At 41.9% G+C, this 57,671-nt stretch carries 48 protein-coding genes and 10 tRNA genes (2 of these 58 running past the window's edge); 23 read left to right on the top strand and 35 right to left on the bottom strand.

What is annotated here, in order from left to right; translation table 11 throughout:
- Positions 1–379 carry the 5' portion of a ferric iron uptake transcriptional regulator gene (gene fur / locus OV592_RS11180; protein WP_016403243.1) on the bottom strand. Its footprint begins 53 nt before the window's first position, so 379 of the gene's 432 nt are visible here — the first part of the coding sequence; its start codon is at positions 377–379; the stop codon falls past the left edge of the window.
- Between the two features lie 149 nt (positions 380–528).
- Between fur and OV592_RS11175 the strand changes: the two genes are divergently transcribed.
- Entirely contained in the window at positions 529–1,017 is a 489-nt protein-coding gene (locus OV592_RS11175; protein ID WP_406608629.1) for a DUF4442 domain-containing protein, read from the top strand.
- A gap of 5 nt (positions 1,018–1,022) precedes the next feature.
- Here the strand turns inward: OV592_RS11175 and OV592_RS11170 are convergent, their stop codons facing one another.
- The 5 genes from OV592_RS11170 to OV592_RS11150 all read right to left on the bottom strand — a co-directional run bounded on the left by OV592_RS11170 (position 1,023) and on the right by OV592_RS11150 (position 3,604).
- Positions 1,023–1,613, bottom strand: a complete 591-nt coding sequence (locus OV592_RS11170; RefSeq protein ID WP_152784980.1) for a lytic transglycosylase domain-containing protein — start codon at positions 1,611–1,613, stop codon at positions 1,023–1,025.
- Positions 1,614–1,700: 87 nt separating this feature from the next.
- Positions 1,701–2,228, bottom strand: a complete 528-nt coding sequence (fldA, locus tag OV592_RS11165; RefSeq protein WP_221077100.1) for a flavodoxin FldA — start codon at positions 2,226–2,228, stop codon at positions 1,701–1,703.
- Positions 2,229–2,249: 21 nt separating this feature from the next.
- Positions 2,250–2,537: a LexA regulated protein gene (gene ybfE, locus OV592_RS11160; RefSeq protein ID WP_016403239.1), complete on the bottom strand. Its 288-nt coding sequence runs from the start codon at positions 2,535–2,537 to the stop codon at positions 2,250–2,252.
- Between the two features lie 18 nt (positions 2,538–2,555).
- Positions 2,556–2,777 (bottom strand): DUF2788 domain-containing protein, encoded by a 222-nt coding sequence (locus OV592_RS11155; RefSeq protein WP_016403238.1) that lies wholly within the window; start codon positions 2,775–2,777, stop codon positions 2,556–2,558.
- 56 nt (positions 2,778–2,833) lie between these two features.
- Positions 2,834–3,604: an alpha/beta fold hydrolase gene (locus OV592_RS11150; RefSeq protein WP_406608628.1), complete on the bottom strand. Its 771-nt coding sequence runs from the start codon at positions 3,602–3,604 to the stop codon at positions 2,834–2,836.
- Positions 3,605–3,794: 190 nt separating this feature from the next.
- Here OV592_RS11150 and seqA point away from each other — a divergent pair, with 190 nt between their 5' ends.
- The 9 genes from seqA (at position 3,795) to OV592_RS11105 (ending at position 19,236) form a co-directional block, all read left to right on the top strand.
- The gene (seqA, locus tag OV592_RS11145) at positions 3,795–4,364 is read left to right on the top strand and encodes a replication initiation negative regulator SeqA (RefSeq protein WP_406608627.1); all 570 of its coding nucleotides are present in this window, start codon (positions 3,795–3,797) and stop codon (positions 4,362–4,364) included.
- Between the two features lie 37 nt (positions 4,365–4,401).
- Entirely contained in the window at positions 4,402–6,051 is a 1,650-nt protein-coding gene (gene pgm, locus OV592_RS11140) for a phosphoglucomutase (alpha-D-glucose-1,6-bisphosphate-dependent) (RefSeq protein WP_016403235.1), read from the top strand.
- Positions 6,052–6,548: 497 nt separating this feature from the next.
- Complete coding sequence (locus tag OV592_RS11135; RefSeq protein WP_016403234.1) at positions 6,549–9,023, top strand: glycogen/starch/alpha-glucan phosphorylase; 2,475 nt, start codon at positions 6,549–6,551, stop codon at positions 9,021–9,023.
- A 103-nt stretch (positions 9,024–9,126) separates the two neighbouring features.
- Complete coding sequence (astE, locus tag OV592_RS11130; protein ID WP_406608626.1) at positions 9,127–10,179, top strand: succinylglutamate desuccinylase; 1,053 nt, start codon at positions 9,127–9,129, stop codon at positions 10,177–10,179.
- A gap of 200 nt (positions 10,180–10,379) precedes the next feature.
- On the top strand, positions 10,380–13,430 hold the full coding sequence (locus tag OV592_RS11125) for an FAD-binding and (Fe-S)-binding domain-containing protein (protein ID WP_406608625.1): 3,051 nt from the start codon (positions 10,380–10,382) through the stop codon (positions 13,428–13,430).
- A gap of 17 nt (positions 13,431–13,447) precedes the next feature.
- A complete protein-coding gene (locus OV592_RS11120; protein ID WP_152784974.1) occupies positions 13,448–13,849 on the top strand; it encodes a hotdog fold thioesterase in 402 nt (133 codons plus the stop codon).
- Between the two features lie 167 nt (positions 13,850–14,016).
- Entirely contained in the window at positions 14,017–15,084 is a 1,068-nt protein-coding gene (locus tag OV592_RS11115; RefSeq protein WP_406608624.1) for an efflux RND transporter periplasmic adaptor subunit, read from the top strand.
- Position 15,085: 1 nt separating this feature from the next.
- Entirely contained in the window at positions 15,086–16,168 is a 1,083-nt protein-coding gene (locus OV592_RS11110; RefSeq protein ID WP_406608623.1) for an efflux RND transporter periplasmic adaptor subunit, read from the top strand.
- Complete coding sequence (locus OV592_RS11105) at positions 16,165–19,236, top strand: efflux RND transporter permease subunit (protein WP_406608622.1); 3,072 nt, start codon at positions 16,165–16,167, stop codon at positions 19,234–19,236. Before OV592_RS11110 ends, OV592_RS11105 begins: the two co-directional genes overlap by 4 nt.
- A gap of 54 nt (positions 19,237–19,290) precedes the next feature.
- Here the strand turns inward: OV592_RS11105 and OV592_RS11100 are convergent, their stop codons facing one another.
- Complete coding sequence (locus tag OV592_RS11100; protein ID WP_152784969.1) at positions 19,291–19,710, bottom strand: helix-turn-helix transcriptional regulator; 420 nt, start codon at positions 19,708–19,710, stop codon at positions 19,291–19,293.
- Positions 19,711–19,825: 115 nt separating this feature from the next.
- On the opposite strand from OV592_RS11100, the gene OV592_RS11095 reads away from it, so the two are divergent.
- Positions 19,826–20,530: an SDR family oxidoreductase gene (locus tag OV592_RS11095; protein WP_406608621.1), complete on the top strand. Its 705-nt coding sequence runs from the start codon at positions 19,826–19,828 to the stop codon at positions 20,528–20,530.
- 52 nt (positions 20,531–20,582) lie between these two features.
- Here the strand turns inward: OV592_RS11095 and OV592_RS11090 are convergent.
- The 5 genes from OV592_RS11090 to OV592_RS11070 form a co-directional block, all read right to left on the bottom strand.
- A tRNA-Met gene (locus tag OV592_RS11090) sits at positions 20,583–20,659 on the bottom strand.
- An 83-nt stretch (positions 20,660–20,742) separates the two neighbouring features.
- Positions 20,743–20,819 (bottom strand) — tRNA-Met (locus tag OV592_RS11085).
- Positions 20,820–20,902: 83 nt separating this feature from the next.
- Positions 20,903–20,979 (bottom strand) — tRNA-Met (locus OV592_RS11080).
- A gap of 83 nt (positions 20,980–21,062) precedes the next feature.
- Positions 21,063–21,139, bottom strand: a tRNA-Met gene (locus OV592_RS11075).
- 83 nt (positions 21,140–21,222) lie between these two features.
- Positions 21,223–21,299 (bottom strand) — tRNA-Met (locus OV592_RS11070).
- A gap of 160 nt (positions 21,300–21,459) precedes the next feature.
- Here OV592_RS11070 and rlmKL point away from each other — a divergent pair.
- The 5 genes from rlmKL (at position 21,460) to rmf (ending at position 27,837) form a co-directional block, all read left to right on the top strand.
- On the top strand, positions 21,460–23,556 hold the full coding sequence (gene rlmKL, locus OV592_RS11065) for a bifunctional 23S rRNA (guanine(2069)-N(7))-methyltransferase RlmK/23S rRNA (guanine(2445)-N(2))-methyltransferase RlmL (RefSeq protein ID WP_406608620.1): 2,097 nt from the start codon (positions 21,460–21,462) through the stop codon (positions 23,554–23,556).
- 4 nt (positions 23,557–23,560) lie between these two features.
- Positions 23,561–23,800 carry a glutaredoxin family protein gene (locus tag OV592_RS11060; protein WP_016401435.1) on the top strand — a complete coding sequence of 80 codons (240 nt, stop codon included), beginning with the start codon at positions 23,561–23,563 and terminating at the stop codon, positions 23,798–23,800.
- Entirely contained in the window at positions 23,794–25,689 is a 1,896-nt protein-coding gene (locus tag OV592_RS11055) for an ABC transporter ATP-binding protein (RefSeq protein WP_406608619.1), read from the top strand. The genes OV592_RS11060 and OV592_RS11055 overlap by 7 nt, the downstream gene beginning before the upstream one ends.
- Positions 25,686–27,512, top strand: coding sequence for a DUF3466 family protein (locus OV592_RS11050; protein ID WP_406608618.1), 1,827 nt, complete (start codon positions 25,686–25,688; stop codon positions 27,510–27,512). Before OV592_RS11055 ends, OV592_RS11050 begins: the two co-directional genes overlap by 4 nt.
- A gap of 148 nt (positions 27,513–27,660) precedes the next feature.
- Positions 27,661–27,837, top strand: a complete 177-nt coding sequence (gene rmf / locus OV592_RS11045; protein WP_084681792.1) for a ribosome modulation factor — start codon at positions 27,661–27,663, stop codon at positions 27,835–27,837.
- A 51-nt stretch (positions 27,838–27,888) separates the two neighbouring features.
- Here the strand turns inward: rmf and fabA are convergent, their stop codons facing one another.
- The 4 genes from fabA to rnt all read right to left on the bottom strand — a co-directional run bounded on the left by fabA (position 27,889) and on the right by rnt (position 32,539).
- The gene (fabA, locus tag OV592_RS11040; protein WP_016401438.1) at positions 27,889–28,425 is read right to left on the bottom strand and encodes a bifunctional 3-hydroxydecanoyl-ACP dehydratase/trans-2-decenoyl-ACP isomerase; all 537 of its coding nucleotides are present in this window, start codon (positions 28,423–28,425) and stop codon (positions 27,889–27,891) included.
- A gap of 78 nt (positions 28,426–28,503) precedes the next feature.
- Positions 28,504–30,495, bottom strand: a complete 1,992-nt coding sequence (locus tag OV592_RS11035) for an AAA family ATPase (protein ID WP_406608617.1) — start codon at positions 30,493–30,495, stop codon at positions 28,504–28,506.
- Between the two features lie 52 nt (positions 30,496–30,547).
- Entirely contained in the window at positions 30,548–31,876 is a 1,329-nt protein-coding gene (locus OV592_RS11030) for a Na+/H+ antiporter family protein (protein WP_406608616.1), read from the bottom strand.
- Positions 31,877–31,879: 3 nt separating this feature from the next.
- Positions 31,880–32,539 (bottom strand): ribonuclease T, encoded by a 660-nt coding sequence (gene rnt / locus OV592_RS11025; RefSeq protein WP_406608615.1) that lies wholly within the window; start codon positions 32,537–32,539, stop codon positions 31,880–31,882.
- Between the two features lie 120 nt (positions 32,540–32,659).
- Between rnt and OV592_RS11020 the strand changes: the two genes are divergently transcribed.
- Positions 32,660–33,529, top strand: a complete 870-nt coding sequence (locus OV592_RS11020) for an OmpA family protein (RefSeq protein WP_152784953.1) — start codon at positions 32,660–32,662, stop codon at positions 33,527–33,529.
- Positions 33,530–33,572: 43 nt separating this feature from the next.
- On the opposite strand, the gene OV592_RS11015 is transcribed toward OV592_RS11020, so the two are convergent.
- The 8 genes from OV592_RS11015 to rsxA all read right to left on the bottom strand — a co-directional run bounded on the left by OV592_RS11015 (position 33,573) and on the right by rsxA (position 41,310).
- Entirely contained in the window at positions 33,573–34,502 is a 930-nt protein-coding gene (locus tag OV592_RS11015; protein ID WP_406608614.1) for a 2OG-Fe(II) oxygenase, read from the bottom strand.
- 213 nt (positions 34,503–34,715) lie between these two features.
- Positions 34,716–35,348 (bottom strand): endonuclease III, encoded by a 633-nt coding sequence (gene nth / locus OV592_RS11010; RefSeq protein ID WP_406608613.1) that lies wholly within the window; start codon positions 35,346–35,348, stop codon positions 34,716–34,718.
- Positions 35,345–36,028, bottom strand: coding sequence for an electron transport complex subunit E (locus OV592_RS11005; protein ID WP_406608612.1), 684 nt, complete (start codon positions 36,026–36,028; stop codon positions 35,345–35,347). The genes nth and OV592_RS11005 overlap by 4 nt, the downstream gene beginning before the upstream one ends.
- Before the next feature lie 12 nt (positions 36,029–36,040).
- On the bottom strand, positions 36,041–36,673 hold the full coding sequence (rsxG, locus tag OV592_RS11000; RefSeq protein WP_406608611.1) for an electron transport complex subunit RsxG: 633 nt from the start codon (positions 36,671–36,673) through the stop codon (positions 36,041–36,043).
- Positions 36,663–37,733: an electron transport complex subunit RsxD gene (gene rsxD / locus OV592_RS10995; RefSeq protein ID WP_406608610.1), complete on the bottom strand. Its 1,071-nt coding sequence runs from the start codon at positions 37,731–37,733 to the stop codon at positions 36,663–36,665. Before rsxD ends, rsxG begins: the two co-directional genes overlap by 11 nt.
- Entirely contained in the window at positions 37,726–40,161 is a 2,436-nt protein-coding gene (gene rsxC / locus OV592_RS10990) for an electron transport complex subunit RsxC (protein WP_406611404.1), read from the bottom strand. Before rsxC ends, rsxD begins: the two co-directional genes overlap by 8 nt.
- On the bottom strand, positions 40,162–40,722 hold the full coding sequence (gene rsxB / locus OV592_RS10985; RefSeq protein WP_406611403.1) for an electron transport complex subunit RsxB: 561 nt from the start codon (positions 40,720–40,722) through the stop codon (positions 40,162–40,164).
- A gap of 9 nt (positions 40,723–40,731) precedes the next feature.
- Positions 40,732–41,310, bottom strand: coding sequence for an electron transport complex subunit RsxA (rsxA, locus tag OV592_RS10980; protein ID WP_016401451.1), 579 nt, complete (start codon positions 41,308–41,310; stop codon positions 40,732–40,734).
- Between the two features lie 345 nt (positions 41,311–41,655).
- On the opposite strand from rsxA, the gene nrdD reads away from it, so the two are divergent.
- Both nrdD and nrdG read left to right on the top strand, forming a co-directional pair.
- Complete coding sequence (gene nrdD / locus OV592_RS10975) at positions 41,656–43,776, top strand: anaerobic ribonucleoside-triphosphate reductase (protein ID WP_406611402.1); 2,121 nt, start codon at positions 41,656–41,658, stop codon at positions 43,774–43,776.
- Positions 43,777–44,247, top strand: coding sequence for an anaerobic ribonucleoside-triphosphate reductase-activating protein (gene nrdG, locus OV592_RS10970; RefSeq protein ID WP_406611401.1), 471 nt, complete (start codon positions 43,777–43,779; stop codon positions 44,245–44,247). It abuts the gene before it with no gap.
- On the opposite strand, the gene OV592_RS10965 is transcribed toward nrdG, so the two are convergent.
- The 6 genes from OV592_RS10965 to OV592_RS10940 form a co-directional block, all read right to left on the bottom strand.
- Entirely contained in the window at positions 44,248–46,092 is a 1,845-nt protein-coding gene (locus OV592_RS10965; protein WP_406611400.1) for an EAL domain-containing protein, read from the bottom strand.
- 141 nt (positions 46,093–46,233) lie between these two features.
- A tRNA-Asn gene (locus OV592_RS10960) sits at positions 46,234–46,309 on the bottom strand.
- Between the two features lie 27 nt (positions 46,310–46,336).
- Positions 46,337–46,412 (bottom strand) — tRNA-Asn (locus tag OV592_RS10955).
- Between the two features lie 27 nt (positions 46,413–46,439).
- Positions 46,440–46,515: transfer RNA gene (locus OV592_RS10950), tRNA-Asn, on the bottom strand.
- Positions 46,516–46,549: 34 nt separating this feature from the next.
- Positions 46,550–46,625: transfer RNA gene (locus OV592_RS10945), tRNA-Asn, on the bottom strand.
- Positions 46,626–46,655: 30 nt separating this feature from the next.
- A tRNA-Asn gene (locus tag OV592_RS10940) sits at positions 46,656–46,731 on the bottom strand.
- Positions 46,732–47,367: 636 nt separating this feature from the next.
- Here OV592_RS10940 and uvrB point away from each other — a divergent pair.
- Entirely contained in the window at positions 47,368–49,377 is a 2,010-nt protein-coding gene (gene uvrB, locus OV592_RS10935) for an excinuclease ABC subunit UvrB (protein ID WP_406611399.1), read from the top strand.
- A 59-nt stretch (positions 49,378–49,436) separates the two neighbouring features.
- On the opposite strand, the gene tpiA is transcribed toward uvrB, so the two are convergent.
- Together tpiA and OV592_RS10925 are read right to left on the bottom strand one after the other, a co-directional pair.
- Positions 49,437–50,189, bottom strand: coding sequence for a triose-phosphate isomerase (gene tpiA, locus OV592_RS10930; RefSeq protein ID WP_016401456.1), 753 nt, complete (start codon positions 50,187–50,189; stop codon positions 49,437–49,439).
- 115 nt (positions 50,190–50,304) lie between these two features.
- A complete protein-coding gene (locus OV592_RS10925; RefSeq protein WP_338626403.1) occupies positions 50,305–51,081 on the bottom strand; it encodes an ElyC/SanA/YdcF family protein in 777 nt (258 codons plus the stop codon).
- Positions 51,082–51,296: 215 nt separating this feature from the next.
- Here OV592_RS10925 and OV592_RS10920 point away from each other — a divergent pair, with 215 nt between their 5' ends.
- Positions 51,297–52,487, top strand: coding sequence for an amino acid aminotransferase (locus OV592_RS10920; protein WP_152784931.1), 1,191 nt, complete (start codon positions 51,297–51,299; stop codon positions 52,485–52,487).
- A gap of 77 nt (positions 52,488–52,564) precedes the next feature.
- On the opposite strand, the gene OV592_RS10915 is transcribed toward OV592_RS10920, so the two are convergent.
- Positions 52,565–53,785, bottom strand: a complete 1,221-nt coding sequence (locus tag OV592_RS10915) for a GGDEF domain-containing protein (RefSeq protein WP_406611398.1) — start codon at positions 53,783–53,785, stop codon at positions 52,565–52,567.
- Positions 53,786–53,961: 176 nt separating this feature from the next.
- On the opposite strand from OV592_RS10915, the gene OV592_RS10910 reads away from it, so the two are divergent.
- On the top strand, positions 53,962–55,500 hold the full coding sequence (locus tag OV592_RS10910; RefSeq protein ID WP_406611397.1) for a DUF3369 domain-containing protein: 1,539 nt from the start codon (positions 53,962–53,964) through the stop codon (positions 55,498–55,500).
- Between the two features lie 94 nt (positions 55,501–55,594).
- Complete coding sequence (locus OV592_RS10905) at positions 55,595–56,125, top strand: YaeQ family protein (RefSeq protein WP_152784922.1); 531 nt, start codon at positions 55,595–55,597, stop codon at positions 56,123–56,125.
- Between the two features lie 30 nt (positions 56,126–56,155).
- Here OV592_RS10905 and OV592_RS10900 read toward each other — a convergent pair whose 3' ends face one another.
- Together OV592_RS10900 and OV592_RS10895 are read right to left on the bottom strand one after the other, a co-directional pair.
- Positions 56,156–56,488, bottom strand: coding sequence for a PBPRA1643 family SWIM/SEC-C metal-binding motif protein (locus OV592_RS10900; protein WP_152784920.1), 333 nt, complete (start codon positions 56,486–56,488; stop codon positions 56,156–56,158).
- A 464-nt stretch (positions 56,489–56,952) separates the two neighbouring features.
- Positions 56,953–57,671 carry the end of a cryptochrome/photolyase family protein gene (locus OV592_RS10895; RefSeq protein WP_406611396.1) on the bottom strand. It continues 865 nt past the right edge of the window, so the window shows 719 of its 1,584 coding nt (coding positions 866–1,584); the start codon falls outside the window, past its right edge; it ends in the stop codon at positions 56,953–56,955.

Here is a 57,671-nt window from a genome sequence, read left to right as displayed (position 1 = left end):
AGCTATGGTTAGTCAGTTTGATATTGTTTTCTTCGGCGATATCTTTTTGTCGTTGTTCAATCATATCATCGTTAAATTCAATCACTTTGCCGCAGTCTAAACACACTAAGTGATCGTGGTGATGTTGGCTATTTAATTCAAATACCGACTTTCCGCCTTCAAAGTGGTGACGAGTAACAATGCCAGCATCATCAAACTGGTTAAGTACGCGGTAAACCGTTGCTAAACCAATCTCTTCGCCTTGATCAATTAAGAGCTTGTATAAGTCTTCCGCACTAATGTGCTGGTTATTAGGCGTTTGCAGCAGCTCTAGAATTTTCATTCTTGGCAAGGTCACTTTAAGGCCCGCTTTTTTTAGAGCTAAATTATTATCAGACATAGGTGAAATTTTTTCCCTTGCTGTTATTCATTCCATAACTGCCCAGTAGTATACGGATTTACATGACAAACAGAAAGCTTGATAAGAAAACTTGTAGCACAGTTAAATATTTATTAACCTATTGTTAACATGTCTGACCAGTTGAGTTTATGGATATTCTACTAAAAAGAGCAAACGTCGCGAGATCTGTCCTTAATCTTTGGCCACCATTTTGGGGTTCTGGGATTAAGATCACCCAACTCAGCAAGGATTTTCACTTTTGCCGAGTTCAATTAGCATTTCGATGGTGGAATAAAAATGCTAACCGCTCTCAATTTGGTGGAGCAATGTTTGCGATGACCGATCCTATTTATCCGCTGATGTTAATGGCAATTTTAGGCAACAAATACCATATTTGGGACAGTGAATCTTCGATTAAGTTTGTAACGCCTGGCCGAACAAAAGTGTTTGCAAAGTTCCAATTGGATAAAGCATTCATTGAAACAATTTTGAACGCGGCAGCTTCTGGAGAGAAATTTGAGCCTGAAGTGTCAACAGAGGTTTTTGACGAGAAGGGTAATGTTGTTGCGGTTATAAAACGTAAGCTATATATCCGGCTTAAACGGCAGTATCGCCCTGAGTTGAAGCAAGTTGCCTGAACGCTTTACTGAATTAGACTTAAGTTTTTCTTGTAGCGTTCTATAACCTTAGTTACGTAGTTTTGTGTTTCTTTATACGGTGGAATAGTAAAGCCATAACGTTTAACTGTATTTTCACCTGAATTATAAGCCGCTAGCGCGAGTTGAAGCGATTCGAACTCGTCTAGTAACCAGCGTAAGTAGCGGCTACCTGCTTCTATGTTTTGTTCTGGAATGAAAGGGTCAGTAACAGAAAAACGCTCTGCGGTCGCCGGCATTAACTGCATTAAGCCCATGGCACCGGCACGGGATACTGCATCATGCTTATAGTTTGATTCAGTAGCCACAACAGCGTGTACCAATGCAGGGTCAAGTTTATGACGTTTCGCGCTGTCTACAATTAATTGATGGTATGGGCGCTCACTGGGTGCTCGTTGAGGTAATGATTTAGCTTTTGGGGGATCTAGCGATTTAGGCGTTCGCATCAATAAACGCCATTTAGAGCCTTTCTTTTCTTGAGCAAAGTGCATCACACCATGTTGGTCTTCATAAAACCAAACATCGGCTCTAGCTACACTAGATATCCCAATTAAAATTAATAATAAGTATTTAAACAATTTGCTCTCCCTCTGAACCAAGTTAAGCATAAACTTGGCCAACTATACGAGGGCCAGATACAAAAACTGGGCTTTCGCCCAGTAATTTTAGTCAGCTAATTCAGCTAAGCACATTTCTTCGTAAACTTGTTTACACCAGCCTTTAACACGTTCTTGGGTTAATTCTGGTTGACGATCTTCATCAATGCCTAAACCTACAAAGTGTGCATCATCTGCAAGTGCTTTTGATTCTTCAAAATCGTAGCCTTCTGTTGGCCAATGACCCACAACAGTAGCGCCTTTATTTACTACAATATCGTTGATAGTGCCCATGGCGTCTAGAAAGTACTCGGCGTAGTCTTCTTGGTCACCACAACCAAATATTGCTACCAATTTCTCAGAAAAATCAATTTGTTCTAGGTCAGGGAAAAAGTCATCCCAATCACATTGAGCTTCACCGTAATACCAGGTGGGGATACCCAATAGAATTAGTGAAAAATCATCAATGTCTTCTTTAGAAGACTTGGCAATGTCTTTTACTTCAACTAGTTTTTTACCTAGCTCTTTTTGAATCATTTGCGCAACAGCTTCGGTGTTACCGGTGTCGCTACCAAAAAATATTCCTACACTCGCCATAAATGTTACCTGTAATACAAACTATTGATTTGTTGAAAATTGACTAACTTGTTTGTTTAGCATCTTTTCGATTAACTCACTGCGGCTTATGCCGGACTCAGTAGCCAATTGATTTAACTGTTCGAAGAGAGCTAGCTCTACTTTCAACTCGATTCTTTTAAGACCATTTGCACGATCGCGTTTCAGCTGGTTGCGCTTATTGGTTTTTAACTGATCTTTTCGCTCTAAAGGGTTAGTTCTTGGTCGCCCAACTCTTTTTTCACTGGCGAATAGATCAATAGTGGTTCGATCTGTATTTTGTTTTGCCATTAATTATAAAACAACCGTCTAAGCTAAGCCGCTGCCTTCCCAAGATAGCTGAATTAGCCCTTTTGCAATAAAGCCTGCACACCCCAAAAACAATACTAGCCATACTATTGCGCGGCCGAAAGGAGGTACATTGCCTTTTTTTAATACGTCTTGAATAGCCATGCCGATAAAGAAAAATAGAACAACGAAGCCAATATTTAGCGCTAGGCTTTCTATAAGATCTATATGCTTTGCGAACATCACTATCCTTGAGATAAAAATTCGACGCGCACTATACCATAAAGCGTCACAAGGTGTTAAATATGCTTGGCTAAAAACTGCTCAGTTAAACGGTTGAAAATAGCTGGTTTTTCGGCGTGTAACCAATGTCCGGTTCCGGCAATCATTTTGAGCTCGGCCTTAGGAAATTGTTGACTTACCGTTTGCTGATATTCATTCACAATATAGTCGGAGTTTTCGCCTTTTATAAACAAACAGGGACGCTTAAATTGCCCAAACTCTTTCCAGCCGATGATGTTGTTGTAGCAGAGCGCCAGTTGCTTTACATCAAATAGCCATTGCCAGCCTTGGTTTGTCTTCGTTAATGACTTAAGTAAAAACTGGCGTACGCCAGCTTCTTGGATATGCTTCGCTAACAGTTGCTCTGCTTCATTACGTGAGTTTATATCTTTAGGATCAAAGCTATTTAATCCTGAAAATACCGCAGCATGGTTGTGTTGGTATGCTACAGGAGCAATGTCGGCAACAACAATAGCGTTAACTAAATCGGGGTAGAGTTGCGCAGTAGCCATAGCTATTTTGCCACCCATGGAGTGGCCAACAATAGCGCAGTGGGAAATATCAAGCTTATCACATAAGGCTTTAATCGCTTTTGCTTGATGTTGGTAGTCCATAGAATCTGAGCGAGGAGACAAACCGTGATTTAAGGTATCCACACTGATAACTCGATAGGTTAACTCTGTAAGGTGCTTTGCTAATAAACCTAAATTGGACAAACTGCCAAATAGCCCATGAATGAGCAGGACAGGGTAGCCTTGCCCTTGTTCTTTATAATGTAGGTCCAACAATGTTGCTCCGCAAATGTCACAAAATTGTTAGTCTGCCTTTGCAGCTCTATTACTACAAGTATTTGAAAGGCATTTCTTTGTTCACTAATTAGCCTTTCGAAGGATCTAATTCGGATTGTTGGTGAGTTATTAACGCTGCTATGTATAATAATTAGTTATGTTAAGAGCTTTGCAATCCTAGAAAGAAACGATGAAAACGATAGAAATTGAAGAAGATTTGTATTTATACATTGCCAGCCAAACTAAACACATTGGTGAAAGTGCCTCAGATATTCTTAGGCGACTGCTGGAAGTAGATGGCCAAGATTTACAACAAGCACAGGCTGAAAATTTAGTTGTAAGTAACGAAGAGGCCAACGTTGAGCAAGAGCTAGTAGTTGAAGCAGTAAACACTGATTCGCTAGCGCAAACTGATGTGGCCGATATTGACCCTCTAAATTATTTCAATTTTTCTGAAATATCGGAAGCGGGCAGTTCTACTAAACGTTTCTTATCTTTGCTTTCTGGTCTTTATACTATTGATGGTGAGCGGTTTGCTAAAGCTTGTGTATTAAAAGGAAGTAAGCGTGAATACTTCTCACAAGATAAAGACTTCTTATTGGCCTCTGGAAAAACCAGCAAACCTCAAGCTATTCCAAACAGTCCTTATTGGGTGATCACAAATACCAATACTGCGCGTAAAAGGCATATCCTCCAGCACGTTGCCAGTGAAATGGGCTTACAAGAATTTCAAATTGAACGCTTATGCGAAGCGGTCTAACTTTTTATCTTAAACTTAAGCATCGGAGAAGCTATTAATGGCTATTCACCCTTTAGCAGGTAAGCCAGCTCAGGCTGAGCATCTTGCAAACATTCCACGTTTAGTGGCTGATTATTATCTATTAGAACCTGACGTATCTGTTCGAGAGCAGCAAGTGGCATTCGGCACTTCTGGCCACCGTGGTAGCTCAAGCAAAAAAGCGTTTAACGAAAACCATATTTTGGCAGTAAGCCAAGCTATTGCAGAGTATCGTTTAGCTCAAGGAACTACTGGTCCTTTATATATAGGTAAAGATACCCATGCGTTATCAGAGCCAGCTTTTTGTTCAGCTATTGAGGTATTTGCAGCAAACGGAGTAGAAGTACGCTATCAAGAAGGACTGGGTTACACGCCAACGCCAGTTATTTCTCACGCCATTTTGGCTTACAACCGTTTAGGTAAAGAACAAGCAGACGGTGTAGTAATTACACCTTCACACAACCCACCAGAAGATGGCGGCTTTAAATACAACCCACCAAACGGTGGTCCAGCTGACGGTGACGTAACCAAAGTGGTTCAAGACCGCGCCAATGAAATTCTGGCTAATGGCTTAAAAGAGGTTAAGCGCATTAGTTACGACGAGGCTATCGCAAAACCTTCTATTGTCGCTATTGACTACATTAAGCCTTATGTTGACGACTTAGCAAACGTGTTAGATATGGATGCGATTGCTAAAGCCAAAGTAAAAATTGGCGTTGATCCATTAGGCGGTAGTGGTATCGCGTATTGGTCAGTAATTGCTGAAACCTACGGTTTAGACATTGAAGTAGTTAACGACCGTGTTGATCCAACCTTTTCGTTTATGACCTTGGATAAAGACGGCAAAATCCGCATGGATTGCTCGTCTCCCTATGCAATGGCAAGCCTTATCGCACTAAAAGACAAGTTCGATGTAGCGGTAGCTAATGATCCAGATTACGACCGCCATGGCATTGTGACTAAAAGTAGTGGTTTACTTAACCCTAATCATTATCTAGCTGTAGCGATTAACTATTTGTACTCGCATCGAAGCCAGTGGGGAGCAGATGCAGCAATTGGTAAGACATTAGTATCAAGCTCAATGGTTGATCGTGTTGCAACTAGCCTAGGCCGTGAACTTAAAGAAGTACCAGTTGGCTTTAAATGGTTTGTAGACGGTTTATTCGATGGCAGCATTGCCTTCGGTGGTGAAGAAAGTGCTGGCGCATCATTCCTACGTAAAGACGGTGGGGTTTGGAGTACCGATAAAGACGGAATCATATTAGCCTTACTCGCGGCAGAAATTATCGCTGTTACCGGTAAAGATCCTGGCGAACATTATCAGGGATTTGTTGAACAGTTTGGCGAGCCTTGCTACAAACGTATCGACGCACCAGCCAGCATTGAACAAAAAGCAGTGTTAAGCGCACTAGACCCAGCCATGGTAGAAGCAGAAACTCTAGCTGGTGAAACGATTACCGCCAAGTTAACTGCTGCACCAGGTAACGGTGCCGCTATTGGTGGACTAAAAGTGGTTACCGAGAATGGTTGGTTTGCTGCTCGTCCGTCGGGAACTGAGGCTATCTATAAGATTTACATGGAAAGTTTCAAAGGTGAAGAGCATCTAGCCTTAATTGAACAAGAAGCTCAAACCATTGTTTCTGCAGCATTGGCAAAAGCTGGTCTATAATCTATAAGCACCGAATGAAGGGTATTGAATAAATACCCTTTTTTTGTGCATAAATTCCGCCTGAAAACGTATGCCAACTGCTTCAAATTGCAAGTTCTGTAATAGTTTTGTTACAAAAGCACATTACAATGGTATAGGTCTATAATTTGAACGATTTGAGTCAAAAGCCCCGTATTAATTGATTCCGATCAAGATTGCTTCCGATTTACTTATGAAAGCATTTTCAAATGCTGGGCTTTTGGCGGGTTTTCTTTACACTTCATTTCGGTTCTTTGAGTGAAAAAGCATTTTTTCCAAAAAATGCATAAAAATTTAGTCTTGAGAGAGGCTTTTTTACCTAAATGTGATGTAGAACGTATATAATATCGTTCCGCATCGGTAACATGAGCTCGGATTTTTGAGCACATACAGTCTTTTGTAGCATTTGTTGTTCGGTTAACCATCGAATGCTACGTTGGAAGATGTCACCACAAAGGTTAGATACAAAGGAAATTCACATGGCCGCTAAAAAGGCAAAAGCAACAAACACAGTAGCGTTATCAAAAGATCAGTTTAAAGATGCTATCGTTAAACATCTTCGTAGTACTTGTGGTACTGACGAAGCTCGTGCTAACAATCAAGCTTGGTGGAAAGCCACTTGTGCAGCAGTAAACGAGTTAGTTTTCGAACGCTTAACAGAAACTTCTAAAGCGAATGCAGAGAAAGATTCTCGTGCAGTTCACTACCTATCACTTGAATTCTTGATGGGCCGTTTAACAGTGAACAACATGCACAACGTAGGCGTTTTTGGCGCTGCACGTGATGCATTGGCAGATCTTGGTAAAGACGTTAACGACATCTGTGACGAAGAGCCTGATATGGCGCTTGGTAACGGTGGTTTAGGTCGTCTAGCTGCTTGTTTCATCGATTCTTTGGCTACTCTTAACTACCCAGCGGTAGGTTACGGTATCCACTACGAGCACGGTCTATTCCGTCAAGAAATTCAAGGCGGTCGTCAAATCGAACGTCCTGATAGCTGGCGCGAATACGGCAACCCTTGGGAAATTTGCCGTCCAGAATCAATTCAAGAAGTTCCTCTATACGGTTACGTAGAAACTGTATTTGGCGAAGATGGCAAAATGCGCAAAGTTTGGCATGCTGGTCGTCAAATCAAAGGTGTGCCATGGGATATCCCAGTAGTTGGTTACGAAGCTAAAACTGTAAACGTATTACGTTTGTGGGAATCTAAAGCTGCTGACTTCTTTGATTGGGACGTTTTCAATGCCGGTGGTTACATCGATTCTCAATCTGAGAAATCTCAAGCTGAAGCTGTTTCTAAAGTATTGTATCCAAACGATGAGTCAGAAGCTGGTAAAGAACTTCGTCTAATCCAACAGTACTTCTTCTGTGCTTGTTCACTAAAAGACATCATTCGTCGTTACAAGCGTAACCACAGCGATTTCTCTCAGTTCTCTAAGCAAGCTGTTATTCAGTTGAACGATACTCACCCAACTGTTGCTATTCCTGAGTTGATGCGCATTCTTATCGACGAAGAAGGCTTGGTATGGGATGACGCGTGGGCTATCTGTAAAGAAACTTTCGCATACACAAACCACACTCTATTGCCAGAAGCGCTAGAAAAATGGGCTGTGTACTTGTTCGAGAAAGTACTTCCACGTCACCTAGAAATCATTTACGAAATCAACCGTCGCTTCCTAGAAGACGAAGTTGAAGCTAAATGGCCTGGCAACGACGAAATGAAACGTCACCTTTCTATTATTGAAGAAGGTGAGACTCGCATGGTTCGCATGGCGTTCTTATGTGTTGTTACTTGTTTCAAAACTAACGGTGTTGCAGCAATGCACTCAGAGTTGGTTAAAGAAGATTTATTCCCAGAGTTCTACGAACTATGGCCTGAGCGTTTCGTTAACGTAACAAACGGTGTAACTCCTCGTCGTTGGTTGCTTGCATGTAACGAACAGCTAGCTAACATGTACAACGAAACCGTTGGTACTGATTGGCCGCTAAAACTAGACGAGCTTAAAGGCGCTGCTAAATTTGCAGACGACGCTAAGTTCCAGAAAAACTTCATGGCGATTAAACGTGAGAAGAAAGTAGAACTAGCTGACAAGATCGAAGAGCTTTGTGGTATCAAGGTAAGCCCTGATGCAATGTTCAACGTTCTTATTAAGCGTCTACACGAGTACAAGCGTCAGCACTTAGCACTTCTACACATCCTTGCACTTTACCGTCGTTTACTTGAAAACCCAGATTACGATATGGGCCCACAAGTATTCATCTTCGGTTCTAAAGCTGCTCCTGGTTACAAGTTAGCTAAAGACATCATCTACGCAATCAACAAAGTTGCAGATAAAGTGAACAACGACCCACGCATTAAAGACAAGCTTAAAGTTGTGTTCATGCCTAACTACCGTGTAACGCTAGCTGAGAAACTATTCCCAGCGGGTGACGTATCTCTGCAAATCTCTACTGCAGGTTACGAAGCATCAGGTACTGGTAACATGAAGTTTGCTCTAAACGGTGCCCTAACTCTAGGTACTATGGACGGCGCAAACGTGGAAATCCGTGAAGAAGTAGGTGACGAAAACATCTTCATCTTTGGTATGGATTGTGACGAAGTTAAAGCCCTTAAGGCTGCTGGTTACAACCCATGGGATTACTACTACGGTAACCCTGAGCTGAAAGCTGTTCTAGATTGGTTAGAAACAGACTTCTTCACTCCTGGTGCACCTGGTGAACTAGCTTCAATCAAGCATAGCTTGCTAGAAGGCGGTGACCCGTACCTAGTATTGGCAGACTTCGAGTCTTTCACTACTCAGTACACTGCAGTAGACGTTGCTTACCGTGACCAGAAGAAGTGGGCTAAGATGGCTATCATCAACTCTGCTTCAGTAGGTAAGTTCAACTCAGACCGTTCTATTGAAGATTACGTAGACCGTATCTGGAAACTTGAAAAAGTTATGCCTAACTAGGAACCTTAGTTCTTAGCTAAAAAAGGGAGACAATGTCTCCCTTTTTTTATGCGTGAAAAACTAGCATACTATTGGCCACTTCTAAGATATCTAAGGACAAGATGTGGCGAAAACAGCTTTACTCCAACAGGGTCTGCTAGCGTTCACCTTAAACTCTCCAAAAAACGCCGACACCTTTGAGTTTGAATTAGCCAATAATACTAAGGTGATTTTATTAGCACCTGGTGTACTGCAATTCGAACCTAAAGAGACTACATCTAGTCGAGCAATTGTGTTGTCTGCCGGAATACACGGCAACGAAACAGCGCCCATTGAATGCTTAGATAAATTAGTTTCTGATATTTTTTCCTTGGAGATAAAGCTAGATCAACCCTTGCTGGTTATTTTTGGTAACCCTCCAGCGATGATTGAGGCTAAAAGAGAGTTAAGTGTAAACTTAAATCGTTTGTTTATAGGTAAGCATAAAAATTACGAGCGCTGCTATGAAGTAGAACGGGCTAATCAATTGGAAACTCTCTTAGACAGTTTCTACAAAGCCTATCAGCATTTACCCGCCTATCACTTAGATCTACATACCGCGATTAGAAGCTCAAAACATGAAAAGTTCGCCGTTTACCCCTTTACCCATGGTAAGCCTTGGAAAAAATCAAGTTTAGCGCTGTTGCAATCTTGTGGAGTGGACTGTGTACTTTTTTCAAACGAGCCAGCATCAACATTTAGCTACCATTCAAGTGCCAAATACAATGCGGTAGCTTTTACCGTTGAGCTAGGCAAAGTTCATGCTTTTGGTCAGAATGTGTTAAGTAAGTTAGACCAACTAGTTTCTACGCTGCAGCAACTGCTTAGTTCTAGCAAGATGGATTCATTAGAATTTGAAGCTAACAAAGCGATCTTGTTTGAAGTGAGTGATGTGGTTAACAAGCATCAAGATGATTTTTGCTTTAGCTTCAACCAAAGCCAAGCTAATTTTACTGAATACCAAACAGGTTATGAGCTTGCCAAAGAGGGAAGTGAACGAGTAGTTATTAGTAACGGCCCTAAAGCCATTGTATTTCCTAATGACAAGGTAGCAATTGGTCAACGAGCAGTATTGTTAGTAAAAAGAATGACTCAATCAGATATTGTCCAAGCAGAAAAAATTCATAGGCTGATATAAGCAGATAAAGCTAGTGATTCTAAATTCACGATGCATCACTAGCTTATTATCTGTTATAAAGCTCATTAACTTTACGTTCACGCTAGCTAGTAAACAAAACGCAGTACAACACATTGTTACTATCAAAGACGTATTGAAGCACTAGATCCCGTGATATAATCCCTCCAATTTTTAATACCTTAGAGTGGGACAACGGATTTATGATCCCTAAGTTAAGCCCTCAGCATTCTCTTGAGGCTCTGTATTTAGATTATCTAGCGAAGCTTGAACAATCGGCTTTTTCTGGTGAAATTCAAACTTCTTACGCCAGTCGTTTAGCAGTCGCTACCGATAATTCTGTTTATCAATATTTGCCACAAGCAGTCGTTTTCCCAAAAACAAGCAACGACATAAAGCAGATCAGCCGTTTAGCGTCTGCTTCAACTTTCCAATCAATTAAACTTAGCCCTCGGGGCGGTGGTACTGGAACCAATGGCCAGTCTTTAACCGAAGGTATCGTTGTCGATTTATCTAAGTTTATGAATAAGGTCATTGAACTTAACGTTGAAGAGCGTTGGGTTAGGGTGGAAACGGGCATCGTAAAAGACCAACTCAACAGCGTGTTAAAAGAGCATGGTTTGTTTTTTTCACCTGATTTGTCCACCAGTAACCGCGCTACCTTAGGTGGTATGATCAATACCGATGCCTCTGGTCAAGGTTCGATGGTTTACGGTAAAACCAGTGATCATGTTATTGGCTTAAAAGCCGTACTAGCTAGTGGCGAAGAAATTGACACTGACCCAGTTAGGGTTGATCACCTAGATCAGCAGCGAGAGTCCTTAACTGATATTTATGCTGCGGTTAAGCACGCCTGTGTTGATATGCGCTCGCTTGTTGAAGAGAAGTTTCCGAAACTTAATCGCTTTTTAACCGGCTATGATCTAAAAAATGCCTATTCACCTGAAGAAGATAGTGTGGATCTGACCCGTATCTTGTGTGGGTCGGAAGGTTCGTTGGCGTTTATCACTGAGGCTAAACTGGACTTAACCCCCATCCCCAAGTTTAGAACCTTAGTCACAGTAAAATATGATTCTTTTCAGTCGGCATTACGCCATGCTCCTAGCCTAGTTGCTGCTCAAGCCTTATCGGTTGAAACTATCGATTCAAAGGTACTTAACCTCGCGCAACAAGACGTTGTTTGGGACAGCGTTAGAGAGTTAATTAGTGATGTACCCGAGCAAGAAATGCAGGGCATCAACATTGTTGAATTTGCCGAAAATGATGAAGCCATTCAACAACAAAAAATCAGTAATCTTATTGAGACCTTATCGGAAACGGGAGTGACCGAACTAGGTGTTATTGGTTTCCAAAGTTGTGATGACTTAACCAGCATTAATGCCATCTACAACATGCGTAAGAAGGCAGTTGGTTTATTAGGCAATACTGCAGGAAGTGCTAAGCCGGTAGCCTTTGCCGAAGATACCTGTGTGCCACCAGAGAACTTAGCTGACTTTATCGTAGAGTTTAGAGAGTTACTTGATAATAAAGGTTTGCATTACGGGATGTTTGGCCACGTAGACTCAGGCGTATTACATGTTCGTCCAGCCTTAGACTTGTGCGACCCCGAACAAGAAATCCTTATGCGCGAGATCTCGGATCAAGTGGTAGCACTTACCGCCAAGTACAAAGGATTAATGTGGGGCGAACACGGAAAAGGCTTTCGTTCTGAATATGGTCCTGAGTTTTTTGGTCAAGAACTGTTCGCTGAGCTTCGGAAGATTAAAGCTGCTTTCGATCCCTACAACCAAATAAACCCGGGCAAGATTTGCACGCCTTTGCATAGTGAAGAGCAACTGGTCTCTGTTGATGGTACAAAACGCGGTGCTTATGACCGTGAAATAGCCATAGAGGTACGCGACAGCTTTAAAAATGCAATGGAATGTAATGGCAACGGACTTTGCTTTAACTATGATACAAGTAGTCCAATGTGTCCTTCATTTAAAGCTACCGGAGACCGCCGTTATTCACCAAAAGGTCGGGCTGGCTTAATGCGCGAATGGCTTCGCCAGTTAGCTGCGTTAAAAGTTGATCCGCTAGCTCAAGAGCAAAAGCTTAACTCTAGGTTCATTTCTCCAGACAGTATTTTGCTAAAAATTAGAAATAGCATAGCTAAATCTAAAGGTGAGTATGACTACAGCCACGAAGTATATGATGCGATGCAAACTTGTTTAGCCTGCAAAGCTTGTACAACAGGGTGTCCAATTAAAGTAGATGTACCTACTTTTCGTTCTCGCTTTTTAAATGTTTACCATGGGCGTTACCTACGACCGCTTAAAGATTATTTTGTCGCTTACGTAGAGAGTTACGCGCCTTTAATGGCCAAAGCGCCGCGTTTATTTAATACCGCGATGTCTCCTAAGTGGGCAAGCATAGCGGTAGAAAAAACCATCGGTATGGTCGATATTCCGACATTAAGCTTTCCTACATTGGCTCAACGGTTGCCAGAAAGCTTAACCACTAAATATGACTACAAAGCTTTACAAAGTTTAAGCGAAGAACAAAAACAAAAGACGGTATTGGTAGTTCAAGACCCTTTTACCAGCTTTTACGAAGCAGAGTTGGTTGAAGACTTTGTTAAGTTAGCGAAAAAGTTAGGGTTAAATCCTGTGCTGTTACCGTTTAAACCTAATGGTAAGCCACAGCATATTAAAGGCTTTTTGAGTAAATTTAATAAGTCTGCGCAAACAAGTGCCGCGTTTTTAAACCAAGTTAGTGAACTAGGTATAAAAATGGTTGGGGTTGAGCCTGCTTTAGTACTGTGTTACCGCGATGAGTATCAACATGCGCTTGGCGATTCGCGAGGTGATTTCGATGTGTTGGTGGTGCAAGAGTGGCTCGATTCATTAGATAAAAGCTTATTTGAGAACCAACAAGTGACTGATAAGGGTACCTGGTATCTATTCGGTCACTGTACTGAAAAAGCATTAAAAGCAGATGCTTTCAAGCAATGGCAGCAAGTGTTCAATCGCTTTGGCAGTAAGTTAGAAGATGTCGCTGTAGGTTGTTGTGGCATGGCCGGCACTTACGGACATGATGCTAAGCAGTTAGCCACTTCAAAAGCTATTTATGAGTTGAGCTGGAAGCAAAAAATGGCAAGCTTACCAACAGAACGTTGTATGGTTACAGGCTATTCTTGCCGAAGCCAAGTAAAACGCTTAGAGGGTGAAAAACCAAAGCATCCGTTACAAGTGTTGTTGAGTTTACTGCCTTGAGTATTTGGAATATGCCAATGAGCTTGGCTGGATTGAATAAGATGGGCGAGGGCAATATGCTCGCCTATCTTGACATCGAGTTTACTGAAATTGGTGAAGAGTATCTGGTTGCTAAAATGCCCGTTACAGCCAAAGTAAAACAGCCAATGGGCTTATTGCATGGCGGTGCAAACGTGGTGCTAGCAGAAAGCCTTGCCAGCTGTGCTTCATATTGCGTCGCTGGCAAAGACGCTATGGTAGTTGGCGTCGAAATTAATGCCAATCACTTAAAAGCTGTTAGGCACGGTGAAGTGCTCGCTACTGCATCACCAATAAAACTAGGCAAAACTTTGCATGTATGGCAAATAGATATCCACCAAAAATCTGATTTGGTATGTAGCTCTCGACTTACCGTAATGGTTAAATCTAAATCAATTTAAGTGAAATTCTCGCTTAAAAATTGATCTCACCACAAGCAAATAACGATATTTGCTAACAATCTGAACTTTATAGAATTTCGTAGTCTAATTTAGCTCAAATATTTTGATGATTAGCCTTTATAGGTCTAACGTTGAATAAGTATTGGTAAATTAACTTAGGGATCTCTATGTTGTTTAGAACGTCCAGTGTATTAAGTGTTATAGCTTTTAGCAGTTTTTTGCTTGTTGGCTGTAATAAAGACCCCATTGAATCAACAGTAAACCATCTGAGACCGGTTAAGGTAAAACAAATAGAGATTGGCGACGGCGCTCGGGTAAGAACGTTACCTGGAGAAACCTTTGCCTCAGATACAGCTATATTGTCGTTTCAAGTCGCCGGCAGATTGGACGAAATATTGGTAAGGCCTGGCGATGCGGTAAAAGCTGGTCAGCCCTTAGCAAGATTAGACCCTGCAATGTACAACCAAGAGTTAGAAGTTGCTAAGGCGAATTTCTATCTTGCAAAAGTTCTATTCGACCGAGCAAATCAACTGGTTGACCGAGGTGTAATTTCTCGTAGCGACTTCGACCGGGCTAAAAGTGAATACACCATCAGCCAAGCGGCCTTAGATAAAGCCGAAGTTAATTTGAGCTATACCCAAGTTCTAGCGCCTTACGATGGTTTAATAGCCAGCAAATACGCTGAGCAATTTGAATTTGTTTATGAAAAACAAAAGGTTCTAAGTTTACAAACAGAGTCCACCGTTGACGTAAACTTTCAGCTACCTGAAAGTTTGATTGGAAACTTTCAAGATGCTAGGCGTAAAGGCGAGCCGCAACCAATTATTAGTGTGCAGTTCCAAGGTCGAGAGCAGTGGTATCAAGCTGCGTTAAAAGAGCTATCAACAGTCGCAGACTCATCAACAGGTAGTTATACCATTGTTGTCACTTTACCTATTCCCGAAGAACTTAATATTTTCCCTGGCATGGCCACCAATGTTCAAATTAAATCAACGGGTCAGAGCCGCTCTAAACTTGTGCGCGCACCAGCAGGCAGCCTAGTGGAAGAAGATGGTAAAAACTTTGTATTTGTTTGGGATGACCAAAAGCAAACCGTAACTAAAACCCAAGTTGAGCTAGAAGACGATGCCATTACTTCAGGTTTAAATGATGGTGATTGGCTTGTTATAGCGGGCGCGTCAGAGCTTAGTGACGGGCAACCTGCGGTTAAGTGGGTTAAGGAACGAGGATTATAAAATGCAGTTTAAACAAAAACTTTTAAGTGGTTTATTGGCCTCGTTGTTAATCGGTTGTGGTTCAGACAAAGCAGTAGAAGAATCTTCGCAAGTTGTCGATGTATTCAAACTACCAGAGACTTCAAACTCGGTAGACCGAAACTTTAATGGCATTGCTCGCGCGCACGACTTGGTCGATTTATCTTTTCGTGTAGACGGGGAAATTAAAACCATTCCTGTTAAAAAAGGACAGCCTGTCAAAAAAGGTGACTTACTCGCAGAGTTAGACAAACGCGATTACCAGATTGTGGTTGACGACCGCCAAGCTAGATTAACGCTTACTAAACAACAATTTGAACGCGCAAAAGCCTTACTTGAGCAAAAGCTATTATCACAAAGCGAATACGACAAAATGCGCGCCGAATACTTGGTTGCCTCAGCAGATTACAAAAAAGCCAAACTGATGCTCGATTACACCGAGCTGAAAGCGCCGTTTGATGGCGTTGTTGGTGATGTGTTTGCAGATTCATTTGTGAATGTTCAGCCAGGTTCAGCGGTACTCAGTATGCATAAAGTTGATTACGTTGAGGTGGATGTAGAACTACCGGATATGATTATTTCCGTAGCAAAACTTGGTAAAAGGCGAATTTCTGAAATAGATATAGTCGTAGGGTTTGAAGCATTTCCCGAGAAAGAATTTAAAGGCTTACCTTACGAATTGAACCTTGAGAAAAATAGCGCGAGTAGGAGTTACATAGCAACCATGCTGGTTCCTTATGATCCCAATTACGCAGTGCTAGAAGGTATGCAAGCTAAGGTCTCTATTGATTTGGCAGATATGACCTATACCTATAATCGCGATCACTTGGTTCCTTTGGCGGCAGTGATAATGCCAGATGGTTCCACGATTAGTCAGCAACGTCCCGTAGTGTGGCGTTATAAAGACGATCAAACTGTAGAAATGCAGGAGGTCGTTATCGGCACCATAGCAGGCGATATGATAGAGATTGAACAAGGCTTAGAAGATGGCGATACCATCGTTTCTTTAGGTGCAAATCGTTTAGTAGAAGGTCAAAAAGTAGTGTTAAAGAAGGATAACCAATGAATATTGCAGGCTATTTCGTAAAAAACTCAATAATCAGTTGGATGTTTACGCTTATCCTTCTCATTGGCGGTATTTTATCCTTTACCGGCTTAGGGCAGTTAGAAGATCCACCGTTTACTATTAAAGATGCTGTGGTTGTTACTATGTACCCTGGGGCTACCTCTACCGAAGTGGAAGAGGAAGTGACTTACCCGGTAGAAAAAGCCATCCAAGCGTTACCTTATGTAGATGACATCGTGTCTTTAAGCACGCCAGGTATGTCGCAAATTACGGTTACCATGAAGCGGACTTATGGTCCCGACGAACTACCGCAAATCTGGGATGAGCTACGTCGTAAAGTAGGTGATATGGCACCTCAGTTACCGCCAGGCGTATCTACACCATTAGTTAATGACGATTTTGGCGATGTATACGGCATTATGTATATGGTGTCTGGAGAAGACTACGCCTACAAAGATATTCAAGATTATGTTGATTACGTTCGTCGGGAAATAGAACTAGTTCCTGGTGTTGGTAAAGTAACTTTAGCTGGCGCGCAAACCGAGCAAGTGTTTATAGAAATCTCGGTGCAAAAGATGGCAACTTTTAACCTTGATCCTGCTTTAATTACCAGTTTGTTAAATTCACAAAACATGGTTACTTCGGCAGGTAATATTAAAATTGCAGGAGACCAGCTTACCCTTCGTCCAACAGGTTCGTTTAAATCTGTAGAAGAACTTGGTGACCTGATTATTCCGGGAACAACAGGTAACAAGCTTATCTATTTAAAAGATGTAGCTACCATTACCCGTGGCTACGAAGAAGTTCCAAGTAATTTGGTTAGCTTTAATCAAAACCAAGCCATCAACATCGGCGTGTCGTTTACCAGTGGAGTTAACGTTGTAGAAGTTGGTAAAGCGATTGAAGCTAAGTTGCAAGAAATCGACTACGCACGTCCAGCCGGTATGACCATCGATTCAATGTATAACCAGCCTCAAGAAGTTGATAAATCCGTGAGCTCTTTTGTTTGGAACCTCATTTTAGCGGTAGCGATTGTGGTGGTTGTGCTTTTAGTCTTTATGGGGCTTAAAAGCGGTATCCTGATTGGACTAATTTTGTTCTTAACCTGTTTAGGAACATTTATTTTAATGAAGCAAGCGGAGATTGAATTACAACGGATTTCCCTTGGCGCATTAATCATCGCGCTTGGAATGTTAGTCGACAACGCCATTGTTGTTGTGGAAGGCATACTGATGGGGCGTAAGAAAGGTTTAAGTACCTTAAAGGCGTCTCAAGAAATTGTAGGGCAAACAATGTGGCCGTTGCTAGGCGCAACAATTATCGCCATTACAGCCTTTGCTCCAATTGGTTTGTCTCCAGATTCTACCGGTGAATTTGCGGCATCGTTGTTCTACGTGTTGTTGTTCTCGTTGTTTTTGTCTTGGATTACCGCGATTACCATTACTCCATTTTTTGCCCAGTTGTTCTTTGGCAAAGAAGGCGATAAGCAAGTTGAAGGTGAAGACAGTGACCCCTACAAAGGAGCATTCTTTAATACCTACAAAGTGTTATTAGATTTTTGTCTACGCTTCAAATGGCCCACCGTAATTGTAATTGTTGTACTTTTTGTTATGTCTATTGTGGGCTTTGGTTACGTAAAACAATCATTCTTCCCACCATCTTCTACACCAATATTCTTAATCGATGTATGGATGCCAGAAGGTACTGACATTAGAGAAACACGAGAAGCTGTTTCAGATATGGAACAAATGGCGCGAGATACAAACGCAGTTGAATTTGTGTCATCTACGGTAGGTAAAGGCTTTCAACGCTTTATGTTGACCTACTCGCCAGAGAAAAACTATGGTGCATTTGCCCAAATAGCGGTACGTACAACCACTTCAGAAACTGCCGCGGCAGCTATGTCATCGCTACGTAAAGGGGTTGAACAGCAGTTTCCTCAGGCGCAGTTTAAGTTCAAGAATTTAGAAATTGGACCTTCAACAGATGCCAAGATAGAAGCACGCGTACTAGGGGCCGATCCTGATGTATTGCGCTCAATTTCGGCAGATATTCAAAAGATCTTCAATGACACTCCAGGTACTGTGAATGTTCGCCATGACTGGCGTGACCGCGTTAAATACATAGAACCTAACTTTAATGAGACACAGGCAAGGCGCTTAGGTATCAACAAATCTGATGTTGACCAGACCTTAGAATTTGCTTTTGCCGGTTTAAGTTTTGGTCTATACCGCGAAGGGACAAACTTAATGCCAATCGTAGGTCGTTTGCCTGATGAAGAGCGTGTTGATATTGATTCTTTGGATAGCCTGCGTATTTGGAGCCCAACCTTAAATAGCTATATTCCTATTCAGCAAGTAGTGAACGGCTTTAGTGTTAAGTTTGAAGACCCTATTATTCAACGCCGCGATAAAAAGCGTACCTTAACCATATTTGCGGATGCAGACTTTGAATATGACATCCTTCCAGCTGAATTGTTTTCTATCGTAAAACCTCAGGTAGAAGCTTTAGATTTGCCTCCAGGGTATGAGTTGCAATGGGGCGGTGAATACGAGTCTTCGGGTGATGCACAAGAAGCTTTATTTGCATCTTTACCGATGGGCTATTTAATCATGTTCTTGATTACGGTATTCCTATTTAATTCGGTTAAAAAGCCATTAGTGATTTGGTGTTGTGTACCTTTGGCATTAATTGGAATTACCTCTGGCTTGCTGTTCCTAGGAAAACCATTTGGTTTTATGGCATTACTTGGAATGCTGAGTTTATCGGGCATGCTGCTTAAAAACGGCATTGTATTACTCGATCAAATCAGTGCAGATATAGCTGCAGGTAAAGAGGTTTACCAAGCAGTATTTGAATCTACTGTAAGTAGGGTTAGGCCGGTATGTATGGCTGCAGTAACAACCATTTTAGGTGTAGCACCATTGATCTCGGATGTGTTCTTCGAGTCTATGGCTGCGGTGGTAATGTTTGGTTTAGGTGTAGCAACCGTTCTTACTTTGCTAATCGTTCCGGTATTGTACGTTATCTTTTTTAACGTGAAGTATCGCGACTACAAAGAGTTTTAAACCTTCTAAATGTAAATACCAAAAAAGAAGAGTTGCTTTGGCAACTCTTCTTTTTTAACCACATAAGCCCATCACATATCTTACAAAGGGTTTTGCTTCTTCTAAATCAAAGTAGCCATCCTTTTTACGTGTTGTTCTTAAGTATTGATATGTAGCCACAATCACCTTCATTACTTTTTCATTTTCTACGCTTAAATCGTGCTGCTCAGCTGCCGCTAGAGTGAGCTCAACTGCTTTCTCAAGCGCTTCCATGTCAACTACTTCTGCTTTTCTGTATTGATAGCCTTCACCGGTAGCTAACCATTCAAGTGAACAGTTGGCTTTTTGTGCGATTTGATTGGCTTTAGACAGACTTGGCTCTGAGCCTTTTAAATATTTCCTGATTAGGCTCTCATTTAATTCTACTTTTCGGGCAAAGCCGCTAACGCTTTGTTCACCCATTAATTCTTTTAGGCGATCGGAAAACTCGTTCAATCGAATACCCTTGTTTGCTTCGTACCAAAGTACGATAAAACTAGCACTATAGTATTGAATGTGTCCAGTAAACTTGCAGAATACTCACTTCATTAAATCGAACTAAGGTATGTAAATGGACAGCGTGAATGGAAAGGTTGCAATAGTAACAGGTGGTGGCAGCGGTATAGGTTTGGCAATTGCAAAAGCCTTAGCGGAGCAGGGCGCTAAAGTTGTCATTAGCTCGAGAGATTTAACCAAGCTTGAGCAAACGGTAAGCAAGCTAAAAAATGATTATGGTTTAAGCGTTCATTGCTATGCTGCTGACATCCGCATCAAACTACAAGTACAAGCGCTAAAAGACTACGTTATAACTCAGTTTGGCAAAGTAGATATACTGGTAAACAATAGTGGACTAGGTGTTGGTGAAACAATTGAACATTGCAGTGAAGAAGACTGGGACTTGGTTGTAGACACCTGTACCAAAGGCACTTTTTTAATGAGCCAAGCAGTATTGCCAAGCATGAAATCTAATCAAGGTGGCTTTATCCTTAATATTGCTTCGCAAGCAGCTAAAAATGGCTATGCTAATGCTGGACCTTACTGCGCAGCAAAATTCGCAGTGCTCGGTTTAGCAGCAGCATTACAAGAAGAAGTAAGAGAGCACGGTATTAGAGTACATAGCTTGTGTCCTGGCTTGGTACAGGTACCTGCTCCTGAGTGTGAATCGGATATAAAGCCAGGGTGGCTACAAGTAAGTGATTTAGCTGAGGCAGCATTATTCGTGCTTAAACAACCTACAAGAGTACATCTCGAGAATATTGGCTTGTATGGATTTTAACTAAGGGCTGGATGCTGATTAAGCAGCTGTTAGTTTGTAGAGTATAAAGAATTGGTTGCGGGAGCTGGATTTGAACCAACGACCTTCGGGTTATGAGCCCGACGAGCTACCAGACTGCTCCATCCCGCGTCCGGTCTTAACTAAAGTAGTTAAGTGATTTGAATAGTTATTTGGCTTAGCTATTCGAACTAAGCAATTCTTAAATAAAGAATTGGTTGCGGGAGCCGGATTTGAACCAACGACCTTCGGGTTATGAGCCCGACGAGCTACCAGACTGCTCCATCCCGCGTCCGGTCTTAACTAAAGTAGTTAAGTGATATGAATAGTTATTTGGCTTAGCTATTCGAACTAAGCAATTCTTAAATAAAGAATTGGTTGCGGGAGCCGGATTTGAACCAACGACCTTCGGGTTATGAGCCCGACGAGCTACCAGACTGCTCCATCCCGCGTCCGGTCTTAACTAAAGTAGTTAAGTGATTTGAATAGTTGCTTGGCTTAGCTATTCGAACTAAGCAATTCTTAAATAAAGAATTGGTTGCGGGAGCCGGATTTGAACCAACGACCTTCGGGTTATGAGCCCGACGAGCTACCAGACTGCTCCATCCCGCGTCCGGTCTTAACTAAAGTAGTTAAGTGATTTGAATAGTTGCTTGGCTTAGCTATTCGAACTAAGCAATTCTTAAATAAAGAATTGGTTGCGGGAGCCGGATTTGAACCAACGACCTTCGGGTTATGAGCCCGACGAGCTACCAGACTGCTCCATCCCGCGTCCGTTATTGCGGAGCGCATAGTACGCACAGAGTAGTGATAATACAAGAGATTATTTGTTTTAATTATCCAAGTGCCGATTATTTATCCGAATGAGGCTTTTACTACTGATCCTTAGCAAAACAGGTATAATCCACGGGTTAAATAAATAGAGTATCGAAATGGCAGATTTTTTCGCTTCGACCGCTAAAGGTTTAGAAAGCTTATGTTTAGATGAAATTACCGCGCTGGGTGCAGAAAACTGCAAACAAACAGTAGCCGGTGTTAGCTTTAGTTGTGACTGGCCAACCGCCTACAAAATTTGTATGTGGTCACGTGTTGCCTCTCGCATATTGTTGCGCTTAGTAGAGACTCAAGCAGAAAACGTTGATGAGCTATATGAAGCAGCCTATTCAGTACGTTGGAATAAGTACTTTAGCGTAGATCAAACGTTCTCGGTGCATTGTACTGGAACAAACCACTATATAGATAATAGCCAGTTTGGTGCGCTTAAAGTAAAAGACGCCATTGTTGATCAGTTTAATAAGCTGGAAGGCGTTCGCCCCAATGTGGCTAAAACCGACGAAGACGCGCGAATAGTGGTTCGTTTAGCGGGTAAACATTTAGCCATTTCAATCGATTTATCTGGCGCAGCCCTTCACCGACGTGGTTATCGTTTAGAACAGGGTGAAGCACCAGTCAGAGAAAACCTTGCAGCGGCCTTAGCGGTTCGTAGCAACTGGCAAGAAAAATATCTGATTGATCCAATGTGTGGTTCCGGGACAATTTTGATTGAAGCGGCTATGCAAGCAGCCGACATTGCCCCTGGTTTAAACCGACAATTTGGCTTTGAGCGCTTACGCAACTTTGCGTCTTCTGCTTGGCAAGATATTCGAAACGATGCCAAAGCCAGAGCCCAATATGGCTTAGCAAATTGTAAGCAACGTCTAATCGGCTACGATATTGATCGTCGCATGGTGACCTTAGCTAAATCGAATATTGAGCGCGCTGGGCTTGGTGACATTATTTCAGTACATGTTCATGATGCTGCGAATCTGCCAGCCGCGCCTAGTGAGCCCGGACTTATTTTGTCTAATCCGCCTTATGGTGAACGTCTCGGCGAACTAACTAAGCTTATCGGCTTATTCTTATCCTTTGGTGCAAGCGTACGCGAGAACTATCCTGGCTGGCGTTTGTCGCTGTTTACCGCCGCTCCAGAACTACTCGACTATCTGCGCCTGCGTAGTGACAAGCAATATAAGTTTTTAAATGGTGCACTTAACTGTGTGCTGAAAATCTATCAAATTGGTGAAGGTGGGCAGGGCACGCAACGTAAATATGCGGAAGACTTTGTAAACCGATTGCTAAAAAACAAGAAAAAGCTACAGAAATGGATCAAGCGAGAAAACATAACATGTTACCGCTTATATGATGCAGACTTACCCGAATACAATGTGGCTGTAGATTGCTACGACGACTATGTGATTGTACAAGAGTATCGAGCTCCAAAGAGTATTGAACCCGCAAAAGCGCGTCGTCGTTTAATGGATTTGCTAACCGGGCTTTTACAAAGTGATTTAGTAGCTAACGATAAGTTAGTAATTAAGCAACGTGCTCAACAAAAAGGGCGCCAGCAATATGAACGCAATAGCGACGAAAAAGAGCGTTTTGTTGTTCAAGAATATGGCGCTCAGTTTTACGTTAATCTTACCGATTATTTAGATACTGGTTTGTTTTTAGATCACCGGAACATGCGGCATTACATTCAACAGCACAGCCAAAGTAAAAAGGTTCTCAATCTTTTCGCTTACACGGGGTCAGCTTCAGTTCATGCAGCACTTGGTGGAGCGTCTAAAGTAACGACTGTAGATATGTCTAATACCTATTTAAACTGGGCAAAAGATAACTTTAGATTAAACCAGCTTCCTATTAGCAAACATGAATTTATTCGTGCTGATTGTATGGCTTGGCTAAAAACACAAATATCACAACGTTGGGATTTAATTTTTCTTGATCCACCTACTTTTTCTAATTCAAAGAAGATGGATGAAGTGTTTGATATACAAAAAGATCACGTTGATTTGCTAGGCTCGGTTTCGCGCTTGCTTAACCCGGGTGGACAGTTGATTTTTTCAAACAATAAACGCCAATTCAAAATGGATATCGAAGCCTTAGCAAAGCTGGGGCTTAAAGTTAAGAATATTTCAAGTCAGTCTTTATCGCCTGATTTTGAACGTAATAAACAAATTCATAATTGTTGGATGATACACAAGGAATAGTGGTATGACTTGGGTTTTATATAGTACTGATGGTTGCCATCTTTGCGAGGATGCTCGTGCGTTAATTTTAGCTAACCCCAATATTAATGAGCTAAAAGAACAAGACATAATCGAAGACGAGTCTTTAGTCGAGCAATACCGCTATAGCATTCCTGTGTTGTGTCACGAACCCAGTCAACAACGAATTAACTGGCCTTTTGACGCGAGCCAGTTAGAACAATTTATAGAGAGTTGTGCGTGTTAGTAAACTTACAAGACGCTTTTTTAGCATACGGCGACACGCCACTGTTAAACAAAGCAAATGTTCAAATAAACAAAGCTGAACGAGTATGTCTAGTTGGCCGTAATGGTGCTGGCAAGAGTACCTTGTTGCAAGTAATCGAAGGCGCTATTCAGTTAGACTCAGGCCAACGTCAACTAGTTAATGACGTTGTCATCACCCGATTACAGCAAGATCCACCTGAGGCGAGTGAGCAACGTATTTTTGATTACGTCGCTGAAGGCAAACCACATATCGGTAAATTGCTCAGCGAGTTTCACCACTTAACGTCGAATATCAATGAAAACTCCAGTGAACGCGAATTAAAACGTATGCAACAAATACAGCATGAGATAGATGTTGTAGACGGCTGGAAATTTGATAACGAAATTCAACAAGTTCTCACAACCATGAAGCTAGATGGAGAAGCTCCTTTGCAAGGCCTTTCCGGTGGTTGGCTAAGAAAGGTTGCGTTAGCAAAAGCGTTGGCAGGTGATCCAGATATTTTGCTGCTTGATGAACCGACTAACCATTTGGATATTAATACCATCAAATGGCTAGAAGAGTTTTTGCTAAATTTTAAAGGCACTATTGTGTTTATTAGTCACGATAGGGCTTTTATTCGTAAAATCGCCACCAGAATTGTAGACATAGACCGTGGTGTGCTTACCTCCTGGCCCGGCAACTACGATGCCTACTTAGATGGTAAAGCAGAGTGGCTACGTGTTGAAGAAGAGCAAAATGCGTTGTTCGACAAACGTTTGGCAGAAGAAGAGGCCTGGATTCGTCAAGGTATTAAAGCGCGTAGAACCCGTAATGAAGGGCGAGTCAGAGCGCTTAAAGCTATGCGTAATGAACGCAGTGAACGCGTTAATCGCCAAGGTACTACCAATATGCAAATCGACGATGGTTTGCGTTCAGGAAAGATTGTATTTGAAGCTGAGCAACTAAGCTTCGGTTACCCTGACGATGCCTATCCTATTATCTCTCCGCTAGATTTACTGGTAATGCGAGGCGACAAAATTGCCCTAGTTGGAGGCAATGGCTGTGGAAAATCAACGCTTATTAAGTTGTTACTTGAGCAGTTAACTCCAAGCTCAGGCAAGCTAAAAATAGGAACTAATCTCAATGTTGCTTATTTCGATCAGTATCGCCAAGAGCTAGACCCAGAAAAAACCTTGCTGGATAATTTAGCAGGCGGTAAACAAGAAATCGAAATTAACGGCAATAAACGCCATGTAATGGGGTACCTACAAGACTTTTTGTTTCACCCTAAACGCGCATTTACTCCGGTTAAAGCGCTTTCTGGTGGCGAAAAAAATCGACTTATGTTGGCAAAACTATTCTTGAAACCCGCCAATTTGTTGGTATTAGATGAACCAACTAACGATTTGGATGTCGAAACGCTGGAGTTATTAGAAGAGTTGGTAAGCCAATACCCAGGAACAGTGTTATTGGTTAGCCATGACAGAAGCTTTATCGACAATACAGCAAGCCATGTTTGGTTCTTTGATGGTAACAGTAATGTAGATAGCTATGTTGGCGGATATTCTGAAGTAGCAAGCTACATAGAAAATCGGCAAAAAGCGCCTGTAGCCAAAGTTGTTGAGAAAGCTGATTCTAGTCAGCGAGCCCAAAAACAATCGAAGAAGTTGTCATATAAATTGAAACTGGAACTTGACCAGCTACCCGAAAAATTGGAAGCTGCCGAGGCACAAGTAGAAGAATTACAAAGTAAAGTAAACGAACCTGAGTTCTTTAATTTGGAACAAGACGTCGTTCAAAATACTTTAAATGATTTAGCCAAAGCAGAGCAGAGTTTAGAAGACCTGTTTATGCGCTGGGAAGAATTGGAAGAACTAAAAAATTCATGAAGAAGTCTATGATGAAAAGCTCTTTAGCAATGGCATTCGCGCCTTTAGTATTGTCTGCTAGCTTTGCTCAAGCAGCACAAACCGAATCCTATTATCTTATAGAGGAAATCCCACTAGAAACCAGTAACGGACTTATCGAAGCTAATGGTGACCTTGTTGTTACTGCCGTAAGTAATGATGGGGAGTATGTAGCGGGTAGCGCTCAAACTTTTAGAAGTGCTTTTCGCTTTTACGATTTTTCCGACAGAACCACTTTTGACTATGGCTGCCAGTACGCTAGCGAAGTATGTGACTTGTTCTTCTACGGAGATAATAGTTTTTACGATACCTATCGTAAACGCTTAAGAGAACAAAGAACCGTTTTGTATCAATCTAATGTGCTCTCTTTCTTAGCCAATCGAAATATTAGTGGCATGCATACCGATGGCAAGAACCTGCCGCCGTTGCCTACTTGGGATACCATTAACGAAAAACTTTATGTTTTCGATGATATTGCTAACAGTGACTACACAACTGATACACGAGTGAATGATATCAATAGTGAATTAGGTTGGGCTGTAGGCTACGACTCAGCGCCATTTAGCAATCCTGATGGTGGAAATTATACAAGGGACTTTATTCAACGTGGGTTTGCTTTGCGCTTAAGCGACCAAGCTAAAGTTACTTTGCTACCAACAGCCTTTAACAGTAGTGGCGAGCTAGAAGATGATAAAGGTGGCTTATCATCAGGCTTACAAATTATCGAAAAAGATGGCCGTACTCTTGTTATTGGCATAGGTAGTGTCAGTTATTCCAATAGCGACAGCTTTGGTGAGTGTCAAACAGGTAACCGAGAAAACTACTACCGTTGTTCAGGTTTTGATACTCAAGCATGGGTATGGGACATTACAGACGCAATAGATGGAGAGCAAGTAGTTGGGCAACAACTAGTTGAAGGCTACGTTCGTTCTCGTTATGGCAATGCTCCAGATTTTAACTTGGTAAAAGATGCCAATAACGAGATATTGGTGGGTATATCTTCAGATGATGTCTATGACAGCACTAACGGTTCACGTGGCCGCGCTACTTACTATACCGACAATGGTGATGGTACTTATAGTCTAAATAAAATACCAAATATTCGGATTGATGGTGATAATGACAAGTTTGAAGACTCCGTATCCCATACTTGGGCAAATTCAGTAAACGACGCCAACTTAATTGTCGGTAATTTGCGATACGTAGAAGTTAAATCACGTAACCGTCCGGTAGAAGGTTTTGTATATGATGGTGATGAAAATTCAGAAACATACCAAGAGGTAAATTGGCCATTACGTAACAAGCCATTTTCTGGTGCTAACAGCGAATTCAGCGATATCAATAATAGCGGTTTAATCGTAGGTTGGCGAGATGGGGATAGTGAAGAACAGCCAGCTTATAATGGTACTACACGTAGACAAACGGGTATCTTATTAGATTACAATCGTTACCTAGAAGGTAACAAGACATACACCTGGACGCTTAATCAATTAACCTGTTATGAGCAAGACGGAACGCCACAGATACCGCTGTACCGGTTCGAGTTTGCAACTCATATTAATGATGAAGGTGAAATATTTGCCAACGGTTATCACTATGAAAGTGCTGAAGAGTTTATTAATGGAGTAAATCCTCGTGCGGTGTTACTTAAATTGGTAAGAAACCCTGCGGTGACAGATATAGATGACTTAGCAACTTGCCCGCAAATAGAAGAAGTGAAGTATGAACGTAAAGGGGCTTCTAGCTTGTGGTTAGGCTTACTGCTCTTACCTGTTGTTTTTGTGAGGCGTTTCATAAAAAGATAAATTGTCTTTTTAGTGCAACAAAAATATCAATTAGTTAGCGAATACTTAAAAATTTAGTTTTTGATCTTTTAAAAACGATAAGCGATAGTAGATCAGGAGTCCAAGTGGGCTCCTGATTTGTTTTCTGATCTTGATGAGGAAGAAGTCTATGAAAAGACAAAAACGCGATCGTTTAGAAAGAGCGCATGCCAAAGGTTATCAAGCAGGGTTATCAGGAAGGTCTAAAGAGACCTGTCCGTATGGTGGAGCAGACGCAAGAGGTCATTGGTACGGTGGGTGGCGTGAGGCTGTTGAAGAACGCGTTTCAGGATTAGACAATAACTAAATAAAAAAAGCCCTATAAATAGGGCTTTTTACTATCAGCATATTAGGAATACTAAAAAGTTGAAGTGTCGGTAAACAAACCTACTTTCAAATCATTTGCTGAGTAAATCTGACGACCATCTACCTCTACAATGCCGTCTGCAATACCCATAACCAATTTACGCATAATTACACGCTTCATCTGAATGCGGTAGGTGACTTTCTTAGCTGTAGGTAATACTTGGCCAGTGAACTTCACTTCGCCAACACCCAAAGCTCGCCCTTTACCCGGACCGCCACTCCAACCTAAGAAAAATCCAACAAGCTGCCACATTGCGTCTAAGCCTAAGCAACCAGGCATTACCGGGTCGCCAGGGAAGTGACAGTCAAAAAACCATAAATCAGGGTTAATATCTAACTCAGCAACGATTTCGCCGTTGCCAAACTCACCACCTTCGTGGGTGATTTTTAGAATGCGGTCCATCATTAGCATGTTTGGTGCGGGTAACTTACTATTTCCTTCACCGAATAAAAGGCCTTGGCTGCAATCAAGCAATTCTTGGCGTTCATAGCTAGTTTTACCTAGTTCTTTTTGCGAAACCTGAGTCATGAATTTTACCTTTAAAAAATTTGCCGATACTTTAGCTAACACGTGTAAGCTAAACAAGTCCGATGTCCGATAATTTCGCTAAAACTTGAATAAGTCTGATACTTTCTTCAAAAGCCAGCGAATTAAACCAGGTTCATCGTTTGGTAGATTGATTAATTTGTTAATTTTTCCGTAAACACTTTCTTCATCGAGTAGGTCGCCAGCAGGCAGATTGAACAAATAGGGCACCGCTTGGCTAATGGTAGAAACAGCAAAAATGCTTAGTTGTTTTTGCTCAACCGCGTTTAAAACCTCTTGCGAAAGGTTCAGTTGATTAAGGTTGGCTTCCGGTATTACTACCCGGATAGGCTGATTGGTATATACAAGTTGCGCAACCCTTAAATAACCTTCGATCTTTTCGTTTATGCCGCCTACAGCTAATACATTACCCTTTTGATCTAAGGCGCCGGTTACTGCGGTATTTTGCTGAATTGGAAGCTTTGAGATAGCGCTTAGTAAAGCCAAAGCTGATGCGAGAGAAGCGCTGTCACCATCTATTTCATGATAAGACTGTTCAAATACTACGTTGCCGGAATAAGGGAAATGATGCTCAGAGGCAAACAATTGATTTAGAAAACCATGAATGATCATCATTGATTTAGCGTGAACATTCCCTGCTAGTTCTGCTTTTCTTTCTATATCGTTAAAGTCGCCGTCACCTTGAAACACATTTGCAGTTATTCTGATGGGCTCACCAAATGATAAACCTAAGCCAGCGAAGTCGATAACCGATAAACCATTTATTTGGCCAACTTGCTCACCACTTAAACAAATGGTTGTTTGTCTTTCTCTATAGGAGAGATCACTAAACTTTTGTTGGTTGTTAACGTTATCGTTTAAGTGTTTTAGTGCTTGTATAAAGCCTTGACTGTTCGCTGCAAACTGATTGAGCTCTAGTGACTGAAGTAGGGCAATTAGTTCTTGTACATCTAGACTTAAATATAGTTGATGTTCACAAAGCTTAGCCGCGTAGTTCAATACACATTCATAGAGCTCCGTTGTTAAGCTGGATAAGCCGCGTTGATCTAACTCACCATTTAGGTGACTTAAATACAAATTGATGTTGCTTGAGCTTGCTTCTACTTCTAGTGGCAGCTCTGTTTCTAAAAGCCCTAGGTTATTAATACTTGGGTCGAGCTCATATAAATCGGCAATGGCATTGGCATTACCAATAAGCACTAACTTGGTAGTTACCGACAAATGTTGAGGTTGGCTAGTTAGCTTTTCGCCTTGCAATTTATCCCATGAAAAAGTCGATGTAGTTAAACTAGCTTTTAGTTCAAACCAAAGCTTTGCTTCTGCAAGAACATCTTCGGCATTTAACACCAATATCCCAGAAGCTGAATGATGAATAGCCCCTAAATTTACTTCCACCAACTCAGCGCTATTAGCTGTAGGTTGGGCAAGATATTGGCCAAAAATAGCTGCTCTAGTGAATTCATGACAATAATTTAGTGTTGGCTTGCTAAGCCAAGTTTTATAGAACTTTTGAATCGAGGTGAAAGAAGGTAACTCAACAAGGTATTCAAATAGCTGTTTGATGAGATTCAATAATTGCTCAGGAACCTGTGCTTGGTTAAGTCTTTTTAGAATTTTGCTAAGGGAGTCAGATTGAGACTCTTCCATAAACGCTAATTCTTCACCTATCTCTTTTGCTAAAATTTCTGAACCAAAATCTTTGTTTAGCAAATCTTCCATCTGCAACATAGCTTGCTCAAAAGCTTGTTGGGCTTTTTGTGAAAGCTCAACACAATAAGGGCGCTGTGGCTGGGTAGGGTTGAATATTAAGGCGTAAGCTTGTTGCTCAATATTAAGGTCTTTGGCAAAGTCTGCGAGTACTGAATGCAAATTGAAAAAACTAGGGGCCTGAAAAATCATAACTTGTTGATGATTATCGGCTTGAGTAAAGTGGTCAAAACTAGATTTTGCTATAGGTAATAAACTCGACCACTGAATGTCGTTAGTTGGGTTTATGTTCTCTAGCGAAAAGTTAGGTTTTAGCTTTTCAATGCTTAGGGCTGATTCAGTCAATTCGTATTCCGGTGTTAAACGTGCAATGTGTAATTAAAACAGTTTGTTAGCTCTATAGAACAATAGCTGCTATCCAACCAAAAACCAACAGTGGTAGGTTGAAGTGCAAAAATGTGGGTACAACGGTGTCCCATATGTGGTCATGCTGGCCATCGCTATTTAAGCCTGCAGTCGGGCCTAGTGTAGAGTCTGAAGCTGGCGAGCCTGCATCTCCAAGTGCTGCTGATGTTCCTACCAAGGCAACCGTTGCTAACTCAGAGAAACCTAGCGAGAGAGCTAGTGGAACGTATATAGCGGCAATAATGGGAATGGTTGAAAATGATGAACCTATTCCCATAGTAATTAGTAATCCCATTAGCAACAACATTGCAGCAGCAAAGGCCTTGTTATCACCAAGTATACTTTGAGCACTATTTACTAGTTCTGGTACGCCACCAGTAGCTTTCATTACGCCAGCAAAACCATTTGCTGCAATCATAATGAATCCAATTAAGGCCATTAATTGAACGCCTTCAACAAACAAATCTTGGCTACTCTGGGGCTTTAAGCCTGACGCGGTAGTGAGCAGCAGGAAGCCGGCTAAAGCGCCCATAATGATCGACTCAGTATAAACGTTTACCACTAAGGCAACGATTATAATGATGATATTCAAACCGGTTTTTAAGGGGCTAGTCTGTATTTGGCTCGTTCGTTTTTCACTAGTATTGATCGTTGTTTGGTAAGTTCTTGGCTGCCGATAAGAAAAAAATATGGCTGTAAGTAGACCTAACACCATTCCTAGGGCTGGTATTGTCATAGCAATGGGTAACTGGCCTTTATCAATCGTTAAGCCTGCAGACAAAATATTGCCATGTAACAGTTGGTTTAAAAATATGCTGCCAAAGCCATAGGGTAGCCACATATAAGTGGTGACTAAACCAAAAGTGATACAGCAGGCAATGATTCTCCTATCCATATTTAGTTGATTGAACACAGCGATTAAGGGCGGGATTAATATTGGAATAAAGGCGATATGTACTGGAACCAAGTTTTGCGAGCTTACTGCCATTAATATGATGGCGCCAAGCATCATCCACTTCACCAAAGAAAGGTGCTGATCTTTATGCAAATTTACTAAACGTACAATCTTGTTAGCAATCATATCGGTTAAGCCGCTTCTGGCAATAGCGACAGCAAACGCACCAAGCAGAGCATAACTTAAAGCGATTTTAGCGCCATCTCCTAAACCGGCTTCAAAAGCGGCTATGGTTTCCGTCAAGCTTAAATCGGATAAAAGCCCGCCAATAATTCCACTTATCGATAAAGCTAATACTACATTTACACGCAGTAAACTTAGTACCAACATTAAGCAAACCGACAATACAACAGGATTAGTAATCATCGATTATTGATTCTCATCTTGATCTGGTTTTGGTAGCGGCCAACCGCCTAGGTTCTTCCACTTGTTAACAATCAGGCAAAACAGCTCTGCTGTTTTTTGTGCGTCGTATAGTGCTGAGTGTGCTTCTTCGTTGCTGAACTCTAAGCCCGCTTCTTTACATGCCTTGGCTAAAACAGTTTGGCCTAAGGCTAGGGCACTAATACTGGTAGTATCAAAGCTCACAAAAGGGTGGAAAGGGTTACGCTTAATATTACAACGCTCTACTGCAGCGTTAAAAAAGCCCATATCAAAGGCAGCATTGTGAGCCACCATTACAGCTCGGTTACAACCATGGGCTTTTAATGCTTTACGTATTGGCTTAAACATCTCTTTCAGCGCAAAGCCTTCGCTTACCGCGCCACGCAAAGGGTTATTAGGATCTATTCCGGTAAACTCTAAAGCGGCTTGTTCTAAGTTAGCGCCTTCAAAAGGCTCAACGTTAAACTGTAAGCTTTCTAGAACATAAAGTTCGCCTTGTTCGTTAAAGCTAAGCAAGCAAGCTGCAATTTCTAGTAACGCATCTGTTTTAGCGTTAAAGCCAGCTGTTTCTATGTCGATAACTACTGGGTAGTAGCCGCGAAATCGACTAGACATTAATTCGGTCGTGAGTTCAGTAATGGTCATAATGTGGGTAACTAATATTAGAAGCGCGCATTATTACAAAAGCCGCAAAGAATCGCTAATTTGCTTTAAAGATTATCGCTTAGATGCCGATAATTTATGGAGAAGAGAGGATTTCTGCTAATGAAACATTACTTATTGCTGCCTTTGGCATTAAGCGCAATGTCTGCTCAAGCAAACGTGCGCAATTATTCAGCATCGCTAGACGACTCAACTTGGGTTGTGTCAAATAAAACGCCTATTGAATGTAGAATGGATCATTTCATTCCGTCTTTTGGTGTGGCGAGTTTCATTAGTCGCTCATCAAAAGACGTAAATCTAGATTTCTATTTGGATATGTATAGGATTTCCGCAGAAACTCACCAAGTCTCATTACGAAGTGTTCCACCGAAATGGAAGCCAGGTGCAAGCTCTAAGCGTATTAGCGAATTATCCTTTTATCAGCAATTTGATGGTTACGTAAATGCCCAGCCAGCGTGGCAAATGCTGAGTGAGTTGGAAGACGGTAACGTACCTACTTTTTACTTTAATGACTGGTACGCCAGCAATAATACAACAGCTGTGGGCATCTCTTCGATCAACTTTAAAACCCAATACAACGACTTTTTAAAATGTGTAGGGCGCTTACTTCCGTACTCGTTTGACGATATTGCTTTTACGGTTTTAACCTATCAATCGAATAGCAATGAATTAACCCCGCGTTCAAAGAAACGTTTGCAACTTATTGGTGATTACGTAAAACATGACCCAGAGATAGATGTAGTGTTGGTTGATGCCTACACCGACAGTTACGGGGGTAAGTGGATTAACCAAGAACTTTCGGAAAAGCGCGCTAACATGGTTAAAGATTACTTTAAGTCTGGCGGGCTAGATGAAAGTGTCATTGAGGTGGCCGGACATGGTGAGCGCAGGCACGTTGCCCGTAACGACAACACCATGGGCAGAGAACGAAACCGAAGAGTGGTTATCTCGTTAGGCAAAGATTTGCTATAAAAAACAAAGGTAGAGCAACTTGCTCTACCTTTCTCGTTCTTCTTTAGAACGGCGCACTTCTGTCACGCACCCCAGAAGGTATACTCCAACGCTCCCTAGCAGAAACTGGATTTTGTTGCTTGCTGGCATACGGCGTTTGCATTTGGTCGCCATATAACCAAAGCACCGTGTTAGAACGTTCACCGCTTCGTATTGCTTGTGAAGCATGAGGTACATTGCCACGATGAATCATCGCTGTACCCGGTTCGAAAGAAAGTCTTTTAATACTTCCGGTAATAGGATCATAAAAATCAACTTCTGAGCCCGTAAATTTTTCATCGGACAAGTTCATATTAATATTCATTGTTACCGATGAAGCGTCGGTATGAAGCCTTAATGAAGTGTCCATTCCTGCTTGCCACTGAATAGAAAAACCAAATGTTTGGCTGTCATATCCGTATACTTCAGGGAACAACAGGCGAGCGATTGGACGCATATACTTATCGAGTAGTTTGCGGTAAAACGCCTGAAAACTAGGGGCAGCAAGGTAGCCTTCAGAGCGTTCGTCAAGCATAGCCCCATGTCTATTTAACACGATTCCATAAGGTGGCTTTAAAGGAATGCCTGCTGTAGCTACGCTATCTAGGTAGTGGCGTAATTCAATAAGTTTTTCTGGTTTAAAAAACTGTGCAGTGTATACACCTGGGGCAGCTTCTTGCCACAGATCTTTAACTTGGTTTTCCGTTGACGGGTCATCCCAAGCAGAGTTTACTGCGCTTTGTAGTTTTTCATCTATTAGAGTTTCACTAGACTCAAGTATCGAGCCATTTCTTGAGGTTTCCCACTCTTTCCAAGCACTAACTAGTAGTTGTTGGTTATTATTCCAGAAAGCGTTAACAGAAGGAGAACGTGCAAGCATTTCTTGTCTAGAGGGTAGGGTTAACGCTCGGGCTTGTTCTAATTGACTGCTTACGTTTACAGCTGCATTTTTCATCTATGCTCTCCTGATTTTGCAACCGGGAGTTCCCGAATTGCTTGAGAGCAAATTTAGTATGTTTCGTTATTTTGATAAATGGGCATTCAATTGAATCAGTATTTATAATTTATTAAGAATCGCAGCAAGCTTTGGCGTAACCGGCCAATAGTCTCGCTGAACTAACTTTATCTAAGGTACTGATATATCGCTGAAATACGCTGGGTGATTCACTTAATCGATTTTATCTTTAAACTCACATAAGTCTTCAATAATGCACGAGCCGCAACGTGGCTTTCGTGCTACACAAGTATAGCGGCCATGCAGAATAAGCCAGTGGTGCACATCTACTTTAAATTCCTTTGGCACTACCTTTAGTAATTTGTCTTCGACCAAATCAACATTTTTCCCCATGGCGAATTTGGTGCGGTTAGAAACCCGAAATATATGTGTATCTACTGCGATAGTTGGCCAGCCAAAGGCAGTATTTAGCACTACATTGGCGGTTTTTCTGCCCACGCCTGGCAATGCTTCTAAGGCTTCTCGGCTTTCTGGAACTTCTCCACCGTGTTGTTCAATTAGGATCTTGCAGGTTTTTATTAAGTTCTCTGCTTTAGAGTTAAACAAGCCAATCGTTTTTATATAAGTTTTAAGCTCGTCTACCCCTAAGTCAAAAATAGCTTGGGGGGTATTAGCAACTGGGTAAAGCTTGTCGGTAGCTTTGTTCACCGATACGTCGGTGGCCTGAGCAGATAACAATACAGCAGCAAGTAGCTCGAAAGGGCTAGAAAAGTTTAGCTCTGTAGTTGGATGTGGGTTGTTATCTCTAAGTCGAGTTAGGATTTCTAATCTTTTCTGTTTATTCATGCGCTTTGAGTATTGTTTGAAAGGGTTTCTGACGCAGCTTGTTTGGTTTTAGCGCGGTTATCTATGACATTTTTTAGAGCGATGATAAAGCCCATCACCAAAAATGCACCAGGAGGAAGTATCGCAACCAAAAAGTGTTCGTTAAAATCAACGATTTGAACATATAAAAAAGACGACCATTCGCCTAACAGCAGTTCAATTCCGTAAAACAAGCTGCCATTTCCTAAAAGCTCTCTAATTGCTCCTACTGCAACAAGTACCAAACCAAAACCAATTCCCATCATTAATCCGTCGAACGCAGCTGGCTTAACACTGTTACGTGCAGCAAATGCCTCGGCTCTACCGATGATGATGCAGTTGGTCACTATGAGCGGAATGAATATTCCTAAGTTTTGGTACAAGCCGTAGGTATAGGCATTCATTAACAGTTGTATGCAGGTCACAAAGGACGCAATAACCATTACAAATACTGGGATGCGGATCTCTTTAGCCACCCATTTACGTATCAGTGATACCGTTGTGTTTGAGGCTATCAGTACCAGCATGGTGGCAACCCCCAGACCAAGTGCATTGGTTACCGTCGAGGTAACTGCGAGAAGAGGGCACAAGCCGAGCAATTGAACTAAACCAGGATTGTTTTTCCAAAGGCCTTGCCAAGCTAATTGTTTATATTCGCTCATCAAATAACTCCTTTAACAATCTGTCGCATTGTCATTAATGCTTTGCTGATTTGTGGAGTGGTAAATCAACACGTTTTTCACTGCTTTAATGACAGCACGCGGCGTAATAGTAGCGCCAGTAAAGGCGTCAAACTGGCCACCGTCTTTTTTTACAGCCCAACGAGGATCTTTGTCGTCCATTAAACGTTGTCCATTAAATTGGTAAATCCAATCTGATTTTCTGGTTTCAACTTTATCGCCTAAGCCTGGTGTTTCGTTGTGCTGTACAACACGCACACCGCTAATAGTTGAGTCTGCATTTATACCTACTAGCAGGCGAATTTCTCCGCTGTAACCATCTGGTGCAATTGTTTGATAAACGAAAGCTGCTGTTTCTTGATTTAATTCAATAAGCCGGATGGTTTGGTCTTTATCGTTACCTAAAAACTGTGGCTCGTTAACTACTATGCATCGTTGCTGGTAAGTACTATTAGCTAACTCTTCTGATAAGACTTCATTGGTTGACCTAATCAGTTGCGCTTTAACCTGTTGTTCAATTCTTGGCTCTGTAAAGTAATTAACTACGACCACTAACAAGGTGCATGCAAAGGCGAATAGGGCCAACATCCCCGCATTTTTAGTCATTGATTGGCGCTTAGTTGTCATTACTATTTCCCTCGCCGTAACCATATACTCTGGGTTTGGTGAAGTGATCTATCATCGGCACTGCCATATTAGCGAGTAATACAGCAAAGGCGATTGCGTCTGGATAGCCGCCATAATTTCGAATAACAAATACCAATAACGCAACCAAGCTTGCGTAAATAATCCTACCTAGGTTGCTCGTTGCTGCGCTTACCGGGTCGGTCAATATGAAAAATGCCCCAATCATGGTTGCGCCGGAAAACAGCTGTAGCAGCACTGGAATTGAATGGTCAGGGTTGATGGCTGCAGAAAGTAGGCTCAACACAAATAGGGTGGTTAAAAAAGCCAAAGGAATATGCCAGCGAATCACCTTTAAGTAGATAAGCGCAAGACCTCCTACTAAGTAGGCTAAATTAATCCATTGCCAGCCAATTCCTGCAAAACTACTGTAAATCTCATGGCTTGATATTTCATTGGATGTGAAACCTAAAGTAAGTTGTGTTTTCATCTCATCAAGCGGTGTGGCGATGGTATGGCCATCGATGCTGGCAATTTGTTTAATGCTGAAGCCGTCTACGGTAAAACCACTAAAAATAAGCGATAAACCATCGATGCTAGTTAAGCTTTCAACTAACAGACTTTGTGGAGGCATCCAGCTAGTCATCGTTACTGGAAAAGACACTAATAAAAGTACGTAAGCAGCCATAGCAGGATTAAAAATATTATGTCCAAGACCGCCATACAAATGCTTAACTACAACAATGGCAAAGAAACTGCCAATAAGCGCAATCCACCAGGGAGCATAGGCTGGAAGTGCCAAACCAATCAAAATGCCAGTAACTAGCGCGCTGTTATCACTTAAGGTTGGCCAAACAGGTCGCTTACGTAATATAAGCACTAAGGTTTCACTTAGCACCGCAACCATAGATGCCAGCAATACTTGGGTTATGGTGCCTATTCCAAAATGAAAGCTTTGAACTAATAAACCTGGCAAAAGACAAAGAATCACCCAAAACATCAAAGTTTTAGTTTTTAAGGGCTTTCTAACGAAAGGTGAGCTTTTTATGTTAGTGCTATTCATTGGTATCTTTCTCTTCGCGCTGTTGTTCTGCTAGTTTTTTAGCTTTAGCGCGAGCAACTGCTGCGGCGACCGCAGGGTTAACTTTTTTGGCTGGCTTTTCTGGGCTTGCGGGCGCTTCAGCTGCGGCCTCCGCTTTCTTATTGGCCTTAGCTTTTGCAACCGCTGCTGCGATGGCCTTAGCCTTAGCGTTGTTGTTATTAGTAGTACTATCTTGAGTATTTTGTTGAACCGATTGCTCACTAGCAAGGGTGACCTCTAAAGCTTCATCATCCTGATCGTTTGCCTTGCTAGCATCAACAGACTCGTCGGTATGTTCAGTTGCAGCTAGCGCGGCTTTTTTTGCTTTAGCTCTGGCTATTGCTGCGGCAACAGCAGGGTTTGCTGAAGATCTAGCCGCAGGCTTATTTAGATTGTCGTCGGCTTGATCCGCACTTACCTCTTTGTTAGCCAGTTTTTTAGCTTTAGCCCTTGCTACAGCGGCGGCTACGGCCGGATTAGTGGCGGTTGTTGATTCCGATTGTTGTTGAGCTTGTGCTTTTTTCGCTTTAGCTCTAGCTACGGCAGCAGCCACAGCTGGATTACTCGATTTAATTGTGTTGTCTTCAACTGTAGTTTCGTTATCGTTATCTTGATTTTGTTGTTTTTTGGCTTTAGCCCGTGCAATAGCCGCTGCTACTGCTGGGTTTGCGCTAGGCTTAGACTCGCTTATCGACTCACTGCTATCAGTCTGCTTTTTAGCTTTAGCCCGCGCGATGGCCGCAGCGACTGCCGGGTTAGCGCTGGTTTTACCCTCGTTGGCTTCTTTTTGAGCTCTTCGCTCAGCTTTACGAGCTTCTCTAGCGGCGATTGCCGCTTGGTTATCAGGTACCCATTCACCAGTTTCATCTTGTTTTGCTGCTGGACTGGCTGCTTGCTTGTTTTTGACTCTTGCTAAGGCCGCTGCGACAGGATCAGGTTTATTTTGTTTAGCGCTGTCTTCTGCTTGCGCTTGTCTGCGTAAAGCGGCTTGTTGGTGTTTCGCTTTACGTTCTAATTTGTCTTTTTCTAAACGAGCTTGGCGTGCATCGAAGCGTTGTTTGGCTATATCGGCTTCTTTTTGTGCAATGTCTTCGCTACGTATTTTGGCTTTTGCAGTTCGGTAGTGTTGTACCAAAGAGATTTCGCTTGGGCAAACAAAGGCGCAGGCTCCGCATTCGATGCAGTCCATTATATTAAAATCGCGCGCTTTGTTTAGTTCGTCCCCTTTGGCGTACCAATACAACTGCTGAGGTAATAAGCCCATTGGGCAGGCTTGAGCACATTCACCGCAACGTATACACGGTGATTCATTTTCAGCAGCCATCGGATTATTAACAATCAGGCAGTTAGTTGTTTTTACCACCGGTGCTTGGTTGTTGGGGAGCATGAAGCCCATCATCGAACCGCCCATAATGGTTGGCGCGTTAGGCTCACCCTGTAGCTTTTTGTTGATCACATCGCTTACTGCTGTGCCAATCGGTACCCAGTAATTACTAGGACTAGTGACTAAATCACCGGCAAGGGTGACAACTCTAGAAATTAGCGGTTCGCCTAGCGTTACAGCTTGATAGACGGCGTAAGCAGTGCCTACATTTTGCACCAGCATACCTAGGTCAATAGGTAGCTGGTTAGCTTTAACTTCTTTTCCAGTAAGCACTTGGATAAGCTGCTTTTCACCACCAGAGGGATATTTGGTTGGGATGCTTCGAATGATGATATCTTGATTGCCAACCGCTTCTAACGCTTTAATGGCTTTGGGTTTGTCATCTTCGACGGCAACTATGGTAAGCGCTGGTTTGAGTACTTTTTGCAGTAAGGCCACACCACCGATAATCTCAGCGGCATAGTTCTGCATTAAACAATCGTCGGCCGAAATATAGGGCTCGCATTCTGCGCCATTTATAATCAGTACGTCTAAAGGTTTATGCGGAGTAATCTTTAAAGCAGTAGGGAAGCCAGCGCCCCCCATACCGGAAATACCCGATAAATGAACGCGTTGGCAAATCGCTTCTGGAGTTAATTCTTCATCAGTCAGAGGGCTTGGCCATTGCGCATCTTGTTGCACTTTGTCTACGCGAATAACGACACTTAATTCAGGAATGGCTGAAGCATGCGCAGAAACTCTTGGTTCAATCGCGATGATTTCACCGGAAAGGGACGCATGAACTGGTGGCGCTTGAAAGAACTGAGATTCGGTTAAGGCTTGTCCGCGTAATACTTTATCACCAACTTTTACGAGTAGTTTGCCTGCGCTGCCAATATGTTGTTGGACAGGTATGCTTAACTCGTTAGGCAGGTTAATAAGTTCAGGCTTACCACAGTTGATATCCTGCTTATTGGTTTCTGGGTGGACACCACCTTGGTAGTTCCAAGTAAAACCTTGTTTAATTTTGTCTAACCACGCCACCATCTATTTTTGTTCCTCGATGATTGCGACATCTATTTGGTTCAATTTCCAATCCCAGTTTTTGGTTGTTGTTGGTATTGGGCGCATTTCAATACAATCGGTTGGGCAGGGGGCCACACATAGCTCGCACCCAGTACATTCTTTAGTAATAACAGTATGCATATGTTTATTTGCGCCCATAATGGCATCTACAGGGCAAGCTTGAATGCATTTGGTACAACCGATGCATGCATCTTCTACGATGTAGGCCACTTTCTTTCGGTCATCTTCTTTTACGGCTGACTCATCCAGAGGGATCGCTTCAACCCCTAGCAATTCTGCTAGTTTTACTACAGTCTCTTCGCCACCTGGTGGGCATTTGTTTATTGCTTCGCCGTTGGCTATGGCTTCAGCGTAGGGCCGACAACCAGGATGACCACATTGTCCGCACTGTGTTTGAGGTAGCAGTGCTTCCACTTGATCGGCAATGGGGTTGCCTTCAACTTTATATTTGATGGCTGCATAACCCAGTATTCCACCAAATACTAAGGCGAGAAAGGTGATGGCAATAAGTGCTTCTAACATCTAAACATACTACTTAATTAATCCAGTAAAACCGACAAAGGCTAAAGACATAAGCCCTGCTGTGATCATGGCGATCGCCGCGCCTTTAAAAGGTAGCGGGATATCTGCTACCACAAGGCGTTCACGCATTGCTGAGAACAAAATTAACACTAGCGAGAAGCCAGCTGCTGCACCAAAGCCATAGATAATTGATTCAAATAGATCATGCTGCTCATTAATGTTTAGTAGCGCCACACCTAATACTGCACAGTTAGAGGTGATAAGAGGCAGGTAAATGCCTAATACGCGGTGTAGTGCAGGGCTGGCCTTTTGTACAAACATTTCAGTGAACTGAACCACAACGGCAATTACCAAAATAAAACTCATGGTGCGCAGATAAACAATATCTAGTGGCAACAATATGTATTGTTCTACTAAATAGGAGCTCATTGACGCAAGGGTAAGCACAAAAGTGGTTGCTAAGGCCATACCGATGGCGGTTTCTACTTTGCTGGACACACCCATAAATGGGCATAAACCCAAGAACTTAACCAGCACAAAATTGTTAACCAGTACGGTACTGATTAATAACAACAAATATTCAGTCATTTAAATAAGATGCAGCGGAACGAGCCGCTATTATCCTTGTTTGTGGTGCGTATAACAACCGTGACTTCAATGTGGAAAAGGCGCTAAAAATTTGCTGTGAGTTGTGAATCATTTTTGAGCGGTTAAATTTACTTTTTACCCTTCGGTTGATCTCGATCATTTGTATTTGCTTTATCCTTAAAATCTCTCGACTACTATATCTAGTGGGATCTAAAATCCTTAACCACAATATATGGATAACCATCACATTGGATGCTTTTTTGAGCGTTTCTTTGTTAGAAGCCTTTAGTGGCGCGGGTTCCACAGTTTTTTATTTAATGAGTGAGTGAAATTGGAGCGTAAATCGTGAAAACAGTCGTGATAAAACGAGACGGAAGCCGTGTACCTTACGACGCAAAGCGGATTGTTGATGCAGTGCTAAAAGCAGCTGAAGCTTTAGGTGTTAAGGACAACCTAGTTGCATTGCAAATTGCCCAACAAGTAACAGAACAGTTTTTGAACTTACCTGAAGTAGATATCAACGATATTCAATCATCTGTTGAAAACTACTTAATGGAAAGTGATAACAAGACTTTAGCACGTGCTTACATTGAATATCGTCACGACCGCGACGTTGCTCGTGAAAAGCGCAGCGTGTTAAATGCTGAGATCCGCGGTTTGGTTGAACAAAGCAATGCCGCGTTACTTAACGAAAATGCGAATAAAGACAGTAAGGTTATTCCTACTCAACGCGATTTGTTAGCGGGCATTGTTGCAAAACACTACGCTAAAACTCATTTACTTCCGCGAGATGTAGTAAAAGCTCACGAAACCGGCGAAATTCACTTTCACGATTTAGATTACGCACCATTTTTCCCAATGTTTAACTGCATGCTTATTGACTTAGAAGGTATGTTAACCGGCGGATTTAAAATGGGTAACGCTGAAATTGAAACCCCAAAATCAATTTCAACGGCAACCGCAGTAACCGCTCAAATCATCGCTCAGGTTGCCAGCCATATTTACGGTGGCACGACGATTAACCGCATCGACGAGATTCTTTCGCCTTACGTCACTAAAAGTCATGAAAAACACTTAGCTACTGCCAAAAAATGGCAAATAGCCGACGCCGAAGCTTACGCTAAAGCGCAAACCGAAAAGGAATGTCATGATGCATTCCAGTCTTTAGAGTATGAAGTAAATACCTTACACACTGCAAATGGGCAAACGCCATTTGTTACCTTTGGTTTTGGCTTAGGCTCTTGCTGGGCCTCGCGACTAATTCAGCGTTCAATCTTAGAAAACCGTATTGCCGGATTAGGTAAAAATGCCAAAACGGCGGTATTCCCTAAGCTGGTATTTGCCATTAAAGACGGCTTAAACCACAAGAAAGAAGATCCAAGTTACGATATTAAGCAGTTGGCTTTGGAATGTGCATCAAAACGCATGTACCCAGATATTTTAAACTACGACAAAGTTGTTGAAGTGACAGGCTCGTTTAAAACCCCTATGGGTTGTCGTAGTTTCTTAGGTCACTACCAAGAAGAAGGTAAAGACATTCACGATGGTCGTAATAACCTTGGTGTAGTGAGCTTAAATTTACCTCGCATTGCTATTGAAGCTAAGGATGATGAGCAACGTTTCTTCGAATTACTTGAACAACGTTTAAGTGTTGCGAAACATGGTTTAGATAGCCGCATCTCTCGCCTTAAAGGCGTTAAAGCTAAAGTCGCCCCAATCTTGTACATGGAAGGTGCTTGTGGCGTTCGGTTAAATGCCGAAGATGATGTATCTAAAATCTTCGAAAATGGTCGTGCGTCAATTTCATTGGGTTACATCGGTTTGCATGAGACTGTGAACGCGTTGTACGGAAACAGTGAACACGTTTACGACAATAAACAGTTACAACAAAAAGCTATTGGTATTGTTACTGCGTTAAAACAAGCTACTTTACGTTGGGAAAAAGAAAGTGGTTACGCCTTTAGTTTATACAGCACTCCAAGTGAAAACTTATGTGATCGCTTCTGCCGATTAGACGCCAAAAAGTTTGGTGTAATCGAGGGCGTAACAGATAAAGGGTATTACACCAATAGTTTCCACTTAGATGTAGAAAAGAAGGTAAACCCCTTCGACAAAATAGATTTTGAACAGCCATATCCTTCAGTAACTAGTGGTGGATTTATTTGTTACGGTGAATATCCAAACATGCAGCACAATACTGAAGCCTTAGAAGATGTTTGGGATTACAGCTATAGTCGCGTTCCGTATTACGGTACAAATACGCCTATTGACGAATGTTACGAATGTGACTTCACTGGCGAGTTTAACTGCACCAGTAAAGGTTTTGAGTGTCCTTCTTGTGGTAATACCGAGTCCAGTAAGGTGTCTGTTACTCGACGAGTATGTGGCTATTTGGGTAGCCCTGATGCACGACCATTTAACTATGGTAAGCAAGAAGAAGTTAAACGCCGAGTGAAACATCTGTAAATGAACTATTTGAATTACCATTCGGTCGATGTAGTTAACGGGCAAGGTACGCGCTGTACCTTGTTTGTTGCTGGTTGCGAGCATCAATGTCGAGGTTGTTATAACCAGAAATCCTGGCGCTGTGATTCTGGCCACACGTATACTGATGACTTAGAACAACAGATTATCAATGATTTGAACGATTCTAGGATTCGACGTAAAGGGCTTAGCTTGAGTGGTGGAGATCCACTACATCCAAATAATCTAGACGCAGTACAACGTCTAGTTGAGCGCGTAAGAAAAGAGTGCGCAGGCAAAGATATTTGGATGTGGACAGGCTATAAACTTCAAGAATTAAACCCGCAACAGCAGGCAATTGTTAAGCAAGTTGATACCTTAATTGACGGTAAATTTGAACAAGAGCTGGCCGATCCTAAGTTACAATGGCGAGGCAGTAGTAATCAAATTATTTACTGCCAACCTCTGCAGTAGTTAAGCAATAAGCTCAGGGCGAGATATTAAATAGCCCTGCAAGCTATCAACATACATAGATTCAAGTAACTGTTTTTGCTCTAAGGTTTCAACACCTTGAGCAATTACTTGGCAACCTAAACGATGCGATACCTCTACCAGCATACTCACGAATTGTTGATTGGCTTTGTCACTTTCTAGTGCTTGCACTAAATCGCTACTTATCTTCACATAGTTAGGCTTGAGCTCTTTAAACAATTTAAACGACCCAATACCGTTACCAAAATCTGAAATTGCAGTGTGGCAACTGTTTCGGCGAAGTACTTCAAACAACTTTCTGGCGTTGCTCAAGTGCATATCCAAAATTTCTTCTTCTAACTCAAAAACCACCCGAGATTTTAAATTAGGGTAGGTGAGTAGCTGTTGAGTTAGCCAAGAACAAAAATCTGGGTCGGTTAAGATAAGTTTACTTAGGTTTATCCCCCAGCGGTATTCAGCGTTTTGCCCTGAGATGGTATGCAAGATGTAACCAATAGTCGCTTTTTCTAGCTCTAATATCATGCCCAGGCGTTGTGCCATTACCATGGTTGTTTCTGTAGGAAGCTGTTGGTTATTGTCACTTAAAAAACGAATGAATACTTCATGGTACGCCGGCATGGTGCGATGTAACGACTGGATGGCTTGTGATGCTAGGCGGAAGTTATTTTTGTTAATAAGCGAGCTTATAGTTGAGTGCCATTGAAGCTCACTACTTTCTAATGTTTCGTCATCTTCGAGTACTATTTCCCAACCATTGGGAGATAGGCTTTGGGCAATAGCTAGGGCCGCATCAGCACGAGCAATCACTCGTTCAATAGAGTCACCACTTTTAAGTTCGGTTACGCCGGTATAGGCTGCGCTTTGCATTTGCTTACCGTTGCTGTACTCGTTTAGAGAGCTTTTTAGTCCCTGAGCGACTTGGCTAACTCGACTGGCCGGGAATTTAGGCAATACCAGGGCAAACTCGGCTCCCAAAAGTCTAAACAAGCTGCTTGATGAATAATCTTTGCGATTAACATCGATGATCTTTGCGATATCTCTAATGTAGTCATCGCCAGCTTGGTGGCCACGTGCTTTATTGATTTCTTCAAGTTGCGAAGCTCTAACCAAAAACAAAACCGTATCTTTAGGTGTTGTCTTTAACATTTCCTGCATTTTTTGGCGGAACGAGTGCCGATTAAACTGGCCAGTTAATGGGTCTAGGGCAACTTGCTTCTCTAGTTGTTGAATTGCATGTTTTTGTTGGCGGATTTGCTGAGTAAACTGCTGTTTCTGATCCTTAATTAACTCGCCAACTGCACCGAGTACCGGCTTTTCATCAACTAACCGATCCGCATTAACCAGCTTTTTGAGCTTACTTTTAACCCGAGACATAGCACGAATATAAAGAAGACTCGTTAACATGTAGCCCATTGCACAAAGCGCTGCGATGGTTAGGTAGAGGCGTAAGTATCCGTCACTAACAAATTCAAATGAGGGTTTAAAGTTTACTTGGAACTTATCTACTGCAATGGTTTGCATTGACGTTTTACTAGGTTCTGCTAAGTCAACTAACCAGTGCTGCGGCGAACCAACCAATGCCAAAGTATTATCAACAGCTAACTGTGTAGAGATAAAACTAAGTTGGTGTTGGTCGCGTAAAGTCGCTAGATACTCTTGATTTAACTGGTCAATTCTAGTCAATTGCAGAGAGAGCAGGGAGTTAATCTGCTGATTTTCACGGGCCAGATCAAGTTTAAACAACTGTACATGAACACCCACCAGCGCAATCCATAGCGCGATAAATAAAAAAGCATTTACAACAAAAAATGTTCTAAGGCCTTTCATATCCTACCTGTTTAATAAATCAGCGATCTCTAATAATGATACATGCAAACATTAGACTTATCTATCAGATGCTTAGGATTAAGTAATATATTTAGTGATTAACAAATATCGGAAAGGGTATAACAGGAAGTGATAAAAATGTGGCTCCCCAGGTTGGGCTTGAACCAACGACACATGGATTAACAGTCCACCGCTCTACCAACTGAGCTACTGGGGAATTATAAGGCTTACTAGATAAAAGGAGTGGCTCCCCAAGTTGGGCTTGAACCAACGACACATGGATTAACAGTCCACCGCTCTACCAACTGAGCTATTGGGGAATCGTAAGGTATATCTAGTTATATGATTGGCTCCCCAAGTTGGGCTTGAACCAACGACACATGGATTAACAGTCCACCGCTCTACCAACTGAGCTATTGGGGAATCATATAAGGTATTGACCTATTGTAATCAAGATTGGCTCCCCAAGTTGGGCTTGAACCAACGACACATGGATTAACAGTCCACCGCTCTACCAACTGAGCTATTGGGGAATCTTGATTTATCACTTAGCAAAGGAGATTTGGCTCCCCAAGTTGGGCTTGAACCAACGACACATGGATTAACAGTCCACCGCTCTACCAACTGAGCTATTGGGGAATCGCTTTGCTTAAGTGCGGGGCGCATAGTAATAATTGCCCCTATAAGTGTCAACTAATTCTACGTCAAAAATGACAATTTCTGTTTGTTTGCTCAACTTACATCCAGTTGTTGCAAACTACAGATCGAAACTTGTTCAGCTGGTATAAAAAATGCGCAGATAATTAATATTCATAAAAACACATTTCTTTATAGCTAAGCTGATTGCCTAATAATTATGCACAATATGTAAAAGCCTTTGGTGCTGGTAGTTAGCGAGACTTATCCACTGATTTTGTGGATAACTGTGTGCATTAAAAGTCGCTTATGGGCTACAGCCCACTAGATACCTAGCACGAGCCTAAATTTGATCTACATCTGTTTTTCATTTAATCACTATTATTCAAGGACTTATTTAATTATTGGTGTAAAAGCTCAATTTTTGACCTGTAAAAAAAGTTGTTGCTTTTACAAAAAAAGTGTTGTGCATTACTTTTCGTTACAATCTTCTTACTGTGCACAATTTAGGGTTATCTGCTACCGATTTTCTGTTTGCGATATTCTCTGCTAAACAACGCTAATTTTCTGTACAAGACTAATACGCCTTTTTGTTATCGCTAGGTTTTGCGTAGAATGGACCAATGATAAAACTTTCAGATGATTGGTAGTAGAGCAGTGAAAAAACCATTTGATCTAGTATCGGAATACAAACCGGCAGGGGATCAGCCAACGGCTATATCAAGTCTAATAGAAGGCTTAGAAGATGGGCTCGCTCATCAAACGCTACTAGGGGTTACCGGTTCAGGCAAAACATTTACAGTAGCGAATGTGATCGCAGAGCAAAATCGGCCAACTATAGTTTTAGCTCCAAACAAAACTTTAGCCGCCCAGCTTTATAGCGAAATGAAAGAGTTCTTCCCTAATAATGCGGTAGAGTTTTTTGTTTCTTACTATGACTATTATCAACCTGAAGCCTATGTGCCGACCACTGACACATTCATAGAGAAAGACGCATCTGTTAACTCTCACATCGAACAAATGCGGCTGTCTGCGACTAAGGCCTTATTAGAGCGACGAGACGTAGTATTGGTAGCTTCAGTGTCGGCCATTTACGGTTTAGGTGATCCTCAGTCCTATTTACAAATGATGTTGCACCTAAGTGTTGGCGATATGATTGACCAACGCGCCATTCTTCGCCGACTAGCAGAACTACAATATTCGCGTAATGATGCTGCCTTCCAGCGTTCTACCTTCAGAGTTCGTGGAGACGTGATTGACGTATTTCCAGCAGAGTCTGATAAGAATGCAGTAAGAATTGAGTTGTTTGATGGCGAAGTAGAACGGCTTAGCAGCTTTGATCCACTTACTGGAGCAGAAGAGGCGGTAATGGCAAGGGTGACTATTTTCCCTAAGACCCACTATGTAACGCCGCGAGAAACCATTCTCAATGCAATATCGTCTATTAAAGAAGAGTTAAACGAGCGTAAAAAGCAGCTGTTAGATGCTAATAAGCTAATTGAAGAGCAGCGGATTTCCCAGCGTACATTGTTTGATATCGAAATGATGAACGAACTAGGGTATTGCTCGGGTATCGAAAATTATTCTCGATACTTATCAACTCGCGCCCCAGGCGAGCCACCACCAACATTATTAGATTACTTACCTGCCGACGGTATCCTTATCATTGATGAGTCACACGTAACCGTGCCTCAAATTGGCGCAATGTATAAAGGTGACCGCTCGCGCAAAGAAAATTTGGTTAACTACGGATTCCGTTTACCTTCTGCCTTGGATAATCGACCTCTTAAGTTTGAAGAGTTTGAGCAAATCGCACCACAAACCATATTTGTATCCGCTACGCCAAGTAATTATGAGTTAGAAAAAACTAACCAAGAGTTTGTTGAACAAGTAGTTAGGCCCACAGGTTTATTAGACCCAGAAATAGAGGTTCGCCCAGTAAATACTCAAGTCGACGATTTGTTGTCAGAAATTCGCATACGTACGGCAATCGATGAACGGGTATTGGTGACCACGCTTACCAAAAGAATGGCCGAAGATCTAAGCGAATACCTCACTGAGCATCAAGTTAAAGTTCGTTATTTGCACTCGGATATTGATACCGTAGAAAGGGTAGAGATCATACGTGATTTGCGTATGGGAGTATTTGACGTGCTTGTGGGCATTAACTTGTTACGAGAAGGCCTCGATATGCCTGAAGTATCGCTTGTAGCCATACTCGATGCCGACAAAGAAGGCTTCCTTCGCTCAGAGCGCTCTTTAATTCAAACCATTGGCCGAGCGGCGCGCCATCCTCAAGGTAAAGCGATCCTTTATGGCGACAAGATCACCGGCTCTATGGAACGAGCAATTGGTGAAAATAATCGACGCAGAGAAATCCAGCATCAGTTCAACCTAGATAACGGTATAGTTCCGCAAAAACTTAACAAGAAAGTGGTTGATATTAGTAACTTTGGGAAGAGTAAAGTTCTTCAAGCGGCAGAGCCAAAAGCTAAGTACGCAGCACTTACGCCTGAAATTATGTTGAAGAATATTGCGCAACTAGAAAAGCAAATGATCAATCACGCAAAAGAGTTAGAATTTGAACAGGCTGCAGCGGTAAGAGATGAAATAAATGAACTGCAAGAGCAACTGGTAAAAATGAGTTAGCTGCAATAAGTCATAAAAAAAGCCGCTGTATATACAGCGGCTTTTTAATAGAACTAATCTTAGTTTGCTGCAGCGATAATTGCGCCAAACTCTTCAGCCATTAGAGAAGCACCGCCAACTAGCGCGCCATCAATGTCTGGTTGAGAGAAAAGCTCTTTAGCCGTAGCAGCTTTAACACTACCACCGTAAAGAATTTGAACTTTTTCTGCAACAGTTGCGCTTTGCGCTGCTAACCAGCTACGAATGTGAGCGTGAATAGCTTGAGCTTGCTCAGAAGTAGCAGATTTACCAGTACCGATAGCCCAAACAGGCTCGTATGCGATAACAGCATTTTCTAATGCTTCAACACCACAAAGGTCGATAACAGCTTTAAGTTGAGTTTCAACTACAGCTTCAGTTTTACCTGCTTCGTTTTCTTCAAGAGTTTCACCAATACATAGTACAGGTACTAGTTGGTTTTCTTGAATCGCTTTAAATTTAGCAGCAACTACAGCATCAGTTTCGTTGTGGTACTGACGACGCTCGCTGTGGCCCACTAGGTTGTAGGTACAACCAAATTCTTTCAACATTACTGGAGAGTTTTCACCAGTGAATGCACCAGAGGTGTTTACGCTTGCATCTTGTGCACCGTAAGCGATTGGAGCATCACCCACTAAGGCTTCAACTTGACCTAAAAATACTACTGGTGGGCAAATTGCTGTTTGAACGTTCGTAGCTGCTTTAGCTGGTTCGATTAAGCCATTTACTAATGCGGTAACAGAATCTTTAGTACCGTTTAGTTTCCAGTTACCCATTACAAGAGGTGTTCTCATTGTGCGTCTCTCCTTTAAATAAATTGGCTCGATTATAGTGAATAAATTACAAAAACGTAGTGTTTCCGCAAAATTATCTGCCTAAAACTGTAAATTGCTGATCTAAAACAAACGATTAAGAAAAATAAGTACGTATTTTTTGCCACCAAATCCCAAGTTTTTCGTGCCATACAGCGTCATACCTATGAATAAAGCGCGCATCGGGCAAAAACTCATAAAGCCGTTGTTCTCCCTGAACTTCTTTGCCAAGGTAATCAGTAGGTACAGGGCTTATATTGCTTGAATACTTGTTGAAATGCTGCAATGCACGTTTCATATGAGTAGCGCTAGTCACCAACGCGGTAGGGCGCTGTCCTATGTACGTAGCAATCACGGCTGCTTCTTGCTCGGTATCTTTAGCTTTAGGAATAGTAATAATGTTGGCAGGAGGAATGTTGGCTTGCCTTGCTACTTTTTCCATGAGCTCAGCATTGCTGTTTGGATCGCTGCCGCCATAGCCCGATACAATTAAACGGCTCTGGGGGTTAACTAAACTTAACTCAATCCCTTTAGTGATACGCGCAAACGATGAGCGACTAAGCTGCTCAGTAGGCGAGAGCATTGGATCACTGATATGACCACCACCTAATACCACGACAAAGTCGAAACTATCGACAAGCTGGCTTGGCGCTTTTAATTCTCGTTCATTTACTAATAACTGTTGATTTACCCACCAAGGGTTGCTGGTAACCAACAATATCGCCAAAGCAGGGACTAAAGTCGCTGCAGCGCGGTAGGGACGTTTTGTTATGCCAAAATAAAAAGAGAGCAACAAAAAGAACAACGAAATGTTAAGCGGCATCAGTAGCGAGCCTAACCATTTTTTTACGATAAAACCTAAACTTAAATCCATATAGTGGTTTCTCTCATAAGCCTTACAGGCATCTTAATTGATTGCACTCTTCGGTGGAATCACAGACCTTAAAAATTACCAAAAATAGCGGCTTAATCCAAATTAATGCGTTAAATCAAAATTTTCCCGAAATTTTTTTCTGTGACTAAAGACAGGTTTAGCGACTTAAGGTAATCTTCGCACCATACAGGTATGTAATTAGCAGTGAGGAAAATATGTTTGAGCGCGTATCCGCAGCCCCCGCAGATCCAATCTTAGGATTAACCGAAGCTTTTAAAGCTGACGCCCGTCCTAACAAAATCAATCTTGGTGTTGGCATTTACAAGAATGAAGCAGGTCAAACCCCGGTTTTAGCTACCGTTAAAATCGCCGAAAAACGTCTTTTAGAAAACGAAGCCACCAAATCTTACCTAAGTATTGAAGGTAACCCGGCTTACGGAAAAGAAGTTCAAAAGTTACTTTTTGGTGAAGACAGTGAAATCGTAGCTAGCCAACGCGGATTTACCGCTCAATCTCCTGGTGGAACTGGCGCTCTGCATAACGCGGCTGAATTTGCATACAACCATTTGGGTGTACGTACTGTTTGGGTAAGCAACCCAACGTGGGCTAACCACGGTAACATCTTTAAAGCGCTTGGCTTAGAAGTTAAAGCATACGACTACTACAATGCTGAAACTAAAGACCTCGACTTTGACGCAATGGTGACGTCTTTAGAGCAAGTTGCTGAAGGTGACTTGGTGCTATTTCACGGTTGTTGTCACAACCCAACGGGTATCGACCCCACTCAAGCACAATGGGAACAGCTAGCCAACTTAACTGCAGCTAAAAAAGCACTGCCTTTGTTCGATTTTGCTTACCAAGGTTTTGCGACCGGCGTTGAAGAAGATGCAGCGGGTTTACGTATCTTCGCTAAACAGATTAAAGAGCTACTTGTAGCCAGTTCTTTCTCTAAGAACTTTGGTTTATACAACGAACGTGTTGGTGCATTTACCTTAGTTGCGGCTGATAAAGAGCAAGGTGCAACAGCCTTTAGCCAAGTTAAAGCTGGAATTCGTGCAAACTACTCAAACCCACCGTCACATGGTGCTGCGGTAGTAACCACTATTTTGCAAGATGCTGAGTTAAAAGCGCAATGGGTAGCAGAAGTAGCTGAAATGCGTGACCGTATTAAAGAAATGCGCGATTTGTTCGTAGCAACTTTAGCCGCTAAAGGCGCAACTGGTGATTACAGCTTTATTCAACGCCAAAACGGTATGTTCTCATTCTCTGGTTTATCGAAAGAGCAAGTACAAACCTTAAAAGAAGAACATGGCGTATACATCGTTGGTTCTGGTCGCATTAGCGTAGCCGGTATGACTAAAGACAACATGGAAGCGCTTTGTGCTGCTATTGCCGCAGTAGTATAAGCACTGATTTAAACACAAAAAAAGGGTTAAACGTTTCTCGTTTAACCCTTTTTTATTTAGCTTTTTAGGCTTCTAATTTAACCAACAACAATATTCCTGCCTTTGTTCTTCGCTTTATAAAGCGCGTTGTCAGCTTCCTTTATCACCTCTTCGGCATTGGCGTGATGATTTGCTTTTTCTGCTACACCAATACTTACAGTAATTTGAACAGTATTTTTAGGTTTGGCTTCTTCGTTTCGAGCGGTTTTGTCACCCTTATCTCGGCTGGTTTTATCCCTAATTGCAAATGGGGTTTCCGAGATAATTTCACGAATGTCATCTAAAAACGCAATAGCATGGTCAAGCTTTTTGCCTTTAAATAGTACGGTGAATTCTTCACCGCCGTAGCGAAATACTTGGCCACCACCTTCAATTTGATCGAGTTTAGATGCCACCATCGCTAACACGTCATCTCCAACGTCGTGACCATAGGTGTCGTTAAACTTTTTAAAGTGATCAATGTCTACCATCGCTAGGCTGTAATTTTTTGACATACCAGCGAGTTTCTCAAAAAGCATCCGTCTACCAAGTAAGCCAGTTAACTCATCGCGGTAAGCCAGCTCATGGGAGGCTCTAAACCCAGCATAAAGCATGATGAGCATAGACGCGGTGAAAAATACCGAAGAGATAGCTTCTCGGTCTAAAAACATCAGCGGAAATAAACTGGCGACAAAGCTAAAAAATAACCCGATGGTTAAACTGGTAGACTTATAAGCCCAGCGAAAAAAAGCTGCGACGATACAAACTACAGACAAGCCCAGTGCAGCTAAGCTCATTACTAAACCTTCTCTAGGTCTAGGCTCAAACCATTCGGTAATAAACTCTGCGGTATCGGCGACAAAAAAGTTAAGAGCTAGCGATATGCTCGCCATTTGTACTAACAAAAAAACATAAATGGCGATTGCTCTTGGAGTAGTACTGCCATTTTCATTAATGAACTGATTCAACACCAAGTTAATCGGGATGAACAAACACACCGCTGTAAAAGCAAATTTTGCTTCCAGAATACTTAGTGGTTGCTGTAGGTAACTGGCGATAAGCCAGTAGCTAAAGGTGTTTACAATGACCACAGCAATAAGTTGTCGGCGGTTAAATTGCAGCGCTAACATTGCGGTAATTGCAGCTAAACCGTAAGGCATCCAATAAATAATATCTTGAGTATTCGCCGATAAAGATGAATGCCAAATAAGCAATGCAGTCGCTATCGATAAAATGATTACAGGAGGCAGTATGTTTTGGCTTGTAAGTCTACTTTCCATAGATTTCAAGTGATTGAGTTTGAATCGATTTTATCGAACTATTACTAGTTTTTGAATCAATAACGAAGCAATAACGCGCTTAGCTTCTAAGTTTTCTTCAGCAACTGCATAATAGTCTTTGATATTATGCAGTTGCTGTTCTAATTTTAGTGTAACTAAGAATAATGGAGCAGGGCATGAGTGACTTTCTTTTCATCGATGATATCGACGAGCCTTCAGAAGAAGTTACCAGACCAACATGGAAGTTACTGGTCATAGATGATGAAGCCGAAATTCATTCTGTAACACGATTAGTATTGTCTGATGTGGAGATTGATGGTTATAAGCTCGAGTTTTTATCAGCATACAGTGCTGAAGAAGCGCAACGAATGTTTGAAGAACATAACGATATTGCCATCGCACTTGTAGACGTAGTAATGGAAACCGACCATGCTGGTTTAGAACTAGTTAGGTGGATTCGAGAAACAAAAGAAAATCATGCAACACGCCTAATTTTGCGAACCGGACAACCAGGCCAAGCGCCAGAAGAATCGGTGATCAAAGACTACGACATCAACGATTACAAAAGTAAAACCGAGTTAACAGCCACTAAGCTAAAAACCATTACCTATTCAGCCATTCGATCCTACCGAGATATTTTGTTTATTGAGCGTCACCGTCAAGGCTTGATGCAGGTAATAGAATCCACATCTTTGGTACTTAAAAGTAAAACCTTGTACCACTTTGGTTCAGCGGTGCTAAAACAACTAGTAGAGCTTTTCCAATTAGAAAGCTCAGCCATGTACATTACAACGCTTACCGAAGATGTGCTGCGCCATCAATCTTTTAACGTGCTAGCTGCCACTGGTGACTTTGTTACCAATGAGCATAACGAATATAATTTCGACCAAAGTAAAATCCCTGAAGATGTAAAACAACTACTCAAGCGTGCGTTGGATGAAAAGAAAACGCTGGTTACCGAAAACTGCTATGTAGGTTTTTACCCAACAGATAGCCGCAGTGTTAGCTTACTGTACGTGCAACATGAAAACCCCTTAGACGATATCGAAAAAGGTTTACTTGAAGTCTTCGCCACTAACATTGCACTTACTTTCGAAAACCTCACCATTAAAGAAGAAATTCAAGATACCCAAAAAGAGCTGATATTCATTATTGGTGATGCCATTGAGCAACGCAGTAAAGAAACCGGTTCTCATGTAAAACGAGTATCGTTAATTTGTGAGTTAATGGCCAAAAAGCTCGATTTTGACCCCGAGTTTGTAGAAGCGTTTAAACACGCAGCGCCGCTACATGATCTGGGAAAAATTGCGATTCCAGAGTCGATCTTACATAAGCCTGGCAAGTTAGATGCCGAGGAATGGAAGATTATGCAAACTCACGCTCAAGTGGGTTACGACTTATTGGCCGATTCAAATAAAATCATTGCGCGTTTAGGTGCAGAGATCTCTTTATGTCACCATGAAAAATGGGACGGTAGCGGATACCCCCGTCAGTTGGCTGGAGAAGATATTCCACTAGTTGGTCGTATCATGGCCATCACTGATGTATTTGATGCCTTAGGCTCTAAACGCTCTTACAAAGAGCCGTGGAGTAATGACGAAATCAAGCAATTCATTATTGAGCAAAAAGGCAAGCATTTTGACCCGCAACTGGTTGATATTATTGTAAATGACTTTGATGAATTCCTAGAAATAAGAAACGCTTACCCCGACTAAGTTTTTTATTGAGTTTTATCCTTAAAAGGCGCATTCTCACAGCATTATTCAGCTGAGTTCACTGCTTAGCATTACTTTTGAGAAGGGCCTTCTTTTGGCACTTAAACCTACTATCTATAAATTGCGAATATCTCTATCGGATTTAAACCGCAATTACTACGACACAATTAACCTCACTATTGCTCAGCATCCTTCAGAAACCCTAGAGCGTATGATGGCGCGTACAATGGCTTTTTGTTTGAATGCAGAAGCAGAGTTAGAGTTTACCAAAGGACTTAGTGAAGTAGAGCAACCCGACATTTGGCAAAAATCTTTAGAAGGTGACACCTTACTGTGGATTGATGTCGGCGAACCAAGCCCAGAGCGAATTAAAAAAGCAAGCAGATCGGCTAAACGCGCCAAGGTGTATAGCTTTAATTCAAAATCCGATACCTGGTGGCAACAAACAGAGAATAAAATAAACCTGTTGGACGCAGAAGTATGGCAGTTGAGTTGGGATGAAATGGTTACATTAGCCAGCTTTACTCAACGCACCATGGATATGTCAGTCACTATTACAGAAGAATCTGCTTATGTAACCAGTGATGAAAACGAAATTGAGATTCACTGGAAGAACTTAAAGTAGTTTTGAATAAAGGAAGCTTAGGCTTCCTTCTTAGCCGCAACACTTTTTAAACTTTTTACCACTTCCACAACTACACGGGTCATTACGTTTAGGCGTTTTTTCTACTACTTTGGTTGCTGGCTTGGCGATCAATAGCTCTAACTGCTCAGTGTTTTCTTCAGCTTCGGAATCTACAGTAACGTTTATCGCAATCCCATACTCAGCAGCACGCAGTTGAAGTTCTTCTTTACGTTTTTCAGTGCTCACCAACAACGGCAAAGGGTTTTCTTCAGTTCCAATTTTTACATCACGCTTTGTGTTAAAGCCGAAGCTTTCATGTTTTGGTTTTTTCTCGATACGACCCTTAAAAAAGAACTTAGACATGAATGTACCCCCTAATAAAAATAATTAGAGCAGGCTTATACAGCAATATATTACACAAATAAACTAAAACGGGAGTAGTAGGGCTGTAATGAGGGGCATCACAGAAATAAGATCAAAAAAAAGCCACTTAATAAAAGTGGCAATACAAAGGCAAAACATATTCAACTAAATGTTTAGGGTTGGGAGTGGCCATAGCCAACCACTCTCAAGTTGAACAGAACGCGAGAACTAGTCGTTGTAACGATTAGTTAAGTAAATTAAAGCACTTACTCGGTGATTTAGTACTGTCAATGTTAACAGTTTGACAAAGTCCGGTGTTCAAGCTACCTATAATTTAGTTTGTTAATTAGCTATGTAATGATCAACGGAATCAACGCATCCATGCCGTGTCTGCGGTTCAAAATTGAATTTCTCATTAATCGAATACCCGAGCTTAGACTTAGCTAAACTCAACAACGATGAGTTTAAAGGTTTTCGATATCATCTAAGCAGTGCTTAGCTTTGTTAAGCACTTCTATGCGTTGCTGCTCAGACTTTTTAAGCCATGAGCTAAACACCATTTTGGTTCTTGGATTCTTTCCCATCTTGTGCTGATGTTTGTCCATAAAGTGCCAATACAAGGAGTTTAAGGGGCAAGCTTGGTCTTCAGTGGTTATATTCACCTTGTATAAGCAGTCGGAGCAGTAATCACTCATTTTGTTAATATAGTTACCACTCGCAGCATAGGCTTTAGAGCCCACAATGCCACCATCTGCAAACTGGCTCATACCTCGGGTATTAGGCATTTCTACCCATTCAATAGCGTCGATATAGATCCCTAAATACCAATCGTCGACAAAGGTAGGGTCAACGCCAGCCAATAAACAAAAATTTCCTGTAACCATTAAGCGTTGTATATGGTGGGCGTAAGCGTAGTCTAGCGATTGCTTGATAGCATGCTGCAAACAATTCATTTTAGTGTCGCCAGTCCAAAACCAACTTGGTAACTGTCGTTTAGCCTCTAAAGCATTTAGTGATGCGTAGTCGGGCATGTTTGCCCAATACACACCTCGTATAAACTCGCGCCAGCCGATAATTTGACGAACAAAGCCTTCAATCTGGCTGATATCAATCCTGCCTTCGCTTCGTTCAAACGCTTCGATTGCCGTTTTTACTACGTATTGAGGACTAATTATTTTTGCGT

The sequence above is a fragment of the Agarivorans sp. JK6 genome, from assembly GCF_045277145.1.
In the GTDB taxonomy this organism is placed as follows: domain Bacteria; phylum Pseudomonadota; class Gammaproteobacteria; order Enterobacterales; family Celerinatantimonadaceae; genus Agarivorans; species Agarivorans albus.
This window is presented reverse-complemented; position numbering and strand designations above follow the sequence as displayed.

Excerpts from the sequence above, each read along its gene's own strand:
- OV592_RS11120 (WP_152784974.1), top strand. The coding sequence starts at position 13,448 with ATGAGCTTGGCTGGATTGAATAAGATGGGCGAGGGCAATATGCTCGCC.
- OV592_RS11125 (WP_406608625.1), top strand. The coding sequence starts at position 10,380 with ATGATCCCTAAGTTAAGCCCTCAGCATTCTCTTGAGGCTCTGTATTTA.
- OV592_RS11175 (WP_406608629.1), top strand. The coding sequence starts at position 529 with ATGGATATTCTACTAAAAAGAGCAAACGTCGCGAGATCTGTCCTTAAT.
- OV592_RS10915 (WP_406611398.1), bottom strand. The coding sequence starts at position 53,785 with ATGGAAAGTAGACTTACAAGCCAAAACATACTGCCTCCTGTAATCATT.
- OV592_RS10920 (WP_152784931.1), top strand. The coding sequence starts at position 51,297 with ATGTTTGAGCGCGTATCCGCAGCCCCCGCAGATCCAATCTTAGGATTA.
- rmf (WP_084681792.1), top strand. The coding sequence starts at position 27,661 with ATGAAAAGACAAAAACGCGATCGTTTAGAAAGAGCGCATGCCAAAGGT.
- nrdG (WP_406611401.1), top strand. The coding sequence starts at position 43,777 with ATGAACTATTTGAATTACCATTCGGTCGATGTAGTTAACGGGCAAGGT.
- OV592_RS11135 (WP_016403234.1), top strand. The coding sequence starts at position 6,549 with ATGGCCGCTAAAAAGGCAAAAGCAACAAACACAGTAGCGTTATCAAAA.
- OV592_RS10910 (WP_406611397.1), top strand. The coding sequence starts at position 53,962 with ATGAGTGACTTTCTTTTCATCGATGATATCGACGAGCCTTCAGAAGAA.
- pgm (WP_016403235.1), top strand. The coding sequence starts at position 4,402 with ATGGCTATTCACCCTTTAGCAGGTAAGCCAGCTCAGGCTGAGCATCTT.
- OV592_RS10925 (WP_338626403.1), bottom strand. The coding sequence starts at position 51,081 with ATGGATTTAAGTTTAGGTTTTATCGTAAAAAAATGGTTAGGCTCGCTA.
- rnt (WP_406608615.1), bottom strand. The coding sequence starts at position 32,539 with ATGACCATTACTGAACTCACGACCGAATTAATGTCTAGTCGATTTCGC.
- OV592_RS11115 (WP_406608624.1), top strand. The coding sequence starts at position 14,017 with ATGTTGTTTAGAACGTCCAGTGTATTAAGTGTTATAGCTTTTAGCAGT.
- fldA (WP_221077100.1), bottom strand. The coding sequence starts at position 2,228 with ATGGCGAGTGTAGGAATATTTTTTGGTAGCGACACCGGTAACACCGAA.
- OV592_RS11095 (WP_406608621.1), top strand. The coding sequence starts at position 19,826 with ATGGACAGCGTGAATGGAAAGGTTGCAATAGTAACAGGTGGTGGCAGC.
- OV592_RS11020 (WP_152784953.1), top strand. The coding sequence starts at position 32,660 with ATGAAACATTACTTATTGCTGCCTTTGGCATTAAGCGCAATGTCTGCT.
- rsxD (WP_406608610.1), bottom strand. The coding sequence starts at position 37,733 with ATGAATAGCACTAACATAAAAAGCTCACCTTTCGTTAGAAAGCCCTTA.
- OV592_RS11050 (WP_406608618.1), top strand. The coding sequence starts at position 25,686 with ATGAAGAAGTCTATGATGAAAAGCTCTTTAGCAATGGCATTCGCGCCT.
- rlmKL (WP_406608620.1), top strand. The coding sequence starts at position 21,460 with ATGGCAGATTTTTTCGCTTCGACCGCTAAAGGTTTAGAAAGCTTATGT.
- OV592_RS10965 (WP_406611400.1), bottom strand. The coding sequence starts at position 46,092 with ATGAAAGGCCTTAGAACATTTTTTGTTGTAAATGCTTTTTTATTTATC.
- rsxA (WP_016401451.1), bottom strand. The coding sequence starts at position 41,310 with ATGACTGAATATTTGTTGTTATTAATCAGTACCGTACTGGTTAACAAT.
- OV592_RS11005 (WP_406608612.1), bottom strand. The coding sequence starts at position 36,028 with ATGAGCGAATATAAACAATTAGCTTGGCAAGGCCTTTGGAAAAACAAT.
- OV592_RS11110 (WP_406608623.1), top strand. The coding sequence starts at position 15,086 with ATGCAGTTTAAACAAAAACTTTTAAGTGGTTTATTGGCCTCGTTGTTA.
- OV592_RS11105 (WP_406608622.1), top strand. The coding sequence starts at position 16,165 with ATGAATATTGCAGGCTATTTCGTAAAAAACTCAATAATCAGTTGGATG.
- OV592_RS11015 (WP_406608614.1), bottom strand. The coding sequence starts at position 34,502 with ATGAAAAATGCAGCTGTAAACGTAAGCAGTCAATTAGAACAAGCCCGA.
- OV592_RS11155 (WP_016403238.1), bottom strand. The coding sequence starts at position 2,777 with ATGTTCGCAAAGCATATAGATCTTATAGAAAGCCTAGCGCTAAATATT.
- seqA (WP_406608627.1), top strand. The coding sequence starts at position 3,795 with ATGAAAACGATAGAAATTGAAGAAGATTTGTATTTATACATTGCCAGC.
- nth (WP_406608613.1), bottom strand. The coding sequence starts at position 35,348 with ATGAATAAACAGAAAAGATTAGAAATCCTAACTCGACTTAGAGATAAC.
- fabA (WP_016401438.1), bottom strand. The coding sequence starts at position 28,425 with ATGACTCAGGTTTCGCAAAAAGAACTAGGTAAAACTAGCTATGAACGC.
- ybfE (WP_016403239.1), bottom strand. The coding sequence starts at position 2,537 with ATGGCAAAACAAAATACAGATCGAACCACTATTGATCTATTCGCCAGT.
- rsxC (WP_406611404.1), bottom strand. The coding sequence starts at position 40,161 with ATGGTGGCGTGGTTAGACAAAATTAAACAAGGTTTTACTTGGAACTAC.
- OV592_RS11030 (WP_406608616.1), bottom strand. The coding sequence starts at position 31,876 with ATGATTACTAATCCTGTTGTATTGTCGGTTTGCTTAATGTTGGTACTA.
- rsxG (WP_406608611.1), bottom strand. The coding sequence starts at position 36,673 with ATGACAACTAAGCGCCAATCAATGACTAAAAATGCGGGGATGTTGGCC.
- OV592_RS11060 (WP_016401435.1), top strand. The coding sequence starts at position 23,561 with ATGACTTGGGTTTTATATAGTACTGATGGTTGCCATCTTTGCGAGGAT.
- rsxB (WP_406611403.1), bottom strand. The coding sequence starts at position 40,722 with ATGTTAGAAGCACTTATTGCCATCACCTTTCTCGCCTTAGTATTTGGT.
- tpiA (WP_016401456.1), bottom strand. The coding sequence starts at position 50,189 with ATGAGAACACCTCTTGTAATGGGTAACTGGAAACTAAACGGTACTAAA.
- uvrB (WP_406611399.1), top strand. The coding sequence starts at position 47,368 with ATGATTGGTAGTAGAGCAGTGAAAAAACCATTTGATCTAGTATCGGAA.
- OV592_RS10900 (WP_152784920.1), bottom strand. The coding sequence starts at position 56,488 with ATGTCTAAGTTCTTTTTTAAGGGTCGTATCGAGAAAAAACCAAAACAT.